This window comes from Corynebacterium sp. HMSC063G05 (assembly GCF_001810555.1).
Taxonomy (GTDB): Bacteria; Actinomycetota; Actinomycetes; order Mycobacteriales; family Mycobacteriaceae; genus Corynebacterium; species Corynebacterium jeikeium_D.
The window spans coordinates 120,642-178,312 of the sequence record NZ_KV801839.1 but is presented as its reverse complement, the minus strand read 5'-3'; the positions used below and the strand labels follow the sequence as shown (position 1 = coordinate 178,312).

The window sequence follows — 57,671 nt, the reverse complement described above, 5'->3', positions numbered from 1 at the left end:
AATCGAAGTAGGCGAGATCGGTCGGAATCTACGGGGTGCCGGTGGGGTGGTTTTAAAGTTGCTCGAACCGAGCGGGTAGACTGCTAGTTTTGTATTAAACATCTCGGACGCTCGACGTGAAACGAGGAAGTAGAACACCGTGCAGACTCATGAAATTCGAAATCGCTTCATCCAGCATTTCGTAAAGGCGGGACACACCGAGGTCCCCAGTGCCTCCCTGGTTTTGGATGACCCGAACCTGCTGTTCGTTAATGCCGGCATGGTGCCGTTCAAGCCCTACTTCCTCGGCAATGAGACTCCGGACTTCTCCACCGCGACCTCAATTCAGAAGTGCGTGCGCACACTGGACATTGAAGAGGTGGGTATCACCACCCGCCACAACACCTTCTTCCAGATGGCGGGTAACTTCTCCTTCGGAAATTACTTCAAGGAAGGTGCCATCACTCATGCATGGAGCCTTCTGACTGGTGCTGTTGAGGACGGCGGCTTTGGCATCCCGGCTGAGAAGCTGTGGGTGACGGTTTTCCTCGATGACGATGAGGCCCATGACATCTGGCACGAGAAGGTTGGTGTGCCGGAAGAGCGCATTCAGCGCCGAGGCATGGCGGACAACTACTGGTCCATGGGTGTGCCTGGCCCGTGTGGCCCGTGTTCAGAGATTTTCTACGACCGCGGCCCGGAGTACGGTGCTGACGGTGGCCCAGAGGCGGACGAGGATCGCTACATCGAGATTTGGAACCTCGTCTTCATGGAAAACGAGCGTGGCGAAGGAACAGGCAAGGACTCTTTCGAGATTCTTGGCCCGCTGCCGAAGAAGAACATCGATACCGGTATGGGCATCGAGCGCGTTGCTTTTCTGCTGCAGGGTGTCGACAACGTCTACGAAACCGATCTGCTGCGTCCGGTTATCGACGAAGCTGAGCGGCTCACCGGTTCGAAGTACAGCTCCAACCACCAGGACAACATCCGTTTCCGCGTCATCGCTGACCACAGCCGCACCGGCTTGATGCTGATGCTCGACGGTGTCACCCCCTCGAACTCCGATCGTGGCTATATCCTGCGTCGCCTGCTGCGCCGCATCATCCGCTCTGCGCGTCTGCTCGGCGCTAACGGTCCAGTGCTGGAGAAGCTGATTGGTATTGCGGCCGAGACCATGACCCCGTCGTACCCAGAGATCGCGGAGAACTGGAACCGTATTCGCCGCGTCGCCGTCGCCGAGGAAAAGACCTTCACCAAGACTCTGTCCGCCGGTGAGGAGCTGTTCGAACGTGCTGCCACCAAGGCCAAGGCAGAGGGTAAAACCGTTCTATCCGGTCACGACGCCTTCACCCTGCATGACACCCACGGCTTCCCAATCGACCTGACCATCGAGATGGCCGAAGAGGCCGGCCTGACCATCGACCGCGAGGAATTCGATCGCGAGATGGCTGAGCAGCGTGCGCGCGCAAAGGCCGACAGCCAGGCAAAGAAGCAGTCTCACACCGACCTGCATGTCTACCGCGAGTTCATCGATGAACACCCGACGTCCTTCACTGGTTACGATCGGCTTGCCGACGAATCCACGATTCTTGGCATCATTGCCGATGGCCAGAAGCAGTCGTTTGCCGCAGAGGGCGATGAGATTGAGGTTATCCTCGATCGCACTCCGCTCTACGCCGAGGCCGGCGGTCAGCTGGCTGACCGTGGTCGTATCGTGACTGATTCCGGCGCTGTGGTCCACATCAACGATGTTCAAAAGGTGGGCAAGAAACTGTGGCTGCACAAGGGCATTGTCACCGCTGGTGAATTCACTCCGGGCGTCTCCGCTGAAGCTTTGGTCGACGAGCAGTGGCGTCACGGTGCTCGTCAGGCGCACACTGCAACTCACTTGATTCACGGTGCTCTGCGTCAGGTACTGGGGGATACTGCAACTCAGGCTGGTTCCATGAATAAGCCGGGCTACCTCCGTTTCGACTTCAAGTACGGTGAGCAGCTCACACCGGAACAGCTCCGTGAGATTGAGCAGATCACCAATGAGGCTGTCGACAACGACTGGGCTGTCAATACTGCCGAGATGCCTTTGGAAGAGGCCAAGGCCGCTGGTGCCATGGCATTGTTCAACGAGAACTACGGCGACATCGTCCGCGTTGTCGAGGTCGGTGGCCCGTTCTCAATTGAGCTGTGTGGCGGTACCCACGTTTCGCATTCTTCGCAGATTGGTCCGGTAGCTGTGCTGGGCGAGTCCTCGGTCGGATCGGGCGTGCGCCGTATTGAGGCCTATTCGGGTATGGATTCCTTCCGCTACCTGTCCACTGAGCGTCTCCTGGCTGAACGACTGGCCACTGAATTCAAGGCTCCTTCTGCTGAGCTGCCAGACCGCATTGCAGCACTGGCTGAGAAGCTCAAGGCTGCAGAGAAGCAGCTCGCTGATTTCAAGGCCGGACAGCTGCTGGCCAATGCCGCGTCTCACCTGGAGTCCGCTCGCACCATCGGCGATGTCACCTACCTCGGCCTTAAGCTTCCCGACGGTACGGAGATGAAGGACATCCGTTCGCTGGCTAATGACTTGGCGAAGCGCCTTGCGGATCGCCCAAGCGTCATTGCGTTGATTTCCAACGCTGGCGGCAAGGTTCCGTTTGTGGCCTCGGTTTCGGATGAAGCCGTCAATCGCGGTATTAAGGCCGGCGATTTGGTGAAGCTGATGGGCGCTGAGGTCGGCGGCAAGGGCGGCGGTAAACCGGCAATGGCACAGGGCTCCGGCTCTGATGCTTCCGGAATCGACGCAGCATTGGCCGCGGTTGAGGCCGAACTGTCCAAGTAGCCAATTAACGGCTGTGCTATCGGAAGAGCAGTAAACAATGGCTAAGCCCCGTATTGATACCCCCGGTCAGGATGATCCTGGTCGGGGTCGACGGCTCGGAATCGACGTCGGCGATGTCCGCGTTGGCGTCGCGGTCTCTGACCCCGACTGTATCCTGGCGACCCCGGTTGAAACAGTCACTCGAGCAACGGGGCGAAAAGATCCTGACGGGCCGGATATTGACCGGCTCGTGGAACTTGCCACTGAACTTGAGGTCGTCGAGATTGTTCTCGGCATGCCCCTCATGCTCGACGGCTCGTTCGGGACTTCTGCGCGGAAAGCTACTGACGTTGGATTCCGGCTGCAGCGCCGACTCGGTGACCGAGTCGTAGTGCATTACGCCGACGAGCGGATGACGACGGTAATGGCCCAATCACGGCTGCACGCAGCAGGTATTGATGTTAAGTCCGGGCGGAAGATTATTGACCAGGCTGCGGCAGTAGAAATTCTGCAGTCCTGGTTGGACAGACGGGCAAAAGCTTTGGACGGAAATACCGACTAGGGGGCACACAAAAGTTACCGAAAGGTGACAATTCACCCACCTTTGCGCAATTATTAAGTGTGTAATACCTAAGCACGTTTGTCGCGTGTATAGGATTTGAGAAGTTGAAGTGGCGATTCACACCTACAATGCAACCTAGTGCTACGACTTCGTCGTAAAGCTATGTCGCACCAGTCGTTATTAGTCGCGTGTCGTACCCGAATGGGAAGACTCCTTGCTGATACCGATGGGAGAGTGAGCTGCATTCGAGGAGATTATTGATGAGTAAAGACGCGCAGACTGCGCGCCGCACTGATAGCGGCGGTGCCGACCGGGACCGCGCTGGTGCTCGCAGTGGTGGGACAAAGTCTCGAGTTCGTCACCGCCAAACGGCAGTGGCAATCAATGTGACTTCTGTCCTGTTATGCGTGTTGGTCCTCGGAGTGATTGGCCTCGTCTGGAACCGTGGCGGCATTGTTGACGATTACGATGGCAAAGCTGAGGGTCCATTGACGATTGTTGAGGTCAGTGAAGGCACGTCACTTACTGATTTGTCCAACCAGTTGGTGGAAAGCGGCGTCGTCAAGTCTTCCCGTGCGTTCATCCAGGCCGCGAATGAGAACTCTCATTCAAGTGAATTGCAGCCTGGTTTCTACCGACTCCATCAGCGGATGAAGGCCGACGAGACCGTCGAGGCTCTTCTGGATGTCGAAAATCAGGTCGGTACCGTTGACATTCCGACTGGCGCCCGTTTCGCCGATACCCGCATTGTGTCCTCGTCAGATGTACGTAAGGGAATTTTCTCGCTTATTTCTGAGGCCACTTGTGTTGAGGACAATGACTGCGTGTCCAAGGCCGATCTCGAACGTGCTGCTGGCGAGGCCGATTTGGCCGCGCTGGGTGTTCCAGAATGGGCACGGGACGCGGTAGCTGCGCGTGGCAACGACCCTCGTCGTCTTGAGGGACTCATTACGCCGGGTATTCATCACCTTGACCCGCAGCAGACGCCCGAACAGATGCTGGCAAAATTGGTCAAGGAATCGGTGAAGAATTATGAGGACACGGGTCTCATGGCTTCAGCGGACATGGTTGGTCTTACTCCATACGAGCTGATTACCGCAGCTTCTTTGATCCAGATGGAGGCGCCAGATGGCGACTTCGATAAGGTCGCTCGCGTTATTCTCAACCGTCTCGACGAACCGATGCAGCTGCAGTTCGACTCGACAGTCAACTACGACCTGCCAGATCAGGAAATCGCAACCACGGATGAGGACCGCGCGCGAAAGACCGCGTGGAACACCTACGCCAAGGAGGGGCTGCCGGAAACCCCCATTGCTTCGCCCTCCATCGAGGCGATTCGTGCCATGGAAAATCCGGCTGACGGCACCTGGCTGTACTTTGTCACGGTGGACAAGGAAGGAAATACTGTCTTTAGCACGACCTTCGAAGAGCACGAGGCCGCTATCGACGAGTCACGCAACAATGGCGTGCTGGATTCCAACCGCTAAGAGGTAGAACTCCTATGCCTATAACTCATCGCGCAGCCGTGCTGGGAGATCCGATTGATCACTCGTACTCGCCGGCTATTCACAACGCCGGTTACCGCACTGCGGGAATGAATGACTGGCACTATGACCGCATTCGCTGCAACGCCGAAGAACTTGCCGACGTCGTTGGTGGAGCAGACCCCTGTTTCCAGGGATTTTCCGTCACGATGCCTGGCAAGTTTGCCGCGCTGGACTTCGCGGATGAAGTCAGTGAGCGCGCACGGCTCATAGGTTCAGCGAACACTCTGGTCCGTCGCGATTCGGACTGGTTTGCCGACAACACCGATGGCGACGGCGTACTGGGAGCACTGCGCGAGATAGACTGCACGAACGCACCACGTGGCCGCGCCGTTGTTGTTGGTGCCGGTGGCACGGCACGACCGGCACTTTGGGCGCTGTCGCAGCTGGGTGTCAATCATGTGACCGTAGTAGCGCGCTCCGAGCGCGCATATGACATTGAACCATTAGCTGCCGCGCTGGGGATGGAATTTGTTTGGGTGACTTTTGATGTTCCAAACCTGGCAGATATTGCTGGTAATGCCGACGTGCTGGTCTCTACGGTGCCGTCAGCCGCAATTGAGTCGGTTGCTGGCTACCTCGCTCGAGCACCGAAGATTCTCGACGTCATTTACAATCCCTGGCCAACCCCACTTGTGAAAGCAGCGGAACGCGGAGGGACACAGGCGGTCGGTGGATTGTCCATGTTGCTACATCAAGCGGTGGGACAGTTTGAGCAGTTTACTGGACGCACTCCCGATGTCGAGGCGATGCGTGCAGCGCTGCCGAACTAGCTCACAACCGTTACAATCCCAAAGTTATGGGGTGGGGAATAACTGAGATAGGGCTGTCTCCGATTGGACAGCACAGGATTGACCCGGTCTACCTTGACCGGGTTTTCTATTTCCTAGTCGTGATGCTTGTACTCGGCTGGGGCGGTATTGGCTGCTGGTTGGATGTGACTCGGCGAAGACTACCGAACTGGTGGTTAGTGCTAGGGGCAGTGGGTCTGATAGCAACCACTGGAATGGTGCTCCAGCAAAAGAGCACCTTGGCTGACAATCTCGCCAGTGCAGTCGCAGCCATAGGAACAGGAATAGGCCTCTGGTTTGGCCTCTATGTAGCAGTCTTCATCTTCAACCCACGCTCTATGGGGGCTGGAGATGTGAAGCTCGCAGCAATTCTCGGGGGCGGTGTCGGTCTGGTATCGGGCGAGCCAGTGGCGACAGCAATTTGGATTGCAGTGGCAATTCTGTTGGCTGCCGGACTCACTCTCCTCATGGCAGGAGTCACCGCGGGAAAGCGGGGCTGGGGTGACCGTCGTAAAGCAAAAACAGCGCCTGTACCGGCGAGCGTGCCTCATGGGCCTGCGATGCTTGCAGCAACCGCCATTGTGTGGGGGATAAGCGGAGGGTACCTACAAGTCCCCTGAAGCGGTAGACCAGGGGCGATGAATTGGGGCATATTTGAAACTTGTATGCCCCCAAATGCACAAGAAGTACGGCAAACGTGACATTATGATACCTATGCTTCGTTGGACTACCGCGGGTGAATCTCACGGCAAAGCGCTTATCGCTCTCGTAGAAGGCGCGCCAGCCGGACTTCCCCTGACTACAGATGACGTATCACGCCACCTCGCACGCCGCCGCCTCGGCTATGGTCGCGGGGCGCGAATGAAGTTTGAGGCTGATGAGGTCACCCTGCTGACTGGCATTCGACATGGTGAGACGCTGGGATCGCCGATTGGCATTATGGTCGGCAACTCCGAATGGCCCAAGTGGACTGAGGTCATGAGCCCGGATCCAGTTGACCCAGTTGTTTTGGATACAGCTCGTGGCGCCACCTTAACCCGCCCGCGCCCGGGGCATGCCGATTTCAACGGCATGCTGAAGTACAACCACACCGATGCTCGAAACATCCTGGAGCGTTCATCGGCTCGCGAGACTGCAGCACGTGTGGCGGCATCGGTTGTGGCACGCTCAATTCTGCGTGAGACTCTCGGTGTGGAAGTTGTCAGCCACGTTATTTCCATCGGTCGTTCGGAGCCCTACGAGGGGCCACTGCCGACCTTCGCTGATCAGGACAAGATTGACGAGTCGCCAGTGCGTGCATTCTCCGCAGCTGCGGAGGAGTCGATGATTGACGAAATCAAGGCCGCCAAGAAGCAGGGCGACACCCTCGGTGGCATCGTCGAGGTCGTTGTCCACGGTCTGCCGGTGGGTCTGGGATCGCACATTTCCGGTGATGCCCGTCTGGATTCGCAGCTTGCGGCTGCCTTGATGGGAATTCAGTCCGTCAAGGGCGTGGAGATCGGCGACGGTTTTGAGGAAGCCCGTCGCCGTGGCACCGAGGCTCACGATGAAATGGTGCGTACCGACGACGGCGTGGATCGGGAAACTAACCGCGCCGGTGGCCTGGAGGGTGGCATGACTAATGCTCAACCTCTCGTTGTGCGTGCTGCGATGAAACCAATTTCGACCGTTCCGCGTGCGCTGAAGACCGTCGATATGGCCAGCGGCGATGCAGCTACCGCAATCCACCAGCGCTCTGATGTCTGCGCGGTCCCGGCCGGCGGTGTTGTCGCAGAGGCAATGGTCGCGCTGGTACTGGCGCGTGCAGTGATGGAAAAGTTCGGCGGCGATAGCCTGGAGGAAACCAAGCGTAACGTTGAGGGCTACTTGGAGCAGACTCGACGTCGCCTTGATTGGAAATAGCGCCACAGTCGCGCACACGAAGAAGGGTAAAACGAGGGGAATGTCCGTTCCTACTATTGTCCTTGTCGGACCGCCCGGATCGGGAAAGTCCACCATCGGTCGTCGACTGTCTCGTGCATTGAGCACAAGACTCACCGATACCGATGAGATGATTGAACAGCGCATGGGCAAGACTTGTGGGGAAGTCTTTTCCGAGCTGGGAGAGCCGGAATTCCGCCGTATCGAGGAACAAATCGTGGCGGAGGCTCTGACCCACGACGGAATCGTCTCACTTGGCGGTGGTGCCGTGATTTCGCAGGCGACCCGTGACCTGCTGGCAGACCATAACGTCGTCTACCTCGAGATCAGCATTGCAGAGGGTGTCCGTCGTACAGCGGGTAACAATTCGCGCCCGGTGCTCCAGGCGGATGATCCTGAGGCTCATTACCGCGCGCTCTATGAGGCTCGCCGAGCTTTTTACGAAGATGCAGCCACTTTCAAGGTGCGTTCCGACGAACGTTCCCCGCAGCGCGTTGTGGCCGAGATCCTCAGCTACCTCGATGAAACCTGCGACGAGGCTTAACTGGCGACTCTTAAAAGGCGGCAGCTAATCACTGCCGTATAACCAGCAACTCCATACATTTCTTACGCTAACGACTAGGGACTGACAATGAACTCAACCCGCACAATCCGTGTTGAAGGCCCATCGCCGTACACGGTGACCATGGGGCATGGACTCACCGAGCAGATTGCGGAGGCCGCTACCTTTGCTTCCCAGGTTGCGGTAATTCACCAGGGGAGCGTTCAAGAGCTGAGCTTCGGCGTCATCAAGGCTCTGGCGGACAAAGGAGTCGACTCCTTCAGCATCCAGGTTCCGGATGCGGAGGAGGGCAAGACGCTCGCAGTTGCTGAAACAGTTTGGGACACTTTTGGTGAACGCGGTCTGGGCCGGCGTGACGCGGTAATCGCGATTGGCGGCGGTGCAGCTACAGACTTCGGTGGATTCGTCGCCGCCGCGTGGATGCGTGGAGTGAAGGTTATCCAGGTCCCGACGACGCTGCTCGGCATGGTCGACGCAGCTGTCGGCGGTAAGACCGGTATCAACACTGCAGCCGGCAAGAACCTGGTCGGCGCTTTCCACGAGCCTGCCGCGGTGTTCTGTGACCTTGATGTCCTGCGCACCTTGCCGAAGGCCGAGCTGATCGCGGGCTCGGCAGAGATTATCAAGGCTGGATTTATCGCGGACACGAAGATTCTCGATCTTTACGAGGCAAACCCGCAGGCCTGCCTCGATGTTGACGGTGACCTGCCAGAACTGGTCGAGCGCGCGATTGCTGTCAAGGCACGCGTTGTCGCTGAGGATCTGAAGGAATCTGGCCTCCGTGAGATCCTGAACTATGGCCACACTTTCGGTCATGCCGTTGAGCACTTTGAAAACTACCGCTGGCGCCATGGCCATGCCGTAGCTGTAGGCATGGTTTATGTTGCCGAGCTGGCCAAGATCACCGGACATATTGATCAGGAACTCGTCGACCGCCACCGTCGCATCCTAGAGTCCATTGGTCTGCCAACGACCTACCAGACAGGTCGTTTTACCGAGCTCTACGATGCGATGACCAGGGATAAGAAGAACCGCGACGGTGCGATCCGATTCGTTATTCTAGAAAACCCCGGTGAAACAGCCCGTCTTGAAGGCCCGGGAATGGATGACCTCGAGCGTGCATACGAACTGCTCTGCAACAATGGGCACGCCGCATCGGAGGAGTCAGCCCGCTCATGACCTCTCTTCGCGCAGCAACTGATGCCACAACGGCGATTCCGACCGTGCTTGTTCTGAACGGCCCGAACCTCGATCGTCTGGGCAAGCGTCAGCCAGAAATTTACGGTGCCACTACTTTGGCTGATGTCGAATCTGAACTTCGTACCCTAGCCAAGGAGCTTGGCGTCGTAGTGGATTGCCGCCAATCCAACTATGAAGGTCAACTCATCGAGTGGGTTCACGAAGCTGCCGACTACGGTTGGCCAGTCATTATCAATCCAGGGGGGGTGACACACACCTCCGTCGCCCTACGTGACGCGCTTGCCGAAATTGCCGACGGCGCGGGCTTCCACGAGGTCCATATTTCAAACATTCACGCCCGGGAGGAGTTTCGGCACCACTCGTACCTGTCGGCGCTTGCCGCGGGCGTTATCGTCGGATGCGGAACTGATGGGTATTCCATGGCACTGAGAAGGGTGAGTACGAAACTATGACAGATATCTCCACGAACTACGCCGCCCGCAGAGCCGCTCTTATCGACGCATTGTCCGACAACGACTGCGACGGTTTCCTCACAGTCGATCCGACGCATGTTGGTTGGCTTACAGGTTTCCACGGCTCGAATGCTGGTTTGATTGTTGCGGCCAGTGGGGAAGCGCTGCTTTCCACCGACGGCCGCTATACGGTTCAGGCTGGCAAACAGGCACCGGACGTGGAGTTACTCACCGCCCGCAACACCGGCGTGGCACTCGTCGGTCAATGCCGAAAGCTGGATATCTCGCGTCTTGGTGTTGAATCTGAGTTCCTCACTATGGCCGCTTATCAAGAGCTAGAGGATGCCCGGCCACAGGCACTCGAGCTGGTATCGACTACGGGCGTCGTCTCTAAACTGCGGGAGGTCAAGTCCGATACGGAACTCGTCGCTCTGCGCCATGTCGCCGACATCGCGGTCTGCGCATTCGAGGACTTGCTTCACGACGGCATCGTGGTCGCCGGCCGCACGGAGCGCGAAGTCGCCGCAGAGTTGGAGTACCGCATGCGCATGCATGGCGCCGATCGGCCTAGCTTCGACACGATTGTCGCGAGCGGCCCGAATTCCGCCAAGCCACACCACGGGGCGGAAGATCGCGTAATCGAGGCAGGTGACCTGGTCACTATTGACTTTGGCGCCTTTGCCGGGGGCTACAACTCAGATATGACACGTACCCTCTTTGCCGGTGAGGCGGGAACGTCGTCAAGCGAAAACGATCCGAACAATACGTCGTCAGATTTGGACGGCGCGATTGTTGCCGGGGTGGAGTTCGCAGACGAGAAGGCCCGAGAGATTTACAATGTCGTGCTGGAAGCCCAGCTGGCTGGCGTAAAAGCGGCCGTGCCAGGGGCTGATGTTGTGGCTGTAGACGCAGCATGCCGGGACATTATTGAAAAGGCTGGTTATGGGGAGCACTTCGTTCATTCCACCGGCCACGGAATCGGTATTGAGGTGCATGAGGCTCCATTTGCTGCTCGCACCGGCAAGGGGAAGTTGGCAGCTGGCATGACGTTGACCATCGAGCCTGGTATTTATGTGCCGGGGTTCGGCGGTGTGCGCATCGAAGATACGTTGATTATCACCGACACCGAGCCGGAAATTATTACGCAGCTGCCGAAACCGCGGGCCTAACATCACGGCGTTTTATTTTTCTCTCGATGAGATACGGAGTATCGTGGTTTCGTCAGAGAGCTTTTTAACAATTTCAGGAGAGTTTAGTTGGCTACCACCGCAGATTTTAAAAACGGTCTAGTTATCAAGCACGACAATAAGCTTCAGCAGATCGTGGAGTTCCAGCACGTCAAGCCAGGTAAGGGTCCGGCATTCGTCCGCACCAAGCTGAAGGACGTTCTGACCGGCAAGGTTGTTGACAAGACTTTCAACGCTGGCGTCAAGATTGAGACTGCTACCGTCGACCGTCGCGACATGACGTACCTGTACCACGACGGTGAAGGATACGTCTTCATGGACGACAAGACCTACGACCAGATTTCCATCCTGGACGCTCAGATGCCGGAGGGTGCTAAGTTCCTGCTTCCGGAAACCACCTGCCAGGTGTCCTTCCATGAGGGCAACGTTCTTTTCGCTGAAATGCCTGTTTCGGTTGAACTGAAGGTTGAGCAGACCGACCCGGGTCTGCAGGGCGACCGCTCCACCGGTGGCACCAAGCCGGCAACTTTGGAGACTGGCGCTGAGATTCAGGTGCCGCTGTTCATCGAAACCGGCGACGTACTGAAGGTCGACACCCGTGACGGCTCCTACCTGTCCCGCGTCAACCACTAATTCCCTCATCTAGTTCACCCTTTTGTTGAGAGCGATACATACACATCCATGACTGAAAAGGATCACAAGTCCGTCGAGACCCCGGATGCGCAGGAGTCCGCGAAAGTTCGCGAACCTAACTACAAGCGCCACGGCGCGCGCTACCGTGCGCGCCGTCGTGCGGTAGATCTGCTATTTGAGGCCGAGCAGCGAGGCGTCGACGTCGTCAAGCTTCTTGAAGAGCGGCTGGAAATGGTCCGTAATCCCGATCTGGATGTGAATCCAATTGCGGAGTACACCGAGCAGATCGTGCGCGGTGTAGCTGCGGAAATTATCGGTATCGACTCGACGATTTCTTCGTACCTGACGGAGGAGTGGCCGCTGCGTCGCCTACCGGCAGTCGACCGTGCTATCTTGCGTCTTTCCACCTGGGAGCTGTTCTACAACTCCGACGTGCCTCCGCGTGTGGCCGTGGTGGAAGGCGTTGAGCTGGCATCGGAATACTCCACTGATGTGGCGGCACCGTACATCAACGCAGTTCTCGATGCCGAGGCCAAGATTGCCGACCAGGCACGCCTGGCAGCAGCAGCTGTTAGCACTTCGGTGGGCGAGTCCCAGTTCGACGAGGCTATTCAGGCACAGGCTGCTGCAAATGAGGAAGCTGACAAGGCACTGGCTGACTCCGATGAGATGGCTAAGATTACCGGCCTGGACATGAGCGATATTGCCAAGCTGGTGGCTGAAGACGTGGCTAAGAGCGAGAACGGGTCCTAGCCAATCAAAGCGGCCGGGCTCACTGCGAGCCGATCACAGTCGGTTCTCGCGGATTGTCTGAAACTCCAAGTCCCTTTTTTTGGGGGCTTGGAGTTTTGTTGCATTTAGAGGCAATTTAAGTGTGAGTGCTATTCTGGTCAGCGGAAGTTTGCACCGCGCCCGTAGTTGCGAGTCATGCAAACTGATAATCAAATATCCACAATCAAGACATCCTTTAACGGACCGCACTGAGAGGCGGGGAAGGAGGTCACGATGAGCGAAGGAACGCCGCAAACAACCGAGCTGCTCAATGCAGACGAAGTTGCACGTACCATCGCGCGCATCGCGCACCAAATTATTGAAAAAACTGCGCTGGATAGCCCAAATGCTGGGCGCGTAGTTCTCCTCGGTATTCCATCTGGTGGCGTACCGCTGGCGGAGAAGCTAGCCGATTTGATTGAACAGTTCTCCGGCATTCGCCCGGAAACTGGATCGCTTGATATCACCCTGTACAGGGATGACTTGCGCAAGGGCCCGCACCGCGCCCTGCAGCCCACGAACATTCCAAACTCCGGAATCGACGGCACCACCGTTGTTCTCGTAGACGATGTCCTCTTCTCAGGTCGCACAATTCGTGCCGCACTCGACGCTATTGCTGACATCGGTCGCCCGCGAGTAATTCAGCTTGCAGTGCTGGTTGATCGTGGTCATCGTCAACTACCAATTCGCGCCGATTACGTCGGTAAGAATCTGCCAACTTCCCGCGACGAAGACGTCGATGTGCTGGTAGAGGCACTTGACGGCCGTGACGCGGTTATTCTCACCCGGGCGGAGGAACAGTGAAACACCTGATTAGCATTGCGGATTTGACCAAGGATGAAATTGTCGGCCTGATGGATGAGGCCGATCGTTTCAAGGAGGTCATCCGCGGTCGGGAAATTAAGAAGCTGCCGACCCTGCGCGGCCGCACTATTTATAACCTCTTTTACGAGAACTCCACGCGTACCCGCTCTTCTTTTGAGACTGCGGGTAAGTGGATGAGCGCCGATGTTATTAATATCTCGGCTTCCTCTTCCTCTGTGAAGAAAGGCGAAAGTCTGAAAGACACCGCGCTGACTTTGGATGCTATCGGCGGCGATGCCATCGTCGTTAGGCACCCATCGTCGGGCGCGGCACAGCTGATCGCCAAGTGGACTGAGGAATTTGGCAACGGCCCATCGATCATCAACGCGGGTGACGGAAAGCACCAGCACCCGACGCAGGCTCTCCTGGACGCAGTGACGTTGCGTCAGCGCCTCGGTGGAATTGAGGGGCGCAAGGTCGTCATCGTTGGCGATATTTTGCATTCTCGCGTCGCTCGCTCTAACGCCGATCTGCTGAGCAAGCTCGGCGCCGAGGTCGTGTTCGTCGCGCCACCGACGCTGCTGCCGTTTGGCATCGAGACCTGGCCGGTGCGTGTTGCCTACCGCATGGAAGACGAGATCCGCGATGCTGATGCCGTGATGATGCTCCGCGTTCAGCAGGAGCGCATGAACGGAGGCTTCTTCCCATCCCATCGCGAATACGCCACTCGCTACGGGCTGTCGAAGGCTCGCGAGAAGATGCTTCGCGACGACTGCATTGTGATGCACCCAGGCCCGATGCTTCGTGGCATGGAAATTAACGATGCCGTCGCTGATTTGCCGCGCACTGCCGTGCTGCAGCAGGTAGCCAACGGTGTCCACGTCCGCATGGCAGTTCTTTTCACACTGCTGACCTCAGGTGTTTCCGCCAACTTGGAAGGGCAGGCATAAATGTCGAATCGCAATGAGTATGACGAAGCCTCGTACCCCGAGGTAGGACCGCTGGCAGCGTCCGCGAGGGGACAGCTGCTGCTGAAGGGCGTGCGTCCCTACGGTGAAGGCGAAGATGTCGACGTTCTGATTGAAGATGGCGTCATCGCTGAGATTGGTGAAAATCTCACGGCCGAGGACGGGGTAGAGGTCCTGGAGTTCGACTCCCTCGTTCTCTTGCCAGGTCTGGTTGACATCCATGTGCACCTGCGCGAGCCGGGCCGTGAAGATACGGAAACCCTGGCCACTGGTTCCGCCGCCGCAGCACGCGGTGGTTTCACCGCAGTGTTCACTATGGCCAATACCGCGCCGGTAACCGATGACCCCTCGATTGCTGAGTCGGTGTGGCTCAAGGGCCAGGCGCTGAACCTCTGCGACGTTCACCCGGTCGGATCCATTACTAAGGGGCTGAAGGGCGATACGCTGACTGAGTTCGGCATGATGGCAGACTCGCAGGCGAAGGTACGCATGTTCTCCGATGACGGTAAGTGCGTTGACAATCCGCTGATTATGCGCCGCGCGATTGAATACGCCCGCGGCGAAGACGTATTGCTGGCGCAGCACTGCGAAGATCCGCGTCTGACCGCAGATGCATCGGCTCACGAAGGTCCAACCGCCGCACGACTCGGCCTGACCGGGTGGCCGCGCGTAGCTGAGGAGTCCATCGTGGCCCGAGATGCCATTATGGCTCGCGACTACGGCGGACGCATGCACATCTGCCACGCTTCCACCGAAGGCACGGTTGAGCTGGTCAAGTGGGCAAAGGAGCATGATATTCCGCTGACCGCCGAGGTTACCCCGCATCACCTGATTCTCACCGATGAGAAGTTGGAGACCTACGACGGCGTCTACCGCGTCAATCCGCCGCTGCGTGAGCAGCGCGACACCCTGGCTCTGCGTCAGGCTCTGATTGACGGGATCATTGACTGTGTCGCTACCGACCACGCTCCGCACGGCTCTGAAGAAAAGTGCTGCGAGTTCGAGCACGCTAAGCCCGGCATGCTTGGTCTGGAGACCTCGATGCCAATCATCGCCGAAGAGTTCGTTTTGAAGGGCGATTGTGATTGGCGCTGGCTGGCCAAGGTCATGAGTGAGCGTCCCGCTCAAATCGTGAAGCTACCGGGGCACGGCCGTCCGATTGCTGTCGGTGAGCCTGCCAACCTGACTGTTGTTGACCCGGGCAAAAAGTGGACGGTCCGCGGCGAAGACCTGGCGTCGAAGTCCGAGAACACTCCTTATGAGGAAATGGAGATGGCCGTGTCCGTGGCAGCTACCGTGCTGCGCGGTAAGGTGACCGCTCTTAACGGAGAGGTCGCTGGATAATATTCATGTCAACGCATAAAAATTCACATGCGTCCCGTATGATTAATGTAAATTCCTCGCACGCTACCCAACTGAAAGGCAATAACGTGAGCAACGAGTCGCAGGCCGCGGCCGCTACAGCGGCAGTCCTGGTATTGGCAGATGGCCGAGTGTTCCGCGGACGCGGTTTCGGCGCCACCGGTACAACCCTGGGTGAGGCAGTTTTTACCACCGCTATGACGGGCTACCAGGAAACCCTGACGGACCCGTCCTACCACCGCCAGCTGATTGTGGCTACCGCACCACAGATCGGCAACACCGGTTGGAACGATGAGGACTACGAGTCCCGCGGAAACAAGATTTGGGCAGCTGGCTTTATTATCCGCGATTTGTCGCGCATTCCCTCCAACTGGCGCTCGGAGCGCAGCTTGGAAGATGAACTGAAGGCACAGGGCATCATCGGTATCCGCCAGATTGATACTCGCGCGCTGGTTCGCCATTTGCGCGACAATGGCTCGATTGCCGCTGGTATTTTCTCCGGTGAGGACGCACAGCAGCCCGTCGATAAGCTGGTGGAAATCGTTCGCGCTCAGCCTGCGATGAAGGGCGCGGATCTGGCTCGCGAGGTCAGCACCGATGAGGCCTATGTCGTGGAACCACAGGGGGAGAAGAAGGCACGTGTTGTGGCCTACGACCTGGGCATCAAGTCCAACACCCCGCGTGAGCTGGCTAAGCGTGGCCTGGAAGTCGTAGTTGTTCCGGCTAACACTCCGTACGAAGATATTAAGAAGGAATACCAGCCGGACGGTGTCTTCTTGTCCAACGGCCCGGGTGACCCGGCAACTGCTGATGAGATGGTTGCGGTCGCCAAGGCTGCCCTCGATGACGGCATGCCGCTATTCGGTATCTGCTTCGGTAACCAGATTCTTGGTCGCGCACTCGGCCTGAATACCTACAAGCTGGTCTTCGGTCACCGCGGCGTCAATGTTCCGGTGAAGGACCACCGCACTGGCCGTATTTTTATCACCGCTCAGAACCACGGTTTCGCACTTGAAGGCAAGGCCGGCGAGAGTTTCGATACCCCGTGGGGCGAGGCAGAGGTTACGCACACCTGCCTTAACGACGACGTCGTGGAAGGTGTCGCACTGAAGAACGGCATGGCCTTTTCTGTGCAGTACCACCCGGAGTCCGCAGCCGGCCCGCACGATGCGCACTCTCTCTTTGATGACTTCCTGGCGCTGATCCAGAAGGTCGATTTCAACAAGTCCGCAACCGGAAACTCGAACAAGTAGGAAAGGGCTAAGGGACCTAACACCATGCCACGTCGTACAGACATCAACCACGTACTGGTTATCGGCTCCGGCCCGATTGTTATCGGTCAGGCCTGCGAGTTCGACTACTCCGGCACCCAGGCTTGCCGCGTGCTGCGCGAAGAGGGCCTGAGAGTCACGCTGGTCAACTCCAACCCGGCAACGATTATGACTGACCCGGAGTTCGCAGACTCCACCTATATCGAGCCGATTGAAACCAAGTACATCGAAAAGATTCTGGCCAAGGAAGCTGCAGAGGGCAACCCGATTGACGCTGTCCTGGCAACTCTCGGTGGCCAGACTGCACTGAACGCAGCTATTCAGCTGGACCGCGAGGGCATTCTGGAGAAGTACAATGTCGAGCTGATTGGTGCTGATATTCCGGCCATTCAGCGCGGTGAGGATCGCCAGATGTTCAAGGACATCGTCGCCAAGATTGGTGGCGAATCCGCTCGTTCCCGCGTCTGCCACAACATGGAAGAAGTCCATGAGACTGTTGCAGAGCTCGGTCTTCCGGTCGTTGTTCGCCCGTCGTTCACCATGGGCGGTCTGGGTTCCGGTCTGGCCTTCAACCAGGAAGACCTCGACCGTATTGCAGGTGGCGGCCTGGCCGCATCGCCCGAGGCCAATGTTCTGATCGAGGAGTCCATCCTCGGCTGGAAGGAATTTGAGCTCGAGCTCATGCGCGATGGCGACGACAACGTTGTCGTGGTCTGCTCCATTGAAAACGTTGATGCCCTCGGTGTCCACACTGGTGACTCGGTGACTGTCGCTCCGTCGATGACTCTGACCGACCGCGAGTTCCAGACCATGCGTGACCAGGGCATCGCAATTCTGCGTGAGGTCGGCGTTGACACCGGTGGCTGTAACATCCAGTTCGCCATCAACCCGAATGACGGCCGCATCATCACCATTGAGATGAACCCGCGCGTCTCCCGCTCGTCGGCGCTTGCTTCCAAGGCAACTGGTTTCCCGATTGCAAAGATTGCTGCCAAGCTGGCTATCGGCTACACCCTTGATGAGATCACCAACGACATCACCGGTGAAACCCCGGCAGCGTTTGAGCCGGTGCAGGATTACGTGATTGTCAAGGCTCCACGCTTTGCTTTCGAGAAGTTCCCAGGTGCTGACGATACGCTGACCACCACCATGAAGTCCGTCGGTGAGGCCATGGCTATCGGCCGTAACTACATCGGCGCGCTCGGTAAGGTTATGCGTTCGCTGGAGAACAAGCCAGCTGGTTTCTGGACTGTTCCGGATGAGGACTTCGCAGGTGAGCGCGCAAGCGATGTCAACGCTGTCCTTGAGGACCTGAAGCGTCCGACTGAAGGTCGCATCTACGACGTTGAGCTGGCTCAGCGTCTGGGTGCTTCCATCGAGCAGATCCACGAAGCTTCCGGCCTGGATCCGTGGTTTATCGCCGAGATGGAAAACCTGCAGGATATCCGCAAGGAGCTTATCGACGCTCCGGTGCTGACCTCCGACCTGCTGCGTGAGGCTAAGTACTGGGGACTGTCCGACGCCCAGATTGCTGCGCTGCGTCCGGAATTGGCCGGGGAAGACGGCGTGCGCGAGCTGCGCTGGCGCCTGAACATCCACCCCGTATTCAAGACTGTCGATACCTGCTCCGCCGAGTTCGAAGCACAGACTCCGTACCACTACTCGGCATACGAGCTGGACCCGGCTGCTGAGTCCGAGGTCGCCCCGCAGACCGAAAAGGAAAAGGTCATCATCCTCGGTTCCGGTCCTAACCGCATCGGCCAGGGTATTGAGTTCGACTACTCCTGTGTCCACGCGGCGCTCGAGCTCTCCCGGGTTGGGTACGAGACCGTCATGGTCAACTGCAACCCGGAAACGGTTTCCACCGACTACGACACCGCAGATCGCCTCTACTTCGAGCCATTGACCTTCGAGGATGTCCTCGAGGTCTACCACGCTGAGAGCCAGTCCGGAAAGGTCGCAGGCGTCATTGTTCAGCTCGGTGGCCAGACTCCGCTGGGCCTGGCGGAGCGTCTGCAGGCCGCAGGCGTTCCGATTGTCGGCACTAGCCCAGAGGCAATCGACCTGGCTGAGGACCGCGGTGAGTTCGGCAAGGTGCTGGCTGAGGCCAAGCTGCCGGCGCCGGAGTTCGGTACCGCCACCTCCTTCGCAGAAGCTCGCCAGGTTGCCGCTGGTATCGGTTACCCGGTGCTGGTCCGTCCGTCCTACGTCCTCGGCGGCCGTGGCATGGAAATCGTCTACGATGAGGCCACTCTGGAGGACTACATCAACCGCGCTACCGAGCTGTCCAATGAGCACCCGGTACTGGTTGACCGCTTCCTGGACAGCGCCATCGAGATTGATGTTGATGCACTGTGTGATGGGGAAGAGGTCTACCTCGGCGGCGTTATGGAGCACATTGAGGAAGCCGGTATTCACTCCGGCGACTCCGCGTGTGCGCTGCCTCCGATGACTCTGTCTGCAGGCATCATCGACAAGGTGCGTGAATCCACCAAGGCACTGGCACACGGCATCGGTGTCAAGGGCCTGATGAACGTTCAGTACGCACTCAAGGACGAGACGCTCTACGTCATCGAGGCCAACCCGCGTGCATCTCGTACCGTACCGTTTGTCTCCAAGGCAACCTCAGTTCCGCTGGCTAAGGCCGCGTCCCGCGTCATGATGGGCGCTACTATCGCGGAACTGCGCGAAGAGGGCATGATTCCGTCCAACTTCGACGGTGGCTCTCTGCCTGCTGACGCTCCGATTGCGGTTAAGGAAGCCGTCCTGCCGTTCAACCGCTTCCGCGACTTCGAGGGCCGCGCTCTCGACAGCCTGCTGAGCCCGGAGATGAAGTCCACCGGTGAAGTCATGGGCTTGGCAGACAACTTTGGTGCCGCTTTCGCCAAGGGCGAGCTGGCCGGTTTCGGTGAGCTGCCGACCGAGGGCACGATCTTCGTCTCGCTGGCCAACCGCGATAAGCGCACTCTGGTCTTCCCGATCCTCACGCTGGCGGATATGGGCTTCCGCATCCTGGCAACGGAGGGTACGGCCGGTATGCTGCGCCGCAACGGTGTTGAGTGTGAGGTCGTCGCAAAGCGTACGACTGATTCCGATGCGCCGACGGACGAGCGCGACATCGTCGACATGATTCGCGACGGTGAGGTTGACATCATTATCAACACCCCGTCCGGTTCTGCTGGCGCACGCTCTGACGGATATGAGATTCGCGCTGCTGCTGTGAGCCAGGGCGTAACTTGTGTGACCACCGCTCAGGGGGCCGTCGCCGCACTGCAGGGCATTCTGGCACTGCGCAACGGTGAGATGAGCGTTAAGGCTCTGCAGGAACTCCACCCGGCAGAGTTGGCTGCTCAGGAGCAGGCCTAACATGACCGCGAAGGCTGAAGGTTCCGCAGTGCGGACAGTCAAAGGTTTCGGCGATCGCCTCAGCGAGGTTGTCGCCGAGCGCGGTCGGCTCTGCGTGGGCATCGACCCGCACCCGGGGCTGCTGGATGCCTGGCAGTTGCCGCATTCGGCTGACGGTCTAGAGCGTTTTGCCGCCACATGCGTCGAGGCGTTCGGTGACATCGTTGCCGTCGTCAAGCCCCAGGTGGCGTTCTTTGAAGCCTACGGTTCCAAGGGCTTTGCCGTCCTGGAGCGGACGTTGGCAGATCTGAAGGACGCCGGTGCGCTGTCGATTGCAGATGCCAAGCGGGGCGATATCGGTTCGACGATGGCTGCATACGCTGATGCCTGGCTGTCGGATAGCTCGCCGCTAGCCGCCGACGCACTGACGGTATCTCCGTACCTTGGGTTCGGTGCTCTTGATCCGGCGGTTTCGTTGGCGTTGGAGAACGGACGCGGCCTGTTCGTGCTGGCCGCAACGTCCAATCCGGAAGGTGCGTCCGTACAGAAGGCGACGGTTTCGGGTGAGAGTCTGGCTCAGACCATGGTCAACCAGGCAGCCGCTATTAATGCCCGCCAGATTGACGCTGGTGCAAAGGCGGGCAGCATCGGCGTTGTTGTTGGCGCAACGCTTGACGACGCCCCGGTGCTCAGTGACCTGCGCGGTCCCATTCTCATGCCCGGTGTGGGAGCTCAGGGTGGAACCCCGGCCGATGTAGATCGTCTGGCAGGGGAATCCAAGGGGCTTGCACTGCCAAATATTTCGCGTGCAATTCTCTCCGCTGGGTCTGATCCTGCTGCGCTGCGGCGCGCAACTATTGAAGCTGCGGCTCCGTTCCTATCCGAGAGTTAGCAGCGAATCGACGATTTGGCAGAGGCCCGCAGGGCGCACCTCATAGAACAGTTGCCCCTGCGGGCTTCTTCCGTACCTAGCTGCCGAGATTATCCTAATGAGCCTCAGGTGGCGGCGGAGTAGGTATAGGCAAGTTACTGTGACGATTCCTGGGAGATTTCGTACAAAAACCGTGGTCAATTTCCATTCTCCTGGGCAAACGGTGCTACAATCGCCGGAGTTGGTTGACCACGACCGAAAGGTGGGGCGGATAAAGCCCTGGTGTCATTTTTATCGACACCCCGTCAGCATTTGCCTCAACAACCGGTAAGTGCGGTACGGTCTCCAATCGTTAAGCACGGTGTCGTTGCCTGCCCTTGGTGGACGCGAGGCTCGTGCAAGTAAATAAGAAGCTAACCAATCTATTTTTACGGAGGAACACGTGGCCCTTCCGCAGTTGACCCCGGAGCAGCGTGCAGCAGCACTCGAGAAGGCAGCTCAGGCCCGCAAGGTACGCGCAGAGCTCAAGGACAAGCTGAAGCGTGGCGCTATCGACCTGCCAGAGGTTCTCAAGCAGGCTGACGAGAACGAGATCATCGGCAAGATGAAAGTCTCCGCTCTGCTCGAGGCTCTGCCGAAGGTCGGCAAGGTCAAGGCACAGGACATCATGAATGACCTGGAGATTGCTCAGACCCGCCGCCTGCGTGGCCTGGGTGACCGTCAGCGTCGCGCTCTGCTGGAGCGCTTCGGCTACGCAGTGGAGGACTAGTCGCAGTGGCCGGGAATGAAAACGGTCAGCTGGTAGTCCTTGCCGGCCCTGCCGGTGTGGGAAAATCCACTGTTGTCAGTCGGCTCCGTGCCGAGGTTCCCGGACTGTACTTCAGCGTTTCCATGACCACCCGCGCCGCACGGCCGGGTGAGGTCGATGGCCGCGACTATTTCTTCGTGACCCCGGAGAAGTTCCAACAGCATATTGATGCAGGAGAGATGCTCGAGTGGGCTGAAATCCACGGTGGTCTGCAGCGTTCTGGAACGCCGCGTGGCCCGGTGGATAAAGCTCTCGCCGAGGGACGTCCGGTACTCGTTGAGGTGGATCTGGCGGGAGCCCGCTCCATCCGTAAGGTAGCGCCGAATGCTCACCTGCTGTTCTTGGCTCCGCCAAGCTGGGAGATTCTCGTCAGCAGGCTCACTGGTCGTGGCACGGAAACCGAGGCGCAAGTCAAGCGTCGCCTGGAAACCGCGCGAGTGGAAATGGATGCTCAGCACGAATTCGATGAGGTTGTTGTCAACGACAATGTCGATGATGCTGTGGCGGCCATCGCTCGGGCGCTGACTACTGGCAAGTAACAGGGCGACTCCACATCATCGATAGTAGAAATCGTTTCCAAGCAATGGTGTTTCTATTGCTCCGACGGTTTCTATTGTCACCCCAGTAACTCACGTTCTATTGAGGAAAGATTTCTCGTGACCCAGGAAAATACCGCCACCGAGGCAGTGTTCGACCCGCCAATTGGTATTACCAATCCGCCGATCGATGAGCTGCTTGGTAAGGCTTCTTCGAAGTACGCTCTGGCTATCTTCGCTGCCAAGCGTGCACGCCAGATTAATGACTACTACCAGCAGATTGACGAAGGCATGCTGGAGTACGTTGGCCCGCTGGTTACTCCGGGGGTCGCTGAGAAGCCTCTGTCCATCGCTCTTCGTGAAATCAACGCTGGTCTGCTGGACCACACTGAGGGCTAGAGCATTTCCTTAAGGGGAGATATCTGTATGCATGCCGCCGGTAATGCTGACGTATCCGAATGTTTAAAGGTTGTCGTCGGGGTTGCCGGCGGCATCGCTGCATATAAGGCCGCACACGTTGTTCGTGGCTTCAAGGAACTCGGTCACGATGTTCGCGTCGTTCCCACCGAGTCCGCATTGAATTTTGTAGGTGCGGCTACTTTCGAGGCGCTGTCGGGGAACCCGGTGTCGACTACGGTTTTTGACGCAGTCGATGAAGTTCAGCATGTCCGCGTGGGGCAGGAGGCCGACCTCGTCGTCGTGGTTCCCGCGACTGCCGACTTTATGGCGCGTGCCGCACACGGGCGTGCCGACGACCTTCTCACCGCAACTTTGCTTGTGGCGACCTGCCCGGTGGTTCTGGCTCCTGCCATGCACACTGAGATGTGGAACCATCCAGCTACGCGCGATAATGTCGCGATTCTTCGTCGCCATGGCACTATTGTCCTCGATCCGGCCCATGGCCGTTTGACTGGTAAGGACACTGGTCCAGGTCGTCTGCCGGAGCCAGAGCAGATAGTTTCGCTGGCATTAGCGGCAGTCGAGAATCCGCGCCACTTCCGCCGCGACTTCGAGGGCGTGCGCTTCATGATTACTGCCGGTGGCACCCGTGAGGCTATCGACCCGGTACGTTTTATCGGCAACCACTCCTCAGGGCGTCAGGGCTTCGCGCTAGCTGAGATGGCAGCACAGCGTGGCGCTCAGGTCACTGTGGTGGCAGGACATACAGATCAGTTGCCGACACCGCTGGGCGCGAATGTTGTAAAGGTTGATTCCACTTTGGAGATGGCCAAGGCCGCCCACGAACACTCCAAGTTGGCCGATGTCTGCATTTTTGCCGCTGCCGTCGCCGACTTCCGTCCGGCATCGACCGCTGGGGCCAAGATGAAGAAGGGCGTCGCAGACGACGCTTTGAGCAACATCCAGCTCGTAGAAAACCCTGACATTCTGGCTACCACTGTGGAGCGGCGTAAAGCGGGCGAGATTCCGGCAACCACGACGATGGTGGGCTTTGCGGCTGAGACCGGCGACGAGACGACGACGCCACTCGAGCTTGCGAAGCAGAAAATTGTGCGCAAGGGCTGCGATTTGCTCATGTGTAACGACGTCTCAGGTGGGCAAACTTTCGGTGCGACGGACAATGTCGGATGGTTGCTGTCTCTCGATGGCGAGCAGTGGGACGTGCCGCGAGGCTCAAAGTTCTCGGTAGCCGGTTCGATTTTGGATGCAGTCTCCGAGCTGCGACAGGAACCTCAGCCAGCGGAGTAGCCGGTGCCTACTACGGCGACTGAACCGCTTGGTCTATAATTATCGAATCAAACGAAAACCCACGCCGCAGCGACATCGCAGGGCTGGGGAAATGATCTAGAAGAAAGTTGTACTGCTCGTGGCCTCTAATCTTCGGCTGTTTTCCAGTGAATCTGTTACCGAGGGGCACCCAGATAAGATTTGCGACTCGATTTCGGACTCCATCCTTGACGCTATGCTCGCGCAGGATTCTGCATCGATGGTCGCCGTTGAGACTGTGGTGACTACCGGTTTAGTCCATGTTGTTGGCGAGGTTCGCACGAAGAGCTACGTTGACATCCCTGGAATTGTCCGGAGTCGACTGAAGGAGATCGGTTTCGATTCTTCTGAAAAGGGCTTTGACGGCAAGACCTGTGGCGTCTCCATTTCGATCGGTGAGCAATCTTCAGACATCCACGACGGTGTGCACACTTCTCTGGAAGCACGCAGCTCTGGTGGCGAAGTCGAAGCAGAAGATCTCAAGGGCGCTGGCGACCAGGGGCTGATGTTCGGCTACGCTACCAACGAAACTCCGGAGTACATGCCGCTACCGATTGCACTGGCGCACCGTCTGGCTCGCCGCTTGACGCAGGTACGCAAGGAAGGCATCGTCCCATCGCTTCGACCGGATGGTAAGACTCAGGTCACCTTCGCTTACGACGAAGACAATAACCCGGTGTACTTGGACACCGTAGTGGTGTCCACGCAGCACGACCCGGATGTGACCCAGGAGTGGATTACCGAGCAGATTAAGACTCACGTAGTCGATTGGGTGCTCGACGACGCTAACTTGCGCGAGCGCTTTGTTACCGATGAATTGAATCTGCTGGTCAACCCGTCTGGCCAGTTTATTATCGGTGGCCCGATGGGCGATGCCGGCCTGACCGGCCGCAAGATTATCGTCGACACTTATGGCGGTATGGCTCGTCACGGTGGCGGCGCATTCTCGGGTAAGGACCCGTCAAAGGTGGACCGCTCCGGCGCCTATGCCACCCGTTGGGTTGCGAAGAATGCCGTGGCCGCAGGTCTGGCTGACCGCCTGGAGATTCAGGTCGCCTACGCTATCGGCCGCGCTCGCCCGGTAGGCCTTTACGTCGACTCTTTCGGCACCGGTCACGTTTCGGACGACGCCATCCGCGAGGCTATCAACAAGGTCTTCGACCTTCGTCCGGCCGCTATTATTCGTGACCTGGACTTGCTGCGCCCGATTTATGCGCAGACCTCCACCTACGGTCACTTTGGCCGAACTGACTTGGACCTGCCGTGGGAGCAACTCAACCGTGTTGAAGAGCTCCGCGCAGCCGCTGGCCTGGGATAAACACCACCCGCCAGCATGACCCTGGGGTGGGGAAGTAGAGTAAGACTCTATGACCGACGCCCCCTTCGCACCCGCCGCCGCAGCTGAGAAGCTGCCAGTCGCGCGGGTGCTTCCACTTTTGGGGCTGCCGCAGTTGGATCGCCCCTTCGATTACCTGGTTCCGCGCGCGCTAGCGGAGGAAGCGGTTGTCGGTTGCCGCGTGCGGATTCGCTTCCACGGCCAATTGGTCAATGCGCTGGTACTGGAGCGCTGTGCCACGCCCACTCACGACGGCAAACTGTCCTATCTCAAGGATGTCATCAGCTCTGAGGTTGTCTATCCGCCACAGCTTCGACGGTTGGTGGATTCTCTGGCGGAGTATTACGGCGCAACACGCTCAAACATCATTCGATCCGCCATCCCAACCCGTCATGCACGGGCCGAACGTGCCCGCAAGGAGAAGATGCCCCCAACGTGGGAGGAATTGGGAAAGCTTGCCACCGAGGATCCGGACCTTTCCGCGTGGGGCAACTATGTCTTCGGCGAATCCTTTGTCGATTCCGTCCGCAAGGGCGCCCCGGCACGCGCAGCGTGGCAGCCAGTTCCAGGGGAACAGGTGGCAGCCATGCTCGCCGCGCTCAGCGTTTCGGTCGCCCGCGATGGTGGCGGTGTTCTCATCATTGTGCCGGACGCACGCACGCAGGCACGCTTCGAGAGCGCTTTTCGCGAGCTCATTTCTGCCCGTCAGCTCACTCTTCTCGGGGCTGGTCTCGGTCCCGAGTCCCGCTATCGCCGCTACCTGGATATCCTGCACGGCCAGGGGCGCATAGTCGTCGGCACGCGTTCGGCAGCGTACGCCCCAGTGCAGAATCTGCGTTTAGCAGTGATTGTCGATGATGGCGATGACAACCTCGTAGACCCCCGCGCACCCTACGTCCACTCTCGCGAGGTGCTGGTCACGCGAAGTGCGCAGGAGGGATGCGCTCTTATTTTTGCATCGTATAGCCGTACAGCAGAGGTGCAGCTGCTGGTCTCCTCAGGTTGGGCGCACAATCTGGTTGCAGGCGCCGACGCCCTGGCTGAATTCATGCCGGAGATGATTGCCTCCACGGACACTTCCGAAGACCCGGATGACGTCAGTAGGGGACGCCTTCCTGCCATCGCTTTTCGACGGGCAAAAGCCGCGCTGCGCGAAGAGCTTCCGATTCTGGTCCAGGTACCCCGCAAGGGATATGTACCGACATTGTCGTGTCGTTCCTGTGGTGCTCCTGCGCGCTGTCGCTGGTGTAACGGTCCACTGGGAATTCCACCGTCCGATAACCCGGACGATCCGGCGCCGCCGACCTGTCGGTGGTGTGGCCGCATCGACATCCACCACCGTTGCCATAGCTGCGGTTCCACCAAGATTCGGCCAGTCGTGGTCGGCAGTGAACGTACGGCGGAAGAGTTTGGTCGTATTTTCAGTCCATTCCCAGTCGTCGCTTCCTCTGGCGAACGGATTGTTGACGACATTCCCGAAGGCCCGAGGGTCGTGGTGGCCACGCCGGGAGCCGAGCCTTATGCGCCGGAGGGCTACGGTGCAGTGATGCTGCTGGACACTTGGGCGATGCTCGGCCGGCAGGACTTGCGCGCTCATGAAGAGGCCTATGCGCATTGGTCTCGAGCTGTCACGCTTGCGCGACCGCGGGAGCGAGGAGGGGCAGTGGTTATCGATGCGGATGCTGCAGTCCCGACTGTGGCCGATCTTCTGGCATGGGACGCGGTAGGCGCTGCGAACAGGGAATTGGCCGACCGTACAGCCGCCACTCTGCCTCCGGCCTTTCACGTGGCAGCGGTGGACGGGACTGAAGAGGGCCTGCGTAACTTCATGGAGTCCCTGGAGGTTCCATCGGGCGCGGAAATCCTGGGGCCGGTAGACCTTCCCCGCAACGCCAGACCACCAGCAGGCGTGGAACCGGGTACACCTATTCAGCGGATGTTGGTGCGCTGTGACCGTCGGCAAGCACGGGCGGTGGGAGCGGCGTTGAAGGCAGCACAGGTCGTTCGAGCGACCAGGAAGGACCCGACGCCGGTGCGCGTTGTCGTCGATCCGATTAATTTCGGCTAGCTGCTAGAATGAGCGCGTTATCGCTTGATTCACACCAGTTTTCTTGGAGGCTCTAAGTTCATGGCAGTTCGTGAGGTACGTCTTTTCGGCGATCCGGTGTTGCTGTCCAAGGCGGATACCGTCACTGATTTCGACGCGACGCTGTCGCACCTGATTGATGACATGTTCGACACGATGGACGAACAACAGGGCGTCGGGCTCGCGGCAAACCAGGTCGGCGTGCTCCAGCGCGTTTTCGTCTATGACTGCAATGGCACCCGCGGGCACATCGTCAATCCGGAATGGGAAGCCATCGGCGACGAGACTGTCCACGAAATCGAAGGATGCCTATCTATCCCGGGTATTAATGGACCCGTGACTCGACACGCGCGTGTGCGCGTTACAGGCCAGGATCGCCACGGCACACCGGTGAGCTTCGAAGCTGATGATTTGCTGGCTCGCTGCGTGCAGCATGAAAGCGACCACCTGGACGGTGTGCTGTTTTTGAAGCGTCTCGAGGGCGACGAGCGCAAGACCGCGATGCGTTCTCTGCGTGAGCAGGACTGGTTCCTCAACCGCGGTTAACTCACCTGCGCCTAGCCCCCGGGTGTGGCGCCCCGAGTTTCATCACTAGATTAACTAGAACAACTAGGTCCACCAGGAAGGAATCCACTTACTGTGCGCCTGATTTTTGCCGGAACCCCGGAACCTGCTGTCGTTGCCCTGAAGAAGTTGCTCGAAGACTCCCGTCATGACATCGTCTCTGTTCTCACTCGCCCCGATGCCCGCCGTGGCCGCGGCAAGTCGCTTTCGCCCTCGCCGGTGAAGGCGCTGGCCTTGGAACACGACATTCCCGTTCTCACCCCGACGACCCTGCGAGATGAGGAAATCCAACAGCAGATCCGCGAACTAAACGCCGACTGTATCCCGGTGGTCGCCTATGGCAATCTCGTGCCGGAGGAATTGCTCGATGTACCGACGCACGGCTGGGTCAATCTGCATTTCTCGCTACTTCCTGCTTGGCGAGGTGCCGCGCCGGTGCAGGCAGCTATCGCCGCCGGCGATGAAGTCACGGGTGCCAGTACTTTCCGGATTGAAAAGGGTCTGGATACCGGACCAGTTTTCGGTACCGTCACCGAAGCGATTCGCCCGACCGATAATGCCGACGACCTTTTGACCCGCCTGGCATACTCCGGCGCGGATCTTCTAGCCGCCACCATGGACGGCATCGAAGCCGGTGCGTTGCGTCCGACCGCTCAGCCGGAACAGGATGTCAGCTACGCCGCTAAGTTCGGGCCGGAGGATGCCCGAATCGTTTGGACTCAGCCGCGACATCTTCTTGACCGCCGCGCTCGTGCATTCACGCCTGCCCCAGGTGCGTGGACGACTCTCGACGGTGCACGTTTGAAGGTCGGAGAGCTCACCCTGCTTTCCGACGAGGACAGCGCCGCGGTCGACGAGGTGCGAAAGGCAGCTGCTCCGGAGGCGGCAGCCGCCACACCGGGTGAGTTGGTAGTGGAGAAGCACCGAGTATCTGTGCGTTGTGCCGATGGCTATGTGCAGCTGGTGAAGGTGCAGCCACAGGGTAAGAAGATGATGGATGCGTCCGACTGGGCGCGAGGTAGCCAACCCGGCGGAAAGGTCTGCGAGTAAATGGGCAACGACAAACCCCGCCACAACGGTGGCGGACGGCAGCGCGGCAACCGCAGCGGACAGAACCGCAATGACCGCAACCGTAACCGTGACAACCGAGGTGGGGACAATCGCGGTGGCATTGACCAGCCGCGCAAGGTCGCACTGAAGGTACTAGCCGACGTTCGCGAGAATGATGCTTACGCGAACCTGCTGCTGCCCAAGTTGCTGAAGGCACACAAGCTCAAGGGTCGGGATGCTGCTTTTGCAACGGAGCTGACGTACGGCACACTGCGGGCGGAAGGCCTGTTGGATGCCGTGATTGAGGCATCGTCGTCACGCCCGTTAAGCGATATTGCTGGACCGGTGATGGATGTGTTGCGCCTGGGCACGTACCAGCTGCTGCGTACGCGCGTCGACGCCTACGCTGCGGTCGATACCTCGGTGCGGGCAGTGGCGAAGGTGGCGGGACCTGGTGCGCGCGGCTTTGTCAATGCCATTTTGAGGAAGGTTTCCTCGAAGACCGAAAACGAATGGGTGGCTGAGATTGCGCCGGATCCTGCGACCGATCCGATTGGCTACGTAGCGATGAAGCATGCCCACCCGCGCTGGATTGCGATGGAGTTTGCCCGCGCACTCGGTGCACAAGCCGGTGAGCTGCAGCAGGCACTCGCTGCCGACGATGCGCGCCCGTTGGTGCACTTGGTCGCTCGTCCGGGCGAGATTACGGCTGAGGAATTGGCACTGATTACCGGCGGTGAAGAGGGACCGTGGTCGCCGTACTGCGTGCGCTTGGATTCCGGTGCCCCAGGAGAATTGGAGCCGGTCCGACAGGGCTTGGCTGCGGTGCAGGACGAGGGTTCTCAGCTCATTGCGCGTGCCGTCACCATGGCACCCGTTGCCGGTGAAGACAGCGGCCGCTGGTTAGATCTGTGTTCCGGCCCCGGTGGTAAGTCAGCTTTCATCGGTGGCATCGCTGCTATTGAGGGCGCGAAGCTCGATGCTGTTGAGGTATCTGCGACTCGCGCAGAACTGGTGAAGAAGGCCACGGCCGGGCTGCCAGTGACTGTAACGGTTGCGGATGGTCGCGATACCGGGCTGGAGGCAGGCTTTGACCGCATTTTGGTAGACGCGCCGTGCTCTGGTTTGGGCTCGCTTCGCCGTCGCCCGGAAGCGCGCTGGCGGAAGTCGGCGTCCGATCTGAACTCCTTGACTGCGCTGCAGTTTGAACTGCTCAGTGAAGCTGTGCGTCTGGCACGGCCGGGTGGCATCATCGTCTATTCCACGTGTTCTCCGCATCTGCGTGAAACCAGGGGCATTGTCGATAGGGCAGTGACGGAATTGCCGGTGACGGAGCTGAAGGCACACGAGCTGGTAACGCCGATGACCGATGTCGGACCGTATCCATCTGTGCAGATGTGGCCACACCGCCACGGTACCGATGCGATGTTCTTCTCAGTTTTGCGCAAGAACGACTAGGCTCAGAGGTTATGAGCGCACCAATTATTGCCCCGTCCATTCTCGCTGCTGACTTCGCTCGCCTCGACCGCGAGGTTGAGGCTGTAGCGAATGCAGATTGGCTACATATCGACGTCATGGATGGCCACTTCGTTCCCAACCTGTCTTTCGGCGCTCCGGTGCTGGAGGCCGTAGCTGCGGTGACGGACAAGTACTTGGATGTCCATCTCATGATTGAGAACCCGGAGAAGTGGGTCGACACCTACATTAAGGCGGGGGCGAGCTCCGTTATTTTCCATGTGGAAGCCGCCGACGATGCCATCGCACTGGCACGCCACATTCGTTCCCAGGGCGTGAAGGCCGGGTTCTCGCTGCGCCCGGGTACCCCAATTGAGCCGTGGCTGGATCACCTCGCCGAATTCGACGAGGTGCTGGTCATGAGTGTCGAACCCGGTTTCGGGGGCCAGTCCTTTATGCCGGATCAGCTAGCCAAGGTCGAGAAGCTGCGTCAGCGCATTGATGCCGAAGGTCTGGATACTCTGATCGAGATTGACGGAGGTATCTCCGCCAAGACCATCGAATCCGCTGCCGCCGCTGGTTGCGACGCCTTCGTTGCAGGGTCGGCCGTTTTCGGCACTGAAGATCGTGCGGCGGCTGTCGATGAGCTGCGCGCACTGGCAACTGCTGCTGCAACTAAGTAGACGGCGGTGAAGCACGGTGGCACAGTTTCCGGATCTTGTCTCCGCACAGCCGTTGACTGACGCCCAAGCTATGGCATTGGCCATAGAAGCCGGTCAGCGAGTTCGAGGCACCACCTATCCCAATCCACCGATTGGTTGCGTCATCCTCGATACCGCAGGGATTGCGGTCGGTGTGGCCGGAACTGAGCCTGTAGGCGGGCGACACGCAGAGCCACAGGCATTGGAAATGGCGGGGGCACGAGCTCAGGGCGGTACTGCAGTGGTCACACTAGAGCCGTGCAATCATATCGGCCGTACACCACCGTGCACCGAGGCACTTGCGGCAGCCGGTGTTTCCCGCGTCATATTTGCGGTCGCCGATCCTAATCCCGTGGCCGCTGGCGGCAGCGAGTGGTTGCGATACAAGGGAATCGACGTGGTCGAGGAGTTCCAACGCAATCGTGTGGCGGATGGCTATCTGCGTCCATGGTTACACTGGCAGCGCTCTCGGCGCCCACACATCACGCTGAAGACGGCGGGCACGCTGGATGGTTTCGCCGCCGCTACCGACCGCACCTCGCAGTGGATTACGGGGGAGCAGGCGCGGGCACGGGTACATATCGATCGTGCACGTCGGCAAGCGATTGTCGTCGGAACGGGAACAGTGCTCGCTGACAATCCGCGATTGACCGCGCGCACACCAGACGGCGAGGAGCTGTCAACGCAACCTCTGCGCATCGCGATTGGCACCTCGGAGGTTGCTGCCGATGCGAATATCTGCGGCGATAACTTCCGCCACATTCGCACTCACGATGTGGAAGTGGCGCTGGAGACAATGGCGGATATGGGCCTTATTGACGTCCTGGTAGAAGGCGGCCCACGGCTCGCCAGCGCTTTCTTGGAAGCCGATGCTGTCGACGCGATTGAGTCCTACATTGCCCCGGCGTTTCTCGGAGCTGGTCTGCCGGTGACATCGGCCAATCATGAGACCACCATCACTGACATCTCCCGTTTCCGCACCGTCGCGGTCGAGACTCTGGGGGATGACATTTTGATTACGGCACTCCGCAGTGGCAAAGATCGCGGGTAGACCGGCTAGAGTTAATTTTGTAAAAATCTTTCAATTTATAACAAACGGTAAAGGATTTTCCTGACCACTATGTTTACGGGAATTGTTGAGGAACTCGGCGAAATTCGCGAAATCCACCGCGAAGCCGATTCCATTACTCTGACCATTCGCGCGACCACCGTGCTTGACGACGTGCACCACGGTGATTCCATTGCTGTCAATGGTGTTTGTTTGACCGTCGTGGAGTTTGGCGATGATTTCTTTACCGCTGATCTCATGCAAGAGACTCTGGATAGGTCGAGCCTCGGCCAGGTTGAGGTCGGCTCCAAGGTCAACCTCGAACGTGCAACCGCAGTCGGTCAACGCCTCGGCGGCCATATCGTGCAGGGACATGTCGATGGCACCGGCGAGGTTATTTCGCGCACGCCAGGGGAGCGCTGGGAAGTAGTGCGGATTTCGCTGCCGGAGCATCTCTCCAAGTATGTTGTGGAAAAGGGCTCAATTGCCGTGGATGGTACTTCGTTGACCGTCTCTGCAGTAGGCGAGGGGTTCTTTGAAGTCAGCCTGATACCGACGACGCTGACGGACTCCGTTATTGGTTCGACCGCGGTAGGCACCAAGGTCAATTTGGAAGTCGATGTGCTAGCCAAGTACGTCGAGAAAATGTTGGAAAGATAAGCTACAAGACTGTGATTAAGTTCGATTCTGTAGAGCGGGCCATTGCGGACATCGCAGCCGGTAAGGCCGTGGTCGTCGTCGACGATGAAGATCGTGAGAACGAGGGCGACATCATCTTCGCCGCCGAGAAGGCAACGCCTGAACTTGTTGCCTTTATGGTTCGCTATTCCTCTGGTTACATCTGCGCGCCGCTGACCGCCGAGGACTGCGAGCGTCTGAATTTGCCACCGATGGTGTCAGAGAATGAGGATGCCCGCGGTACCGCATACACAGTGACCGTGGATGCCAACACCGGTACGACCGGTATTTCCGCCACAGATCGTGCGAACACCATTCGTACTCTGGCTGACCCCACGTCGAGCCCGCACGATTTCACCCGACCAGGACACGTGGTCCCGTTGCGAGCTCGCGATGGTGGCGTCCTCGTCCGTGCCGGCCACACCGAGGCTGCGGTCGATCTCGCCCGCCTGGCAGGGCTTCGTCCTGCTGGCGTGCTGTGTGAGGTTGTCTCCGAGGAAGACCCGACCGGTATGGCGCGCGCGGAGGAACTGCGTCGCTTCTGCGACAAGCACGATTTAGCGCTGATCTCCATTGAGCAGCTGATCGAATACCGTCGCCACAACGAGCACTTGATTGAACGCGTTGTCGAAACCAAGCTGCCGACCGACTACGGCGAGTTCCGTGCCATTGGGTACCGGAGCCTTATCGACGGTGTTGAGCATGTCGCTCTCGTTGTGGGGGATGTGTCTTCCAACGATGGTCAGGACGTCCTCGTGCGTGTGCACTCCGAATGCCTCACTGGCGACGCACTGGGATCTCGCCGCTGCGACTGCGGTCAGCAGCTGCACAACTCCATGCGCATGGTTCACGAAGCGGGGCGTGGCGTCATCCTCTACATGCGCGGTCACGAAGGCCGAGGCATTGGTCTGATGCCGAAGCTGCAGGCCTACCACTTGCAAGATGAAGGCGCTGACACCGTTGATGCCAATCTTGCGCTCGGTTTGCCGTCGGATGCACGTGAGTACGGCACTGGTGCACAGATTCTGCAGAATCTTGGAGTCACCACTATGGCGCTGCTGACGAACAATCCGACCAAGCGTGCCGGCCTAGGCGGATATGGGTTGGAGATGAGCCGCCGAGTCCCGGTGCCAGTTGAGGTCAACGAGGATAACTTGAAATACTTGTTGACAAAGCGCGAACGCATGGGCCATGAACTTCCTTGGTTGGATGAGTACATGGAGACCCACGGCATTTCGACAGAAGGAGCACAGTAGATGAGTGGCGCAGGTCTTCCTGAAATTTCCGTTCCCGATTCCACTGGTGTGACCGTCGGTCTGGTCACCTCTCACTGGAACGAGGAGATTACTGGGCAGCTTCGTCGTGAAGCGCTGTCCCAGGCCGAGGAGGTCGGCGCTGTAGTCACGGATGTGACTGTCGTCGGTGCTCTGGAGATTCCGGTCGTGGTGCAACAGCTCGCGCGAACTCACGACGCCGTGGTGGCGCTGGGGTGCGTTATCCGCGGTGGTACGCCGCACTTCGACTATGTCTGCGACTCGGTGACTGAGGGCCTGACGCGGATCGCACTGGACTGTGAAACGCCAGTTGGCAATGGTGTGTTGACCTGCAACACTGAACAGCAGGCAATTGATCGTGCCGGCGGTGAGGGCGCCGCGGAGAATAAAGGTCGCGAGGCCATGGCCGCAGCGCTGCATACCGTCGCAGTGTTGAAGTCCCTTCGTGAAGGTGGAGCTGAGTAAGAATGGGTAACTCCGAACGCCACAGCAATTCGACTGCCGTCGACACCGGTAGCGAAGACAAATGGCTGTTGGAAATCACCTCGCAAAAGCTGCGTCTGTGGGCGATTATCGCTGCAGTTGTGGTTTTCGCTATCCATATCTTCATGGGTATCGTGGTGGACTTTGGTAACACCGGAGCTTCGGTGACCATTATTGACCAGCTGGCTTTCCCGATGATTGGTTTGATCATCGCCGGGGTGATTCTGCTACTGACTCGGGCTCGCGTTCGCGTCAATGCCAGGGGCGTGGAAGTCCGCAATCTGCTCAATGCGAAGTTCTACCCGTGGGTCGATATCTACGGCCTGAGTTTTCCAAAGAAGTCCCGCTGGGCTCGCTTGGAGCTGCCTGACTTTGAGTTTGTGCCGATGCTCGCGATCCAGTCGGCCGACGGCAGCCGCGTCGTGGAAGACATCCGCCGGTTCCGTGAACTTGAAGACAAGTTCATGCCGGAGGACTAACCCAAGGACACGTTTTAAGGACACCGTAAGTGACTGACCCTTCTCAGTACCGTCCCGCCCCCGGCACCATTCCCACGGAGCCGGGGGTGTACCGTTTTCTCGATTCAACCGGGCGCGTTCTCTACGTCGGCAAGGCGAAGAATCTCCGTGCGCGTTTGTCTAACTATTTCCAGGACTTAACTCGGCTTCATCCCCGCACCCGCCAGATGGTGCAGTCCGCTTCGAAGGTGACGTGGACTGTCGTCCACAATGAAGTCGAAGCGCTGCAGTTGGAGTACACCTGGATCAAGCGCTTTAATCCGCGGTTCAACGTGATGTACCGCGACGACAAGTCGTATCCGATGTTGGCCGTCAGCGTTGGAGAGCTGTACCCGCGGCTCTTTCTCTACCGAGGACCGCGCCGGAAGGGCGTGCGTTATTTCGGGCCTTATTCACACGCGTGGGCTATCCGAGAAACGCTCGACTTGCTTACACGAGTTTTCCCAGCCCGCACCTGTTCAAAGGGAGTCTTCAACCGGCAGCAAGCCCTGGGGCGGCCCTGTTTGCTCGGCTATATCGACAAATGCTCGGCGCCTTGTGTCGGCCGTGTCAGTGCCGAGGAACACCGCGAAATTGTCCGTGGTTTTACCAGCTTCATGTCGGGAAATACGGGCCCGGTCACGAGGCGCTTAAAGAAGGAAATGGAGGAAGCTGCCGGCGAGTTAGACTTCGAGCGCGCCGCTAGTCTGCGCGACAACCTCGCTGCCATCGACAAGGTCATGGAGCGGCAGTCAGTCGTGCTTTCCGACGCCGCCGATGCCGACTTTATTGCGCTAGCAACCGACGAACTGGAAGCGGCCGTGCAGATTTTCCATGTTCGGGCGGGACGTATTTACGGTCAGCGCGGCTGGGTAGTGGAGAAGTCCGGCGAGTACGCGACTACGGAGTTTCGAGAGGGAGAAACTGACCCCAGCTTGGGTGGGCTGCTAACGCAGTTCCTGACACAGTTCTATGGCGACGCCGCCAAGCACGCGGATGTCGACGGCGATGAATCAACCACTGCCGCCCTGGTTGTGCCACGCGAAATTCTCGTTCAGGCCACGCCCGACGATCTTGACGAGGTTACTGCATTTTTGGCCGATATTCGTGGCACCAATGTAGATATTCGCGTCCCACAACGCGGTGACAAGCGGACGCTCATGGAGACCGTGCAGAAAAATGCAGCTGAAGCGCTACGCCAGCACAAGCTAAAGCGAAGTGGAGATCTAACTACTCGATCGCAGGCTCTCTCCGAACTCCAGGACGCGCTATTTATGGATGAAGCGCCGCTGCGCATCGAGTGCACTGACATCTCGCATATTCAGGGCACCGATGTGGTGGCCTCGTTGGTGGTCTTCGAGGATGGATTGCCCAAGAAGTCCGACTACCGCCGCTACCGAATCAAAGATGCAGCGGGTGACGGTCGCTCGGACGACGTCGGTTCTATCGCTGAGGTGGTGCGCCGTCGTTTTCTGCGCCATAACGAGGACAAGCTCGCCATGCCCGATGATGCAAGCGAGATGTTCGTCGAAGAGACGACTGATGCCGTCGATGAGCAGTCGCGGAGTAACCGCAAGTTTGCCTACCCGCCACAGTTGTTCATCGTCGACGGTGGTGCACCGCAGGTCGCAGCCGCACAGGCGGTCCTCGATGAACTCGAGGTCACCGATGTGACGTTGGTGGGAATTGCCAAGCGCTTAGAAGAGCTGTGGATTCCCGACGATGATGAGCCGCTCATTCTGCCGCGTAATTCGGAAGCGATGTACCTAATCCAGCGAATTCGTGATGAGGCGCACCGCTTTGCCATTAATTATCACCGTCAGCAGCGATCTAAACGCATGCGCTCGTCGGTGCTTGATGGCATTAAGGGGCTGGGGCCAGCACGCCGCAGTGAGTTGGTCAAGCACTTTGGTTCCGTTGCGGCGCTGAAGAAGGCCAGCGTCGAGCAGATCGAAGAAGTGGCTGGTTTCGGGCCGATGCTCGCGAAAACTGTTTACGATTACCTCCATCCAGACGAGAAGTCGTCAGAGCCAAACTCGGATGTCGGTCCGGGAGAGTAGGCGTAGAAGTAGGTAAACAAGTGGCTAAAACCGCACTTGAAACAGTGCTAGGGGGTTTACTTCCGCTAGTAAAACCGAGAGCGGTTGGGCGGAATTGTATTAGAGTGATGGCATGATTACTTCGGGTTATTCCCCTCAGGCTGAAAAGTCACTTGTGTTGATTACCGGCATGTCCGGTTCCGGACGCAATACGGCCGCCAGCGTCTTGGAGGAGATGGGCTGGTATGTCGCAGACAACCTGCCCCCGGAGTTGATTATGCGCATGGTCGAGTTGTCGTTTGAAGCGGACTCTCCAGTAGAGCGCCTCGCTATCGTCACCGACGTGCGCTCGCGCGCATTCGCCGGCAGTTTGGGGGAGGTGCTCGACGGACTCCGCAATGAGGGGCGCCAGCCCTATGTCATCTTCTTTGATGCCAACGACGACACCCTCATCGCCCGCTACGACTCTGTCCGCCGCACCCATCCGCTGCAGGAAAATGGCACGCTTTCACAGGGTATTGCCGCTGAACGTCAGATGTTGCTGCCAATAAAGGGCATGTCGGATTTAGTAGTGGATACCTCTGACATGAGCGTGCACGATTTGCGCCGTGAGTTAGAGCATCAGTTGTCGGATACCGCTAGCAAGATTCAGCAGATCACCATCGAATCCTTTGGGTTTAAGCACGGTGCGCCGCGCGATGCCGACATGCTTTTCGACGTCCGTTTTCTCCCCAATCCCTATTGGGTACCTGAGCTGCGTGCGGGCCGCGGTACCAACAAAGCCGTGGCCGACTACGTGCTGTCCCAACCTGAGTCTCAGGGGTTTTTGGACAACGTCACAAACTTGATTGAATTGGTTTTGCCCGGGTACCGCCGTGAGGGCAAGGGTTTTATGACTATCGCTGTGGGATGCACCGGAGGCCATCACCGAAGTGTGGCCATGTCGGAGGCGCTGGCTAAGAAGCTCGAGGGAGTTTCCGGGATCAACGTCAACGTCGTCCACCGCGATATTGACCGCAACTAGCGGTTTTCGTGGAGGTGTAGAAATTGACATCAATTACCAGTCTGGGTGGCGGTCATGGTCTATTTGCCACGCTGAGAGCTGACCGTCAGGTTGCGGACCATGTCACAGCGGTGGTCACAGTTGCCGACGACGGCGGATCCTCGGGTCGCCTTCGTCGTGAGCTGGGGCAGATTCCCCCTGGAGACCTTCGCATGGCACTCGCCGCGCTTTCCGCAGATACGGAAAAAGGCGATCTGTGGGAAAAGACACTGCAGCACCGCTTTGGCGGAACTGGCGCACTGGCAGGGCATGCGATTGGCAATCTGATTATCGCTGGCCTCACCAGTGTGATGGGAAATGAAGTCGACGCGCTTGACGAAATTGGCCGGTTGCTGCAAATCCGGGGTCGCGTCGTGCCCATGTCGCCGATCCCGCTAGAGATTGAGGCCGAAGTCGTTGGCTTGGAGCAGGATGCTCGCGTTGTGCGCCAGGTCCGTGGCCAGGTCGCAGTGGCCACGACACCTGGCCAGGTGCGCCGAATCCGGCTGATTCCTGAGACTCCGCCGGCATCCGAGGAGGCCATTGAAGCTATCCTCAATGCCGATTTGGTGACGCTGGGTCCGGGTTCGTGGTTTACTTCGGTTCTGCCACATCTTCAGGTGCCCGGGCTGCGGGATGCTCTGCAAGAAACCAATGCCACAACCGTCGTGGTGCTGAATCTTGTCGCCGAGCCGGGGGAGACCGCCGGTTTTTCTTCCGAACGGCACATCCATATGCTCACGCAGCATGCACCTAACTTGAAGCTCAATTACGTGCTTGTCGACGACAACACGCCGCTCGCGGATACCGAACGAGAATACCTGCAGCGAGCGGCGGATAGCCTAGACGCGCAGGTTGTCTTCGCCGATGTGCAAGAAGTTGATGACCACGGAGCTCTGACGGGTCGGCATTCGCCGGAGAAGCTAGCTGTCGCACTTCGTCAGTTCCTCTAAGCGTCCGGCCAATCGAGGGTTTTTATGCATTCTCCTGCGAGGATGCAATAGACAATCAACTAATTGCCACTCGATTGGTACCGGATACTATCCTTGAGGTTTATTGCTAAAGCTCAAATGGGGTTAGTTTTACCTAAATTAACCAGGCCCAAACCCAGCTCGTACACATGAAATGAGGATGGACAGCATCGTGGCATTGACGGCGAAGGTCAAAGACGAACTAGCCCGCGTGTCAGTTTCGCAGGAAAGCGCTCAGGCAGCGGAGATTGCGACCCTGTTCCGCTTCGCAGGAGGACTCCACCTGGTGGCAGGTTCGATTGTGCTGGAGGCTGAGTTGGATTCCGGCGCTGTCGCACGCCGCCTACGCTCCATGCTGGCCGAACTCTACGATGTCAAAGCCAGCCTCAATGTCTTATCTCCCGGTGGGTTGCGAAAGACCTCGAAGTACATCGTGCGGGTAACTGATGGCGCGGAACTCGTCGTTAGGCAAACTGGCCTGATTGACTCTGCGGGACGTCCCGTACGTGGGCTACCACGCAAGCTGATCATGGGGCAGAAAATTGATCAAGAAGCTGCATGGCGGGGTGCTTTTTTGGCACATGGTTCACTGACTGAGCCGGGGCGTTCCTCAGCTTTGGAAGTCACTGCTCCTTCTGCTGAAGCGGCACTCGCATTGGTGGGATGTGCTCGTAGGCTCGGAATTACGGCTAAGAGCAAGGAGAATAAATCCCGCGGTGGCGATCGTGTAATCATCCGGGAGGGCGATGCAATCGGTGCGCTGCTGACGCGAATGGGAGCCCAGACTACTCGCCTGCAGTGGGAAGAACAGCGAATGCGTCGTGAAGTGCGAGCGACGGCCACTCGTTTGGCAAACTTCGACGATGCCAACCTGCGGCGCTCGGCTCGTGCGGCCGTTATTGCAGCAGCGCGAGTAGAGCGTGCTTTAGAGATTCTCGGTGACGATGTACCAGACCATTTGGTGTCTGCAGGACAGCTGCGCATCGAGCACAAGCAGGCTTCACTGGAAGAACTTGGGCAGCTGGCAAATCCGCCAATGACCAAGGACGCCGTCGCAGGACGCATCCGCCGTTTGCTCTCCATGGCGGACAAAAGAGCAAACGAACTCGGAATTCCCCCCACAACTGCAGTCGTTACAGACGAACTTTTTGACAAAGAAGTTGACGAGTAAAGCACCTGTTATGCCTAGTCAGGTGCGTAATTTTTGATAAATCTCCGTTTATTTGGGATTTTCGCACCAAACCACCGCTGCGCGAATGAAAAACCCAACGTACACTTCTGTAGTGAACCTGTTGGAGCGCAATCAGCGCCCTGACAAGTGGCATCGATTCGCCAATCCATTAAGGAGATTATTGTGACGGTTCGTGTAGGTATTAACGGTTTTGGTCGCATTGGCCGCAACTTCTTCCGCTCCCTGCTCGCTGCGGGCGCTGACCTGGAAGTCGTTGCTGTAAACGACCTCACTGATAACAAGACCCTGGCTCACCTGCTCAAGTACGACTCCATCATGGGCAAGCTTGACGCAGAGGTCACCTACGACGATGAGTCCCTCACCGTCAACGGCAAGCGCATCGCGGCATACGCTGAGCGCGACCCGAAGGACCTGCCGTGGGGCAAGCACGAGGTCGACATCGTCATTGAGTCCACCGGTTTCTTCACCGATGCCAACGCTGCCAAGGCTCACATCGAGGCTGGCGCCAAGAAGGTCATCATCTCCGCTCCGGCTAAGAACGAAGACGCAACCTTCGTTGTCGGTGTTAACCACACTGACTACGACCCGGAGAAGCACAACATCATTTCGAACGCTTCTTGCACCACCAACTGCCTGGCTCCGATGGCTAAGGTCCTGGACGACAAGTTCGGCATCGAGCGCGGTCTCATGACCACCATCCACGCATACACCGGTGACCAGCGTCTGCACGACGCTCCGCACAAGGACCTGCGTCGCGCCCGCGCTGCTGCACTGAACATTGTTCCGACCTCCACCGGTGCTGCAAAGGCAGTCGCTCTGGTTCTGCCGCAGCTCAAGGGTCTGCTGGACGGCTACGCACTGCGTGTTCCGACCCCGACCGGCTCTGTCACCGACCTGACCTTCACTGCGAAGAGCGAGGTCACCGTCGAGTCCGTCAATGCTGCCATCAAGGAAGCTGCTGAGGGCGAGCTCAAGGGTGTTCTGGGCTACAACGAGGACCCAATCGTTTCCAAGGACATCGAGGGCGACCCGCGTTCCTCGATCTTCGACGCACCGCTGACCAAGGTCATCGGCGATCAGGTCAAGGTTGTCTCCTGGTACGACAACGAGTGGGGCTACTCCAACCGCCTCGTCGACCTGGCTGTCTACGTCGGTGAGCGCCTCTAATAACTCACCTGGTTAATCCCAGACCCCGAACGGGCCGGGGTGGTTGCGCCTGAGTAGGGCACGCCACCCACGGCCCGTTTTTTACACACTTTCACAAGGATTTCATTGAGATGACTGTTAAGACTGTCAAAGACCTGATCAACGAAGGTATTGAAGGCCGTTACGTCCTCGTCCGCTCCGACTTTAACGTTCCGTTGAAGGACGGCGTTATCACTGATCCGGGTCGAATCGATGCTTCGCTGCCCACCCTGTCCGCGCTTGTCGAGGCCGGCGCCAAGGTCGTTGTTATGGCTCACCTGGGTCGCCCGAAGGGCGAGGTTAAGTCCGAGTTCTCCCTGGCCCCGGTCGCTGAGGCGCTATCTGAGCGCCTGGAGCAGTACGTCGCGCTCGCCGGTGATGTCTCCGGTGAGGACGCGCACGAGCGCGCAAATGGTCTGACCGAGGGTGATGTACTCCTGTTGGAGAACGTCCGCTTCGATCCGCGCGAGACCTCCAAGGACGAGGCAGAACGCGCCGAATTCGCAGCCGAGCTGGCCGCACTTGTTCCGGACGGAGCATTTGTTTCCGACGGTTTCGGTGTTGTTCACCGCGCCCAGGCTTCCGTCTTCGACGTCGCTAAGAAGCTGCCGCACTACGCCGGCAACCTGGTTCAGGCTGAGCTTGAAGTTCTGCGCAAGGTCGCAGAGACCCCGGAGAAGCCGTACACCGTCGTGCTCGGCGGTTCCAAGGTTTCCGACAAGCTGGGCGTTATTGAGGCTCTCGCGCCGAAGGTTGACTCCCTGGTCATCGGCGGCGGCATGTGCTTCACCTTCCTGGCTGCCAAGGGCTACGACGTTGGTGCGTCCCTGCTGCAGGAAGAGATGATTGACACCTGTAAGGATCTGCTGGACCGCTACGGCGAAAAGATTGTTCTGCCAACCGACGTAGTCGTGGCCGACAAGTTCGCTGCTGACGCTGAAAACAAGGTCGTCGATGCCACCGAGATTCCGGAAGGCTGGATGGGCCTGGACATCGGATCGGCTTCCGCTGAGGCATTCGGCAAGGTGCTGGCTGAGTCCAAGACTGTGTTCTGGAACGGTCCGATGGGCGTGTTCGAGATGGAGGCTTTCGCAGCTGGTACCCGCGAGGTTGCACAGGCCATCATCGATGCCACCACTAACAACGGTTGCTTCTCCGTCGTCGGTGGCGGCGACTCCGCAGCAGCAGTACGTACTCTGGGGTTGAACGAGGACGGCTTCAGCCACATCTCCACTGGTGGTGGCGCTTCGCTGGAGTTCCTCGAGGGTAAGACTCTGCCGGGCGTCTCCGTCCTGGAAGACTAAGATTTTTCCACCACCGGATTTTCATCGCTTAAAAATCCGCTAATTGATAGGGAAGTGAATTCCACCACTATGGCACGTACACCATTTATTGCTGGTAACTGGAAGATGAACCTGAACCATCTCGAAGCTATCGGTGTGGTGCAGAAACTCGCGTTCGCTCTGCCAAAGGAGTACTACGACAAGGTTGACGTCGCTGTCATCCCGCCGTTTACCGACCTGCGTTCGGTCCAGACTCTGGTTGAGGGCGATAAGCTCGGCGTCACTTACGGCGCGCAGGATGTCTCAGTCCACGAGTCCGGCGCTTACACCGGCGAGATTTCCGCATCGATGCTGGCAAAGCTCGGCTGCACCTGGGTCGTCGTCGGTCACTCCGAGCGTCGCGATATGCACGCAGAGGACGATGAGCTGGTCGCAAAGAAGGCCAAGGCAGCACTGCGCGAGGGCATGAACCCAATCGTCTGTGTCGGCGAGCCGCTGGAGGTCCGAGAGGCCGAAGAGCACGTCGAGTACGTTGTCTCTCAGGTCAAGGGCTCCCTGGCTAATCTGACCAACGCTGAGCTGGCCAAGACCGTCATCGCTTACGAGCCTGTCTGGGCTATCGGCACCGGTAAGGTCGCATCGGCTGCAGACGCGCAGGAAGTCTGTGCAGCTATCCGCGAGACCGTCGCAGAAATTGCGGACGAGAACATCGCAAAGGAGATGCGCATCCTCTACGGTGGTTCCGTCAAGGCCGAGAACGTCGCTGAGATCGTCGGCAAGCCCGACGTCGACGGCGGCCTCGTCGGTGGCGCTTCGCTCGACGGTGAAGCATTCGCGAAGCTCTGCGCACTTGCTGCAGATGCCGCTCAGAACGCCTAAGTGCATATAAATTCAGAACAACTGATAAGATAGGCGTCATGCGCGACCCCGGATTGGTTTTATTGATCCTCATAAAACCGATTCGGGGTTATTGCCTTTAGGCGGACTCAACCCAGGCACACCGACTGGCAATGTTTTAGCGCAATACATTTCCCGAGGCTTTCCACTTGGAATGCCCGGCAATTTTCAAAGGACGTGCTCAATGAACGAACAAGTACATCGTGACACTGACCGACACACTGCAAGCAATGAGCAATCTTCATCGACCGCTACCGCGAAGCAGCAGGACTTGCTCTGGGAGGATATTCGCCACCTGGGTCGAATTCTTGGGCAGGTAATCCGCGAGCAAGAGGGTGACGAGGTCTTTAACCTGGTCGAAAATGCTCGCCGCGCAGCCTTCGAACTCCATCGTGGCGATGGCGACATCGAGAAGCTCACCGGCCTCTTCCGCGATATTGACCCGGCCGAGGCAAGCCCGGTCATCCGTGCTTTCACGCACTTCGCACTTTTGGCCAACCTCGCTGAGGATTTGCACGAGGAGCTGGGCATCGAGGCCTCTCTTGATGCTGGCGATCCGCCGAAGGACTCCACACTGGAGGCAACATGGCAGAAGCTTCGCGACGCCAAGGTTTCCAGCAGCGCCATTGCGGACATGATGGACCACATTGAGGTCGTCCCGGTTCTGACCGCACACCCAACGGAAACTCGTCGTCGCACAGTGTTCGATGTGCAGAAGCACATCACGGCCGCAATGCGTCGCCGCCACGAGATCCAGGCAGCCCCGTTGAATGCACGTACCGCGGACCGACTTGCTGAGATTGATGCCGATATCCGTCGCCGTATCCTTACGCTGTGGCAAACGGCTCTGATTCGCATGAATCGCCCGGATATTCGCGACGAGGTCGAGGTTGGTCTTCGCTACTACCAGCTTTCTCTGCTGGAAGCTGTGCCACAGATTAACCGAGACGTCGTCAAGCACTTGCGTCAGCTCGGCGGCAACAAGCTGCCGGCTAACCCAACGATTCGCATGGGATCGTGGATCGGCGGCGACCACGACGGTAACCCATACGTGACAGAGGAGACGCTGCGCTACGCCTCCGATAGGGCAGCGGGTACCATCCTGCGTCACTACTTCTCGCAGTTGCATCTGCTGGAGCGCGAGCTCAGTCTCAGCGATCGCCTGACCAAGGTCACCGTGGATCTAGTCGCCTTGGCCAGCCGAGGCCACAATGACGTACCAAACCGCGAAGATGAACCGTACCGTCGTGCGGTTCACGGTATCCGCGGTCGCGTGGCGGCAACAGCGGTGAACTTCTTCGACGAGTCCATCATTGAGGGCGACTGGTCGGAATTCACTCCGTATGACAGCGCCGAGGAGCTACTTGAAGAGCTCTCGATTATCGACGACTCCCTGCGGTCCAGCCACGATGACCTCATCGCCGATCACCGCCTGCGCGACCTGATGGATTCAGTGGAGGTATTTGGTTTCCACCTGTACTCGATTGATATCCGCCAGAATTCGGACTCTCATGAGGAAATCCTCACCGAGCTGTTCTCCGCTGCCGGTGTGGTGGACAACTACGCGGGATTGAAGGAAGCCGACAAGGTCGAACTGCTGACCAAGGAACTGCAGTCCTCCCGTCCGCTGGTTTCGACTTCCGCAGATCTTTCCGAAGCTACGGCTCGCGAGCTAGGCATTATGCGTGCGGCATCTCGTGCGGTGCGCAAGTACGGTCACGACGCGGTACCGCACTGCATCATTTCGATGTGTACATCGGTCTCCGACCTGCTGGAGCCGATGATTCTGCTCAAGGAAGTCGGTCTGATTCGCCCGAATGGCTCGCAGCCGACCGGTTCTGTTGACGTCATCCCGCTGTTCGAAACCATCGAAGACCTGCAGGCTGGTGCCGACGTCCTGCGTGCTGCGTGGGACATTCCGGTCTACCGTGCATACGTCTCCGCACGCGGAGATCTGCAGGAAGTCATGCTCGGCTACTCCGACTCCAACAAGGACGGCGGGTACTTCGCTGCAAACTGGGCGCTTTACGACGCGGAGGTCGCCATCGTGGCAGCTGCGAAGGACAACGACATTCGCCTGCGTCTCTTCCACGGCCGCGGAGGTACTGTCGGCCGTGGTGGCGGTCCGTCCTACGAGGCAATCCTGGCGCAGCCGTCGGGTGCAGTCCAGGGGTCGGTGCGTATCACCGAGCAGGGCGAGATTATCTCTGCCAAGTACGGTCACCCTGCAGCGGCACGCAGAAACCTCGCCGCGCTGGTTTCGGCAACTATCGAGTCGACTCTGCTCGACGTCGATGATCTGAAGAACCCAGCTCGCGCCCACCAGATTATGTCGGAGATTTCCGACCTGTCTCGCGAGGCCTACTCGAAGCTCATGCACGAGGACCCGGGCTTTATTGACTTTTTCACGTCGTCGACCCCGGTCGATGAGATCGGCAGCCTGAACATCGGTTCGCGTCCGACCTCACGCAAGCAGACCCAGACCATTTCTGACCTGCGCGCAATTCCGTGGGTACTGTCCTGGTCGCAGCAGCGTTCTATGGTGCCGGGCTGGTTTGGTGTCGGCTCTGCACTGCAGGAGTGGATCGGCGAGGACGAAGACGGTTCCCGCCTGGCTGAGCTCCGTCAGCTCAACGAGATTTGGCCGTTCTTCAATTCGGTGCTGTCGAACATGGCGCAGGTCATGTCCAAGGCTGACCTGAACCTGGCGCGCGCCTACGCTAGCCTGTGCCAAGATAAGGCCGACGGTGAGCGCATCTACGGCATCATCAAGGCTGAGTTCGACCTGACTTTGGAGATGTTCCTGAAGGTAACCGGGTACAAGCACCTGCTGGAGGACAACCCGCTGCTCAGGCGCTCGGTGGACATGCGCTTCCCGTACCTTATGCCGCTGAACATCATCCAGCTGGAGATGCTGCGTCGCTACCGTGCCGGCGATAATCGCGACAAGGTGCGTCGGGGCATTCAGCTGACCATGAATGGTCTGGCAACTGCACTGCGCAACTCCGGCTAGGAATTCGCCTAGGGATAGGGCTAGGGATACCTAGCCAGCGGAGCAATTGCGCTAGTATAGTTGGAGTTCTTAAAGAAGCGACGTTTCAAAAGGAAGTGCGCGTGTACCTCGCCATTCAGATTGTCCTGGTCATCACATCCATCCTGATGACGCTGTTCATCCTGCTCCACAAGGGTAAGGGTGGCGGACTGTCCAGCCTCTTTGGTGGCGGCATGCAGTCGAATCTGTCCGGTTCGACTGTGGTGGAGAAGAACCTTGACCGCGTCACTATTGTGACCGTGATTATCTGGTTGCTCTGCATTGTCCTGTTGCTGCTGTTCAATACTTTCGGCTGGTAGGTTCCGCACGCAGCACGCCCCACCGCAGGCCTTTAAGCAATAAAAATTCCCGTCGATAGCATTTCGCTTATCGACGGGAATTTGCTGTTTCTGGGCTGTTAGCGGTGAAGCGGAAGCCTAGAGCTGCGCAGCCGCAGCATCGTCAACAAAGACAACGGTTTCCTGAACACCGCGAACCCCGGCCGCCGGCCACTGCGCTGGGTCGTCCTGCTGAGCGATAGCTGCAATTGCCTCAGCCTTTTCGCCGCCCGCTACAAGTAGCCACACACGCTGAGAGCTGGCGATGGCCGGCATCGTCAACGTGATGCGGGTCGGCGGTGGCTTCGGGCAGTTATGCACGTCCACGACCAAGCGTTCCTGCTCAGCCAGCGCTGCGGTATGTGGGAAAATCGAGTTGATGTGTCCCTCTCCGCCCATACCAAGAAGGTGAAGGTCAAAGCCATTTGGAGCCATCTCCCGAACGATAGCTTCGTAGCTTTCGGCGGCCTCCGTGGTGGTCACGCCGCTGTCGGCAGCGGCAAACTCGAAGATGTTTTCCTCCGGCACGCCGACAGGGGACAAGAGACGCTTACGAGCAGCCAACGCATTGCGATCTGCCGAGTCGGCAGCGACAAAACGTTCATCTCCGAAGAACACCAGGACTCGGTTCCAGTCGATGTCTCCGGAATCGTCGGCAAGCGCACTGAGCAAAGCGGTACCCGCGCCGCCACCGGTGAGAACGACGCGTACGAAACCGTCATCGGTGACCGGAGAGGCGTTGCCATGTAGGACGGCGACAACCGCATCGATGAAGCGCTGACGTGCAGCCTCGACGATACCCGCCTGGTCAGCGGCGCGGTGGAACTGAGGGGCAGGGACGGTATTCGACGCGTTATCGGTGGTCACTTGTCAGAGACTCCTGGTTCGTTAGCGAAGCTAGTTGTTGTGGACGTCGGAGGTTGCATTCCCACCGTGTGAATCTGGCTGAGGCCACGCAGGGCACGTCCGTAGGCAGTATCGTGGTCGAGGTGACGCAGCTCCTCTGCCAAACATTCGGAGCGTGTTGGACGCGATACTGCAACCTTGAACGGGGGCTTTTCTCCGTTGGTGACCGATGCAGTGGTGGCGCTTTCAATATCGATGCGCAAAGTCTGGCCATTTTCACGCTCAAAGGCGACGGAGGTCACCGGTGGCTTGGCGCGGCCCTTTTCGTCCACCGGAATCTTCTTCTCACCGGTGGAGTAACGGTTGACCGGCAGCCCCAGGCGATCTGCCAACCATCCAGCGGCGACCTCGACCGATGGCGAGTCCTGTGGGCCGTAGATGGACACGGAGGTCACCGGCGAGTGCGGCGGCAAGTCGAAAGCGGATGCCAACACGCCGCGCCAGTTCGTCAGCCGCGACCAGCTCAGGTCGGAATCGCCGGGCGTGTAGCCCGTACGGCGCGTGTAGATAGCGTTGCTATTCGGGTCACACAGTGAATCGGTGATACGGCGCTGGGCAATCCGGCCGATTGGTGTCGCCGCTGGGACCTGCGGCGCCTCAGACGGCCACCACGCCACGACCGGCGTATCCGGTAGCAACAGGGGAGTCACCACAGAGCTGTGGTGCTGACCAATCTCTCCGGACATGTGCATAACGACGATCTCAGCGGCACCGGCATCACCACCGACGCGGAGTTCCGCGTCGAGGCGATTGTCCAGGCGTGGATCATCGGAGACCAATACCAGCACACGGGATGGGTGCTCGCGGGAAACGGAGTTGACCGTGGAGATAATGTTTTCCAGGTCGTCTTCGCTTTTGGCCAAAACAATCAGGGTGAGGACACGGCCCGTGGTGACGATGCCGCCCTGCTCTCGAAGCTGCACCAACTGACGAGCAATGCTCGCGGTGTCAGTGTCTGGCAAATTGACAATCATGAAAGTGTTCTTTCTGTCAGAAAATTCTTAAGAACTGAGAGGTCGGCAACCTATGGCCGTCGCCAAGCGCGACCGTCGCGCTCGAGCATGTGGTCAGCGGAGGAAGGCCCCCACGAACCTGCGGGGTAGCCCTCGGGACGACCGCGCTTGGCCCAGTACTCGATGATGGGGTCAAGAATCTTCCAGGACAGCTCGACTTCCTCGTTGGTGGGGAAGAGGCTGGCCTCGTCGAGAAGCGCATCCAGAATCAGGCGCTCGTAGGCCTCTGGCGACTGCTCGGTAAACACCTCGGAGTAGGAGAAGTCCATGTTGACATCGCGCACCTCCATGGCCGAGCCCGGGACCTTCGAGCCGAAGCGCATGAGCACGCCCTCGTCTGGCTGAACACGGATGACCATTGCGTTCTGGCCGAGAGCGGCAGTCATTGTCTCTGCGAAGGGCAGGTGAGGTGCGGACTTAAAGACCAGCGCAATTTCAGTGACGCGGCGGCCGAGGCGCTTGCCGGTGCGCAGGTAGAAGGGGACACCGGCCCATCGACGGGAGTTGATCTGCAGCGTACAGGCGGCGTAGGTCTCGGTCGTGGATTCGGGGTCGAAGCCTTCCTCATCGCGCAGCCCCGGCACGAAGTTGCTGCCCTGCCAATCCGCCGTGTACTGGCCACGAGCGGTGTATTTCGAAAACGGACGCACTGGCTCGACGGCACGCAGAACCTTAATCTTTTCCGCCTGCAGCTCTTCCGGGGTAAAGGCGATGGGCTCTTCCATTGCCACCAGCGCCAGGAGCTGGAGTAGGTGGTTCTGGATCACGTCACGAGCTGCACCGATACCATCGTAGTAGCCGGCGCGACCGCCCAAACCGATATCCTCGGCCATGGTGATTTGAACGTGGTCAATGTAGTGAGAATTCCACATCGGATCGAACAACTGGTTGGCAAAGCGCATGGCCAGAATGTTCTGGACGGTTTCCTTGCCCAGGTAGTGGTCGATGCGGAACACAGCGTCTTCCGGGAATACCGAGTTCACAATCCGGTTGAGTTCCTGAGCGGAGGCCAGGTCGTGGCCGAATGGCTTCTCAATAATCACGCGACGCCAATAATCCTCGCCCGACTGCGCCAGCCCCGAACGATCGAGCTGATGACAGACATCGGGGAAGTTAGCCGGCGGAATGGACAGGTAGTAGGCCCAGTTGCCAGCGGTGCCGCGGGAGCGATCGAGCTCCTCAAGTTGTGCGGCCAGGCGATCGAAGGCCTCGTCATCGGTGAAGGTACCGGTGACAAAGTGAATGCCCTCAGCCAGGCGCTGCCAGACACTCTCACGGAAGTCTGTGCGGGCGCCCTGTTCCACTGCGGTGCGCACATAATCCTCAAAGTCCTGTTTCGACCATTCGCGACGACCGTAGCCAACTAACGCGAAGGAGGCAGGCAGCAGACCGCGGTTGGCCAGATCGTAAATGGCAGGCAGAAGCTTCTTTCGGGCCAGATCGCCCGTCACTCCGAAAATCACCATGCCGCCCGGACCCGCAATACGCGGCAAGCGTTTATCCTGCGGGTCGCGCAGCGGGTTGATGTATCCGTCGTGGTTGGTGCTGTCGTCTCCGTTGTGCGGAGAGCTGGCAGTAGGGGAGTTCGAATCGTTGCGTTGCAGAGAATCACTCACGGTTTACATAATGTCATATCGAGAAAAGTCCGGTGGAATCGTTTCCGATTCCTCCGATGGGGCCTTGACGGGTCCCTTTCTTCTGCCTTAGGTTTATGACCTAGGTGGTATACCCATAAACCACGGAGGTGTATATGCAGGCGAAGGAGGCGGACCCTCGGCCCATCTACGTCCAGATCGCCGAGGATCTGAAATCAATGATTTTGTCCGGGGAGCTCTCGGCTGAGGATCGTGCCCCTTCAACCAAGGAGCTCTCGGAGTTCTATCAGGTCAACCCAACCACGGCCGCCAAGGCTATGACGGAACTGTCGATGGTGGGGCTTGTGGAGAAGAAAAGAGGACTCGGCATGTTTGTCACTCCAGACGCCCGTGAGCGCATTCGCGCTGAGCGTCGTGAAGCGTTCCAGCGCACCTACATCGAGCCATTAAAAGCGGAGGCCGGCATTCTCGGCCTCACGCTCCACGACATCATCGCCATGCTGGAGGAGGAGAAATGAGTATCTACGGCGTGATTGGCCCCAACGGCGCCGGCAAGACCTACTACCTGCGTACCCTCGCGCAGATGCCTACAGCGGCCCTGGCGAAGGCTGCACCCGACACCCAGGTCTTCGGTGCCACCCCGCGCGAATATTTCCAGATCCTGCGCACCGGCTGGGATCAGCTCGATGTGCCCCACGCGGAGTCCCTCCTCGATTTCCCCGCTGACACCCCAATCAAAAAGCTCAGCCTGGGCCAGCGCCAGCTGCTCATCGCCGCTGCCACCCTGGCATCGGGCAAGGAAGCATTGCTTTTCGACGAGCCCTTCAACGGCCTCGATGTCGAGCACCGCGCCACATTGCGCGGCATGCTTATCGACTCGGCCGAATCGGCCAACCTTGTGGTCACCTCGCAGCACTCCCAGGATCTAGCCGGCCTAGTCGACACCTTGATTGTCATCCACAAGCAGGATGCGTACGGGCCCTATGACGTCGATAAGCTGCGCGCTAGCCATCCGGTGCTGCGAGGCCCTACGGATCTCGTGGCGCAGGTGGCCAGCCCAGTGCTCGCTAAGAAAACCCTCGGCGAGCGCTGCGAGGCAATCCTGGCTACAGAGCTCAGTTCGTCTGCCGCTGCGCATGCCCGCGCCCTCGGCGTTGAGGTGAGCTACCTCGACCCCGCGGCCCTCATCGACCTCGCAAGCACCTCCTCCTACATCGAACGGAGCAAGAAATGAGCACCGGAGCTTTCATCGCGACCAACAAGAAAACCTTCCTCGGTGTTGCCGCCGTGGCCATCCTGTACTCGGCCTTCGGGCGCATGCTCGTAGGCAGCGGAACCGGCAACACCTTGCTTGGCATTATCGCGCTGGGCATCCTCTTCCTCATCACAGCCCGGCGTTCGGTCACCCTGCGTGACTACGGCGTGAGCACCGCCCGCTGGGTACGCTCCGCAATCATCGCAATCTTGGGCACATCGTTGGTGGCTACCGCCTTCATCGTCACGGCGATGGTCATCGAGCAGAACAAGTCCGGTTACTACCGCGGATTCGATAGCTTCATTGTCACCTCCGGACCGGCCCTGTTTCCGGACACTAACGGGGAGCTGTACATGATTGAGGATTCCGGGCAGAACTACACCACAGTTCTGCTCACCGCGCTGTGCGTCTTCTTGAGCTTCCTCATGACTACCGTGGCGAGCACCGCAGTCGGCACCGTCGCCGGCGCGAAGGGCACTCGTGCAGGATCAATTACCATTGGCCTGGCCCTGGCCACGCTCTTCCTCTTCAGCTATCTGCTGGACGTGACCGACTCCGTACCGGGTGCCCCCTGGCCGGCTGTGCCGATCTTTGCCTCAATCATCGCCGTAATCTCTGCGTTCGTGATGGCCTGGGCTTTAAAGGAAGACAAACGCCCACTGCCCTCTGTGCGTCCCACCTTCGCCACGTCCTAGCACCAATAGAAAAGCTCCCCGCGCAGGGGAGCTTTTTCATGTCCAACGTTGAACATGCGGGTTAAGTAACACAACAGGCGAACCGAAACTGACAACCCCAAAAGTTACGGGCTGCAGATGTGAAACTGTGCAAGTTTATGACACCTTCAGGCTATTTTTCGGGCCGTTTTTGACATAACCGCAGTCAGTAACTCGGATCGCCAGGCGACCTGCTGGCGCCAGCCAGAAACGCAGCCACTACCAACAGGCACCTAGATAATCAGCAGGCTTACTTCAGCTGCTCCATGCGCTGTGCAATCGACTCGAGCAAGGACTGCCAGGAGTCCACGAACTTCTCCACGCCCTCGCGCTCCAGGACAGCGAAGACGTCATCGAGGTCGATGCCAATCTCGCTGAGCTGAGTCATAACGGCATTGGCTGCGTCACCCTGGCCGCTGACGGCGTCGCGAACCTCGCCCTCGAAGCCCGCGGCAGCACGCAGCGTCTTCTCCGGCATGGTATTCACAGTCTGCGGTGCAGCCAGCTCAGTGACGTAGAGGGTGTCCGGGTAAGCCGGGTTCTTCACACCGGTCGAAGCCCACAGCAGGCGCTGCGGCTTAGCACCGGCGTTTTCCAGCTGTGCCCAGCGAATATTCTGCGCCGAGAAAGTCTCCTCGAACTTGGCGTAAGCTGCACGGGCATTGGCCAGACCAGCCTTGCCGCGCAGAGCCAGGGCCTCCTCGGAGCCGATCTTGTCCAGGCGAGCATCGATTTCGGTGTCAACGCGGGAAACAAACAGCGACGCAACAGAGTGGACCGAAGCCAGGTCTACGCCGTTGTCCTTCGCACGCTCAATGCCCTCGATGAACGCATCAATGACCTGCAGGTAGCGCTCCACCGAGAAAATCAGGGTGACGTTTACCGAGATTCCCTCGGACAGAGCCTGGGTGACAGCCGGCAGGGAAGCATCGGTCGCCGGAATCTTAATCATCGCATTCTGCTTGCCGACGCGCTCCCAGAGCTTACGGGCCTGCGCAATCGTGGCCTCGTAGTTGTCGGCGTAGCGAGGATCGACCTCGATGGAAACACGGCCATCGACACCGTCGGTTTCTTCGGATACACCAGCGAAAAGGTCACAGGCATCGCGGACGTCGTCGATTGCCATCGCGAACACAGCATCTGCCGGGTTCGCACCCTCTGCAGTGAGCTGCGCCAGCTGAGAGTCGTAATCCTCACCGGCGGTCATCGCCGAAGAGAAGATTGCCGGGTTAGTAGTGACACCGACAACCCGAAGCTCTTCAATAAGATTTTTCAAATCGCCCGAGGTGAGGCGCTGGCGCGAAAGATCGTCGAGCCACGCCGAAGTCCCTACCTTGGCGAGCGCTTCCATCGTGGTGTTTCCCATAGTGTTTAACGCCTTTCTGTCAATACCGCTTCGTTGCCTAAAGACTTCGCTAAAAGTTGTATGTCCTTAAACTACTGTGCGTCACAAACAATACTGGCGCTACCGGAGCGCGGTACGGTTTTCACAAATCCCGTCCCGACAACGGCCGATAGCGCCAGGTTTTAACAAACTTACTTAGCAGCCTCGATGGACTCCTTGGCGGCATCGACAACAGCCTCTGCTGTGATGCCGAACTTCTCGAACAGCTCCTTGTACGGAGCCGATGCACCGAAGTGCTCCAGGGAGACAGCGCGACCAGCATCACCCAGGTGGCGGTACCACGGCATTGCAATACCGGCCTCAACCGAGACACGAGCGCGGACGGACTTCGGCAGAACCTGCTCGCGGTAGGCATCGTCCTGCTGCTCGAACCAGTCAAGACACGGAACGGAGACAACGCGGGCGCTGACGCCTTCCTCAGCCAGCTTGTCAGCAGCTTCGACAGCGAGGTGAACTTCCGAACCGGTAGCCATCAGGATGACGTCCGGGGTCTCCTTGGCACCGTCGACAAGCACGTACGCACCACGACGGACGCCCTCAGCGGCCTTCTCCTTGGTACCTTCCAAGACCGGAACGTTCTGGCGGGTCAGGGCCAGAGCCTTCGGGCCTGCCTCGCCCTGAAGAACAGCGGCCCAAGCCTGAGCGGTCTCGTTAGCGTCAGCCGGGCGGACAGTGGACACACCCGGGATAGCGCGCAGCGAAGCCAGCTGTTCAACAGGCTGGTGCGTCGGACCGTCTTCGCCCAGACCAATGGAGTCGTGAGTCCAGACGTAAATAGGGGAGATGCCCATCAGCGATGCTAGGCGGACAGCCGGACGCATGTAGTCCGAGAAGATAAGGAAGGTGCCGCCGTACGGACGGGTGCCACCGTGGAGCAGAATGCCGTTGAGGATCGAGCCCATGGCGTGCTCACGGATACCGAAGTGCAGATTGCGGCCGTACGGGTCGGTGGTCCAGGTACCGGTGGTGATGGACTTCGGGCCGAAGGACGGCTCGCCCTTCAGGACGGTGTTGTTGGAGCCAGCCAGGTCAGCCGAGCCACCCCACAGCTCCGGCAGGGTCTTGCCCAGTGCCTGCAGCGCGGCCTCAGAGGCCTTGCGGGTAGCAACGCCCTTCTCGTCCGGCTCCCAGGTCGGCAGCTCAGCGTCGAAGCCCTCCGGCAGCTCGCCAGCGGTCAGACGGTCCAGCAGAGCCTTGCGCTCCGGGTTAGCATCAGCCCACTCATCGAACTTGACCTGCCACTGTGCGTGAGCCTCAGCACCGCGCTCAACTAGCTTGCGGGTGTGCTCAATGACCTCGTCAGCGACGTTAAAGCTCTTGTCGGTATCGAAGCCGAGAGCTTCCTTGATGCCGACAATCTCCTCGCCACCAAGAGCAGCACCGTGCGATGCGCCGGTGTTCATCTTCGTCGGAGCCGGGTAAGCGATCACAGTGCGAACGCGAATGAAGGTCGGACGCTCCGTATCCTTCTTGGCCTCCTCGACAGCAGCCTCGAGTGCCGCGACGTCCTCGCCGCCGTCAACCTCAATGACCTGCCAGCCGTAAGCACGGTAGCGATCCGCGACATTCTCGGTGAAGGCAATGGTGGTGTCGTCCTCGATGGAGATGCCGTTGTCATCCCAGAAGACAATCAGGTTGCCCAGCTGCTGAGTGCCGGCCAGCGAGCCGGCCTCGGCAGTGACACCCTCCTGAACGTCACCATCAGAAGCGATGACGTACACGTAGTGATCGAACGGAGACTCACCCGGAGCAGCTTCCGGGTCGAACAGCCCACGTTCCCGTCGCGAAGCCATGGCAAAACCGACGGCCGACGCCAGCCCCTGACCCAGCGGGCCAGTGGTGATTTCCACGCCGTCAGTGTGGCCGTACTCCGGGTGACCCGGGGTGAGAGCGTCCCACGTACGCAGCGCCTTCAGGTCATCGAGCTCCAGGCCGAAACCGCCGAGGTAGAGCTGGACGTACTGCGTCAGGGAGGTGTGACCACAGGAGAGAATGAAACGGTCACGGCCGATCCACTTCGTATCCTTCGGGTCATGGCGCATAACGCGCTGGTAAAGAGAGTAAGCCAGCGGCGCGAGGCTCATCGCAGTGCCGGGGTGCCCCGAACCTGCCTTTTCAACGGCGTCTGCGGCCAGCACACGGGCCGTATCAACGGCCTTCGTATCCAAGTCAGACCAGTCCGAGGGGTAGTTGCGCACAACCCGTGCTTCATGCTCAGTCGACAGTGTCACGTGAATGACTCCTAGTATCCAAATGGATTAGTAAAATTCTCCTCCATACTAACTAGGATTGCGCGCTCCGGGTTCAAACCAGGCCGAATAGCTGAGAGATAAGTCTCAGAGGGCGCGCCGCACATGCTTTACGACGGTCATTATTGGAACCGTTATGATTACCGGTAAACTGATTGCCTGCCCCTCATTTAATTTTGCGGAAAAACTCGTCGGGAACTTTCCGACCGTTACATCCGACTATCTGTAAACGGGGGGTTTGTTTATGGCGCGTGAAAGGGACATTGCTTTGTTGGAAACAGTCAAGGCGTATATTGCACTGACTAAGCCAAGAATTATCGAGCTCCTGCTCGTCGCGGCCATTCCCGCAATGCTTCAGGCTGATCGCGGTCATGTTCACGTTGGACTGATTCTTCTCACCTTGTTCGGTGGTTGGCTGGGTGCAGCGGCTGCGCACACCTTCAACATGGTCATGGATTACGACATTGACCAGAAGATGCGCCGTACTCGCCGTCGCCCGCTCGCGCGCAACCAGGTTAGCCGTCGAGCGGCAGCGATTTTCGGCACTGTCTTGATGATTGCGTCGTTCCTATGGCTGTGGTTGCTGTGTAACTCGCTGCTGGCCGCCGTTTTCATTCTGATTACGATTGCCTTCTACATCTTCGTCTACACGTTGTGGCTGAAGCGCCGTACTGATCAGAACGTAATTTGGGGTGGCGCTGCGGGGTGTATGCCGGTGATGGTCGGCTGGGCCGTGATCACTGACAACAACCCGGAGATTACGGGGCTGGCTCACTGGTGGCAGGCATTCATCCTGTTCCTGCTTATCTTCTTCTGGACTCCGCCGCACACCTGGGCATTGGGCCTGCGCTACAAGGAGGACTACAAGGCCGCTGGCGTGCCGATGATGCCAGTGGTCAAGCCGGCAATCGTCGTTTCCAAGCGCATTATTTACTACACCGCCGCGACCGTGATTACCACTCTGCTGTTGGTTCCGTACGCGGGTTGGATCTATCTGATTGGCGCCGTTGGCGCTGGTGCCTGGTTCCTGTGGGGCGCCATTGACCTGCACCGCCACGTTAAGACCGGTGGCAAGATCAAGCCGATGAAGCTGTTCTTCATGTCGAACAACTACTTGTCTATCGTCTGTGTGGCGCTTTCTCTCGATGCCGTACTCGGATTGCAGACAATTTCGAGCATGTTCTAGGGCAGCTGCTGAGCTCCTTTGAAGAGGCCCTTTCCGGTTGCGGGAAGGGCCTCTTTTTGTGTGTGGAGATGGGCACGGGCTGCAAATGTGAAACTGTGCGAGTTTATG

At 58.7% G+C, this 57,671-nt stretch carries 51 protein-coding genes and 1 pseudogene (1 of these 52 only partly in view); 47 read left to right on the top strand and 5 right to left on the bottom strand.

Annotation, left to right across the window (positions count from 1 at the left end):
- The 43 genes and pseudogenes from HMPREF2751_RS02190 to secG all read left to right on the top strand — a co-directional run.
- Positions 1 to 11, top strand: the 3' portion of a protein-coding gene (locus HMPREF2751_RS02190) for a replication-associated recombination protein A (protein ID WP_232250888.1). 1,315 nt of this gene lie to the left of the window's left edge; only the last 11 of its 1,326 coding nucleotides appear in the window; its start codon lies beyond the left edge, outside the window; its stop codon occupies positions 9 to 11.
- Positions 12 to 139: 128 nt separating this feature from the next.
- Positions 140 to 2,800, top strand: coding sequence for an alanine--tRNA ligase (alaS, locus tag HMPREF2751_RS02185; protein ID WP_016422696.1), 2,661 nt, complete (start codon positions 140 to 142; stop codon positions 2,798 to 2,800).
- Between the two features lie 37 nt (positions 2,801 to 2,837).
- Positions 2,838 to 3,341: a Holliday junction resolvase RuvX gene (ruvX, locus tag HMPREF2751_RS02180; protein WP_048731836.1), complete on the top strand. Its 504-nt coding sequence runs from the start codon at positions 2,838 to 2,840 to the stop codon at positions 3,339 to 3,341.
- 260 nt (positions 3,342 to 3,601) lie between these two features.
- Positions 3,602 to 4,828 carry an endolytic transglycosylase MltG gene (gene mltG, locus HMPREF2751_RS02175; RefSeq protein WP_048731838.1) on the top strand — a complete coding sequence of 409 codons (1,227 nt, stop codon included), beginning with the start codon at positions 3,602 to 3,604 and terminating at the stop codon, positions 4,826 to 4,828.
- 14 nt (positions 4,829 to 4,842) lie between these two features.
- Positions 4,843 to 5,658, top strand: a complete 816-nt coding sequence (locus HMPREF2751_RS02170) for a shikimate dehydrogenase (protein WP_070595284.1) — start codon at positions 4,843 to 4,845, stop codon at positions 5,656 to 5,658.
- A gap of 26 nt (positions 5,659 to 5,684) precedes the next feature.
- Positions 5,685 to 6,296, top strand: a complete 612-nt coding sequence (locus tag HMPREF2751_RS02165) for a prepilin peptidase (RefSeq protein ID WP_049190770.1) — start codon at positions 5,685 to 5,687, stop codon at positions 6,294 to 6,296.
- Between the two features lie 94 nt (positions 6,297 to 6,390).
- Positions 6,391 to 7,578: a chorismate synthase gene (gene aroC / locus HMPREF2751_RS02160; protein WP_187400145.1), complete on the top strand. Its 1,188-nt coding sequence runs from the start codon at positions 6,391 to 6,393 to the stop codon at positions 7,576 to 7,578.
- Between the two features lie 40 nt (positions 7,579 to 7,618).
- Positions 7,619 to 8,140 carry a shikimate kinase gene (locus HMPREF2751_RS02155; RefSeq protein ID WP_048731844.1) on the top strand — a complete coding sequence of 174 codons (522 nt, stop codon included), beginning with the start codon at positions 7,619 to 7,621 and terminating at the stop codon, positions 8,138 to 8,140.
- An 87-nt stretch (positions 8,141 to 8,227) separates the two neighbouring features.
- Complete coding sequence (gene aroB / locus HMPREF2751_RS02150; protein WP_048731847.1) at positions 8,228 to 9,337, top strand: 3-dehydroquinate synthase; 1,110 nt, start codon at positions 8,228 to 8,230, stop codon at positions 9,335 to 9,337.
- Entirely contained in the window at positions 9,334 to 9,810 is a 477-nt protein-coding gene (aroQ, locus tag HMPREF2751_RS02145) for a type II 3-dehydroquinate dehydratase (protein ID WP_070595282.1), read from the top strand. Before aroB ends, aroQ begins: the two co-directional genes overlap by 4 nt.
- Entirely contained in the window at positions 9,807 to 10,979 is a 1,173-nt protein-coding gene (locus HMPREF2751_RS02140) for a M24 family metallopeptidase (protein WP_016422705.1), read from the top strand. Before aroQ ends, HMPREF2751_RS02140 begins: the two co-directional genes overlap by 4 nt.
- 87 nt (positions 10,980 to 11,066) lie before the next feature.
- A complete protein-coding gene (gene efp / locus HMPREF2751_RS02135; protein ID WP_016422706.1) occupies positions 11,067 to 11,630 on the top strand; it encodes an elongation factor P in 564 nt (187 codons plus the stop codon).
- Positions 11,631 to 11,678: 48 nt separating this feature from the next.
- A pseudogene (gene nusB / locus HMPREF2751_RS02130) lies at positions 11,679 to 12,200 on the top strand (transcription antitermination factor NusB); the annotation flags it as partial.
- A 435-nt stretch (positions 12,201 to 12,635) separates the two neighbouring features.
- Positions 12,636 to 13,205: a bifunctional pyr operon transcriptional regulator/uracil phosphoribosyltransferase PyrR gene (pyrR, locus tag HMPREF2751_RS02125; RefSeq protein WP_016422708.1), complete on the top strand. Its 570-nt coding sequence runs from the start codon at positions 12,636 to 12,638 to the stop codon at positions 13,203 to 13,205.
- A complete protein-coding gene (locus HMPREF2751_RS02120) occupies positions 13,202 to 14,155 on the top strand; it encodes an aspartate carbamoyltransferase catalytic subunit (protein WP_016422709.1) in 954 nt (317 codons plus the stop codon). Before pyrR ends, HMPREF2751_RS02120 begins: the two co-directional genes overlap by 4 nt.
- The gene (locus HMPREF2751_RS02115; protein WP_070595280.1) at positions 14,156 to 15,517 is read left to right on the top strand and encodes a dihydroorotase; all 1,362 of its coding nucleotides are present in this window, start codon (positions 14,156 to 14,158) and stop codon (positions 15,515 to 15,517) included.
- A gap of 38 nt (positions 15,518 to 15,555) precedes the next feature.
- A complete protein-coding gene (carA, locus tag HMPREF2751_RS02110; RefSeq protein WP_255465687.1) occupies positions 15,556 to 16,788 on the top strand; it encodes a glutamine-hydrolyzing carbamoyl-phosphate synthase small subunit in 1,233 nt (410 codons plus the stop codon).
- A 24-nt stretch (positions 16,789 to 16,812) separates the two neighbouring features.
- Positions 16,813 to 20,172, top strand: a complete 3,360-nt coding sequence (gene carB, locus HMPREF2751_RS02105; protein WP_070595279.1) for a carbamoyl-phosphate synthase large subunit — start codon at positions 16,813 to 16,815, stop codon at positions 20,170 to 20,172.
- Between the two features lies 1 nt (position 20,173).
- Positions 20,174 to 21,043, top strand: coding sequence for an orotidine-5'-phosphate decarboxylase (gene pyrF, locus HMPREF2751_RS02100; protein ID WP_070595277.1), 870 nt, complete (start codon positions 20,174 to 20,176; stop codon positions 21,041 to 21,043).
- A gap of 421 nt (positions 21,044 to 21,464) precedes the next feature.
- A complete protein-coding gene (mihF, locus tag HMPREF2751_RS02095) occupies positions 21,465 to 21,791 on the top strand; it encodes an integration host factor, actinobacterial type (RefSeq protein ID WP_016422714.1) in 327 nt (108 codons plus the stop codon).
- Between the two features lie 5 nt (positions 21,792 to 21,796).
- On the top strand, positions 21,797 to 22,369 hold the full coding sequence (gene gmk, locus HMPREF2751_RS02090; RefSeq protein ID WP_016422715.1) for a guanylate kinase: 573 nt from the start codon (positions 21,797 to 21,799) through the stop codon (positions 22,367 to 22,369).
- 117 nt (positions 22,370 to 22,486) lie between these two features.
- Positions 22,487 to 22,765 (top strand): DNA-directed RNA polymerase subunit omega, encoded by a 279-nt coding sequence (gene rpoZ / locus HMPREF2751_RS02085; protein WP_005510796.1) that lies wholly within the window; start codon positions 22,487 to 22,489, stop codon positions 22,763 to 22,765.
- A gap of 27 nt (positions 22,766 to 22,792) precedes the next feature.
- The gene (gene coaBC / locus HMPREF2751_RS02080; RefSeq protein WP_070547083.1) at positions 22,793 to 24,073 is read left to right on the top strand and encodes a bifunctional phosphopantothenoylcysteine decarboxylase/phosphopantothenate--cysteine ligase CoaBC; all 1,281 of its coding nucleotides are present in this window, start codon (positions 22,793 to 22,795) and stop codon (positions 24,071 to 24,073) included.
- A 118-nt stretch (positions 24,074 to 24,191) separates the two neighbouring features.
- On the top strand, positions 24,192 to 25,409 hold the full coding sequence (gene metK, locus HMPREF2751_RS02075; RefSeq protein ID WP_070595274.1) for a methionine adenosyltransferase: 1,218 nt from the start codon (positions 24,192 to 24,194) through the stop codon (positions 25,407 to 25,409).
- 49 nt (positions 25,410 to 25,458) lie between these two features.
- A complete protein-coding gene (locus HMPREF2751_RS02070) occupies positions 25,459 to 27,495 on the top strand; it encodes a primosomal protein N' (protein WP_070595272.1) in 2,037 nt (678 codons plus the stop codon).
- 60 nt (positions 27,496 to 27,555) lie between these two features.
- The gene (def, locus tag HMPREF2751_RS02065; RefSeq protein ID WP_016422719.1) at positions 27,556 to 28,059 is read left to right on the top strand and encodes a peptide deformylase; all 504 of its coding nucleotides are present in this window, start codon (positions 27,556 to 27,558) and stop codon (positions 28,057 to 28,059) included.
- A 93-nt stretch (positions 28,060 to 28,152) separates the two neighbouring features.
- Positions 28,153 to 29,127: a methionyl-tRNA formyltransferase gene (gene fmt / locus HMPREF2751_RS02060; RefSeq protein WP_070595270.1), complete on the top strand. Its 975-nt coding sequence runs from the start codon at positions 28,153 to 28,155 to the stop codon at positions 29,125 to 29,127.
- Entirely contained in the window at positions 29,128 to 30,585 is a 1,458-nt protein-coding gene (locus tag HMPREF2751_RS02055; protein ID WP_070595268.1) for an RsmB/NOP family class I SAM-dependent RNA methyltransferase, read from the top strand.
- 11 nt (positions 30,586 to 30,596) lie between these two features.
- Positions 30,597 to 31,265 carry a ribulose-phosphate 3-epimerase gene (gene rpe / locus HMPREF2751_RS02050; RefSeq protein ID WP_070595266.1) on the top strand — a complete coding sequence of 223 codons (669 nt, stop codon included), beginning with the start codon at positions 30,597 to 30,599 and terminating at the stop codon, positions 31,263 to 31,265.
- A gap of 16 nt (positions 31,266 to 31,281) precedes the next feature.
- A complete protein-coding gene (gene ribD, locus HMPREF2751_RS02045) occupies positions 31,282 to 32,334 on the top strand; it encodes a bifunctional diaminohydroxyphosphoribosylaminopyrimidine deaminase/5-amino-6-(5-phosphoribosylamino)uracil reductase RibD (protein WP_070595264.1) in 1,053 nt (350 codons plus the stop codon).
- A 69-nt stretch (positions 32,335 to 32,403) separates the two neighbouring features.
- Positions 32,404 to 32,991: a riboflavin synthase gene (locus HMPREF2751_RS02040; RefSeq protein WP_070595262.1), complete on the top strand. Its 588-nt coding sequence runs from the start codon at positions 32,404 to 32,406 to the stop codon at positions 32,989 to 32,991.
- 11 nt (positions 32,992 to 33,002) lie between these two features.
- A complete protein-coding gene (locus HMPREF2751_RS02035; protein ID WP_070595261.1) occupies positions 33,003 to 34,265 on the top strand; it encodes a bifunctional 3,4-dihydroxy-2-butanone-4-phosphate synthase/GTP cyclohydrolase II in 1,263 nt (420 codons plus the stop codon).
- Positions 34,266 to 34,748 (top strand): 6,7-dimethyl-8-ribityllumazine synthase, encoded by a 483-nt coding sequence (ribH, locus tag HMPREF2751_RS02030; RefSeq protein ID WP_016422726.1) that lies wholly within the window; start codon positions 34,266 to 34,268, stop codon positions 34,746 to 34,748.
- A gap of 2 nt (positions 34,749 to 34,750) precedes the next feature.
- Positions 34,751 to 35,245: a PH domain-containing protein gene (locus tag HMPREF2751_RS02025; RefSeq protein WP_069358696.1), complete on the top strand. Its 495-nt coding sequence runs from the start codon at positions 34,751 to 34,753 to the stop codon at positions 35,243 to 35,245.
- Between the two features lie 29 nt (positions 35,246 to 35,274).
- Entirely contained in the window at positions 35,275 to 37,323 is a 2,049-nt protein-coding gene (gene uvrC / locus HMPREF2751_RS02020) for an excinuclease ABC subunit UvrC (protein WP_070595259.1), read from the top strand.
- Positions 37,324 to 37,435: 112 nt separating this feature from the next.
- Entirely contained in the window at positions 37,436 to 38,326 is an 891-nt protein-coding gene (rapZ, locus tag HMPREF2751_RS02015; protein ID WP_005510809.1) for an RNase adapter RapZ, read from the top strand.
- Between the two features lie 23 nt (positions 38,327 to 38,349).
- The gene (gene yvcK, locus HMPREF2751_RS02010; RefSeq protein ID WP_048731879.1) at positions 38,350 to 39,297 is read left to right on the top strand and encodes a gluconeogenesis factor YvcK family protein; all 948 of its coding nucleotides are present in this window, start codon (positions 38,350 to 38,352) and stop codon (positions 39,295 to 39,297) included.
- A gap of 190 nt (positions 39,298 to 39,487) precedes the next feature.
- Positions 39,488 to 40,486 (top strand): DNA-binding protein WhiA, encoded by a 999-nt coding sequence (whiA, locus tag HMPREF2751_RS02005; RefSeq protein WP_049190810.1) that lies wholly within the window; start codon positions 39,488 to 39,490, stop codon positions 40,484 to 40,486.
- A gap of 183 nt (positions 40,487 to 40,669) precedes the next feature.
- The gene (gap, locus tag HMPREF2751_RS02000; protein ID WP_048731894.1) at positions 40,670 to 41,674 is read left to right on the top strand and encodes a type I glyceraldehyde-3-phosphate dehydrogenase; all 1,005 of its coding nucleotides are present in this window, start codon (positions 40,670 to 40,672) and stop codon (positions 41,672 to 41,674) included.
- Between the two features lie 110 nt (positions 41,675 to 41,784).
- A complete protein-coding gene (gene pgk, locus HMPREF2751_RS01995) occupies positions 41,785 to 42,996 on the top strand; it encodes a phosphoglycerate kinase (RefSeq protein WP_048731880.1) in 1,212 nt (403 codons plus the stop codon).
- A gap of 69 nt (positions 42,997 to 43,065) precedes the next feature.
- A complete protein-coding gene (gene tpiA, locus HMPREF2751_RS01990; protein WP_049190741.1) occupies positions 43,066 to 43,854 on the top strand; it encodes a triose-phosphate isomerase in 789 nt (262 codons plus the stop codon).
- A gap of 202 nt (positions 43,855 to 44,056) precedes the next feature.
- Positions 44,057 to 46,885, top strand: a complete 2,829-nt coding sequence (gene ppc, locus HMPREF2751_RS01985) for a phosphoenolpyruvate carboxylase (RefSeq protein ID WP_070595257.1) — start codon at positions 44,057 to 44,059, stop codon at positions 46,883 to 46,885.
- 101 nt (positions 46,886 to 46,986) lie between these two features.
- On the top strand, positions 46,987 to 47,223 hold the full coding sequence (secG, locus tag HMPREF2751_RS01980) for a preprotein translocase subunit SecG (protein WP_005510775.1): 237 nt from the start codon (positions 46,987 to 46,989) through the stop codon (positions 47,221 to 47,223).
- A gap of 117 nt (positions 47,224 to 47,340) precedes the next feature.
- Here the strand turns inward: secG and pgl are convergent, their stop codons facing one another.
- Genes pgl through zwf form a run of 3 tightly spaced genes read right to left on the bottom strand, consistent with a single transcriptional unit; the run spans position 47,341 to position 50,776 of the window.
- Entirely contained in the window at positions 47,341 to 48,108 is a 768-nt protein-coding gene (gene pgl, locus HMPREF2751_RS01975; protein WP_049172945.1) for a 6-phosphogluconolactonase, read from the bottom strand.
- Positions 48,105 to 49,121, bottom strand: a complete 1,017-nt coding sequence (locus tag HMPREF2751_RS01970) for a glucose-6-phosphate dehydrogenase assembly protein OpcA (protein ID WP_016422736.1) — start codon at positions 49,119 to 49,121, stop codon at positions 48,105 to 48,107. Before HMPREF2751_RS01970 ends, pgl begins: the two co-directional genes overlap by 4 nt.
- 50 nt (positions 49,122 to 49,171) lie before the next feature.
- The gene (zwf, locus tag HMPREF2751_RS01965; RefSeq protein WP_016422737.1) at positions 49,172 to 50,776 is read right to left on the bottom strand and encodes a glucose-6-phosphate dehydrogenase; all 1,605 of its coding nucleotides are present in this window, start codon (positions 50,774 to 50,776) and stop codon (positions 49,172 to 49,174) included.
- 134 nt (positions 50,777 to 50,910) lie between these two features.
- Between zwf and HMPREF2751_RS01960 the strand changes: the two genes are divergently transcribed.
- The 3 genes from HMPREF2751_RS01960 to HMPREF2751_RS01950 are packed head-to-tail and all read left to right on the top strand — an operon-like array spanning position 50,911 to position 52,705.
- Positions 50,911 to 51,273 (top strand): GntR family transcriptional regulator, encoded by a 363-nt coding sequence (locus HMPREF2751_RS01960; RefSeq protein ID WP_016422738.1) that lies wholly within the window; start codon positions 50,911 to 50,913, stop codon positions 51,271 to 51,273.
- Complete coding sequence (locus HMPREF2751_RS01955; protein WP_070547095.1) at positions 51,270 to 51,989, top strand: AAA family ATPase; 720 nt, start codon at positions 51,270 to 51,272, stop codon at positions 51,987 to 51,989. Before HMPREF2751_RS01960 ends, HMPREF2751_RS01955 begins: the two co-directional genes overlap by 4 nt.
- Positions 51,986 to 52,705 carry a hypothetical protein gene (locus HMPREF2751_RS01950; RefSeq protein ID WP_070547097.1) on the top strand — a complete coding sequence of 240 codons (720 nt, stop codon included), beginning with the start codon at positions 51,986 to 51,988 and terminating at the stop codon, positions 52,703 to 52,705. The genes HMPREF2751_RS01955 and HMPREF2751_RS01950 overlap by 4 nt, the downstream gene beginning before the upstream one ends.
- 268 nt (positions 52,706 to 52,973) lie before the next feature.
- Here the strand turns inward: HMPREF2751_RS01950 and tal are convergent, their stop codons facing one another.
- On the bottom strand, positions 52,974 to 54,089 hold the full coding sequence (gene tal / locus HMPREF2751_RS01945; protein WP_070595254.1) for a transaldolase: 1,116 nt from the start codon (positions 54,087 to 54,089) through the stop codon (positions 52,974 to 52,976).
- Positions 54,090 to 54,259: 170 nt separating this feature from the next.
- Complete coding sequence (gene tkt / locus HMPREF2751_RS01940) at positions 54,260 to 56,359, bottom strand: transketolase (RefSeq protein WP_070549501.1); 2,100 nt, start codon at positions 56,357 to 56,359, stop codon at positions 54,260 to 54,262.
- A 289-nt stretch (positions 56,360 to 56,648) separates the two neighbouring features.
- On the opposite strand from tkt, the gene HMPREF2751_RS01935 reads away from it, so the two are divergent.
- Positions 56,649 to 57,563, top strand: coding sequence for a heme o synthase (locus tag HMPREF2751_RS01935; RefSeq protein ID WP_172954651.1), 915 nt, complete (start codon positions 56,649 to 56,651; stop codon positions 57,561 to 57,563).
- The last annotated feature ends 108 nt before the right edge of the window (positions 57,564 to 57,671 follow it).

Bases quoted from the DNA above. Each gene is read 5' to 3' on its own strand.
- HMPREF2751_RS02070 (WP_070595272.1), top strand. From the start codon at position 25,459: ATGACCGACGCCCCCTTCGCACCCGCCGCCGCAGCTGAGAAGCTGCCA.
- def (WP_016422719.1), top strand. From the start codon at position 27,556: ATGGCAGTTCGTGAGGTACGTCTTTTCGGCGATCCGGTGTTGCTGTCC.
- aroQ (WP_070595282.1), top strand. From the start codon at position 9,334: ATGACCTCTCTTCGCGCAGCAACTGATGCCACAACGGCGATTCCGACC.
- HMPREF2751_RS02115 (WP_070595280.1), top strand. From the start codon at position 14,156: ATGTCGAATCGCAATGAGTATGACGAAGCCTCGTACCCCGAGGTAGGA.
- HMPREF2751_RS01960 (WP_016422738.1), top strand. From the start codon at position 50,911: ATGCAGGCGAAGGAGGCGGACCCTCGGCCCATCTACGTCCAGATCGCC.
- pgk (WP_048731880.1), top strand. From the start codon at position 41,785: ATGACTGTTAAGACTGTCAAAGACCTGATCAACGAAGGTATTGAAGGC.
- rpe (WP_070595266.1), top strand. From the start codon at position 30,597: ATGAGCGCACCAATTATTGCCCCGTCCATTCTCGCTGCTGACTTCGCT.
- HMPREF2751_RS02165 (WP_049190770.1), top strand. From the start codon at position 5,685: ATGGGGTGGGGAATAACTGAGATAGGGCTGTCTCCGATTGGACAGCAC.
- carB (WP_070595279.1), top strand. From the start codon at position 16,813: ATGCCACGTCGTACAGACATCAACCACGTACTGGTTATCGGCTCCGGC.
- HMPREF2751_RS02040 (WP_070595262.1), top strand. From the start codon at position 32,404: ATGTTTACGGGAATTGTTGAGGAACTCGGCGAAATTCGCGAAATCCAC.
- HMPREF2751_RS02155 (WP_048731844.1), top strand. From the start codon at position 7,619: ATGTCCGTTCCTACTATTGTCCTTGTCGGACCGCCCGGATCGGGAAAG.
- carA (WP_255465687.1), top strand. From the start codon at position 15,556: ATGATTAATGTAAATTCCTCGCACGCTACCCAACTGAAAGGCAATAAC.
- HMPREF2751_RS02140 (WP_016422705.1), top strand. From the start codon at position 9,807: ATGACAGATATCTCCACGAACTACGCCGCCCGCAGAGCCGCTCTTATC.
- pyrF (WP_070595277.1), top strand. From the start codon at position 20,174: ATGACCGCGAAGGCTGAAGGTTCCGCAGTGCGGACAGTCAAAGGTTTC.
- tal (WP_070595254.1), bottom strand. From the start codon at position 54,089: ATGGGAAACACCACGATGGAAGCGCTCGCCAAGGTAGGGACTTCGGCG.
- HMPREF2751_RS01970 (WP_016422736.1), bottom strand. From the start codon at position 49,121: ATGATTGTCAATTTGCCAGACACTGACACCGCGAGCATTGCTCGTCAG.
- pyrR (WP_016422708.1), top strand. From the start codon at position 12,636: ATGAGCGAAGGAACGCCGCAAACAACCGAGCTGCTCAATGCAGACGAA.
- HMPREF2751_RS01955 (WP_070547095.1), top strand. From the start codon at position 51,270: ATGAGTATCTACGGCGTGATTGGCCCCAACGGCGCCGGCAAGACCTAC.
- HMPREF2751_RS02025 (WP_069358696.1), top strand. From the start codon at position 34,751: ATGGGTAACTCCGAACGCCACAGCAATTCGACTGCCGTCGACACCGGT.
- HMPREF2751_RS02055 (WP_070595268.1), top strand. From the start codon at position 29,128: ATGGGCAACGACAAACCCCGCCACAACGGTGGCGGACGGCAGCGCGGC.
- ppc (WP_070595257.1), top strand. From the start codon at position 44,057: ATGAACGAACAAGTACATCGTGACACTGACCGACACACTGCAAGCAAT.
- ruvX (WP_048731836.1), top strand. From the start codon at position 2,838: ATGGCTAAGCCCCGTATTGATACCCCCGGTCAGGATGATCCTGGTCGG.
- ribH (WP_016422726.1), top strand. From the start codon at position 34,266: ATGAGTGGCGCAGGTCTTCCTGAAATTTCCGTTCCCGATTCCACTGGT.
- coaBC (WP_070547083.1), top strand. From the start codon at position 22,793: ATGCATGCCGCCGGTAATGCTGACGTATCCGAATGTTTAAAGGTTGTC.
- aroC (WP_187400145.1), top strand. From the start codon at position 6,391: ATGCTTCGTTGGACTACCGCGGGTGAATCTCACGGCAAAGCGCTTATC.
- HMPREF2751_RS02170 (WP_070595284.1), top strand. From the start codon at position 4,843: ATGCCTATAACTCATCGCGCAGCCGTGCTGGGAGATCCGATTGATCAC.
- tpiA (WP_049190741.1), top strand. From the start codon at position 43,066: ATGGCACGTACACCATTTATTGCTGGTAACTGGAAGATGAACCTGAAC.
- mltG (WP_048731838.1), top strand. From the start codon at position 3,602: ATGAGTAAAGACGCGCAGACTGCGCGCCGCACTGATAGCGGCGGTGCC.
- rapZ (WP_005510809.1), top strand. From the start codon at position 37,436: ATGATTACTTCGGGTTATTCCCCTCAGGCTGAAAAGTCACTTGTGTTG.
- aroB (WP_048731847.1), top strand. From the start codon at position 8,228: ATGAACTCAACCCGCACAATCCGTGTTGAAGGCCCATCGCCGTACACG.
- HMPREF2751_RS01950 (WP_070547097.1), top strand. From the start codon at position 51,986: ATGAGCACCGGAGCTTTCATCGCGACCAACAAGAAAACCTTCCTCGGT.